A 46,281-nucleotide genomic window follows, 5' to 3' on the forward strand; every position below is an offset into this window, starting at 1 on the left:
CCAAGCTCAGCACTGAGGGCTCGCTCGATCAAAGCCTTCTTGAACGCCGCAGAGGCGTCCTCAATGGCTTCAGCGGTCATCGGTCCATCGGTGAATTGCTCGAGCAGCTCTTTCGGGATTTTCGGTAGTTCTCGCAACGCGGGTTTCTTTTTGGTTGGCATACATGCACCTCTTACTCATGTTATGCCCGAACACAAAATTTCTGACACCCCCAGCCAAACTGACAGCGCCGTCAGTTAGCAGTCACCCTCCTGACCAGCAAACAGGTTTATAAAGGAAACTACCTTACCCTCCTACCGACCACCCAGCCCCGGCGCCCCACTCGCATGCGAATCCAGCAAAAACCCGCCCTGCTCGTCGCCCTCCTGATCCTCCTGGCAGCGCTGGGCCTGTGGTACGCCACCAAACCGGAAAAAACCAAACTCGCCACCCCCACCGCCATCCCCGTACGCATCGTCAGCGTCACCGAAAAGGACGTGCCGCGTTTCGTCAGCGGCATCGGCTCGGTCCTGTCCCTGCACAGCGTCGTGGTCCGCCCGCAAATCGACGGCATCCTCACCAGAATCATGGTCAAGGAAGGCCAATTGGTGAAGAAAGGCGACCTGCTGGCCACCATCGACGACCGCTCGATCCGCGCCAACCTCGACCAGGCCCGGGCACAACTCGGTGAAAGCCAGGCACAACTGCAAGTCGCACTGGTCAACCTCCAGCGCTACAAACTGCTGAGCGTCGACGACGGTGTTTCCAAGCAGACCTACGACCAGCAACAAGCCCTGGTCAACCAGCTCAAAGCCACCGCCCAAGGCAATCAGGCTTCAATCGATGCCGCTCAGGTGCAGTTGTCCTACACACAGATTCGCTCCCCGGTCACCGGTCGCGTCGGCATTCGCACCGTGGATGAAGGCAACTTCCTACGCATGACCGACACCCTGGGCCTGTTCACGGTGACCCAGATCGACCCGATCGCCGTGGAATTCTCCCTGCCGCAGCAAATGCTGCCGACTCTGCAAAGCCTGATCAGCGACCCGCAGCGCGCCCGGGTCAAGGCCTACATCGGGGCCGACACCGATGGCGAAACCGGCAACCTGTTGGGCGAAGGTCATATGACCCTGATCGACAACCAGATCAACGCCAACACCGGCACCATCCGCGCCAAGGCTGAATTCGACAACGCCGGGCAGAAACTCTGGCCGGGCCTGCTGGTGACGGTAAAAATTCAGACAGCACTGGATAAAGATGCGCTGGTCGTACCGCCCAACGTCGTACAGCGTGGCCTCGATCAACATTTCGTTTACCGCCTCAAGGGCGACAAAGTCGAAACCGTCGCGGTGCAAATGGTCTATCAGGACAGCGGCCTGAACATCATCAAAGGCGTGCAGGCCGGCGATCAACTGGTCAGCGATGGCCAGTCGCGTCTCAAACCCGGCTCGGTGGTTCAAGTGCTGACCGATCCGCCGCAGGTGGTGCAATCGGAGCCGACGCCATGAAAGGTCATGGCTCGATTTCCGCGTGGTGCATCGATCACCCCGTCGCGACTATCCTGCTGACCTTTGCGTTGGTGCTGCTGGGCGCGATTGCCTTCCCGCGCCTGCCCATCGCACCGCTGCCGGAAGCGGAATTCCCGACCATCCAGGTGGCGGCGCAACTGCCCGGCGCCAGCCCGGAAACCATGGCGTCGTCGGTGGCCACGCCCCTGGAAGTGCAATTCAGTGCCATCCCCGGTGTGACGCAGATGACGTCGAGCAGCGCGCTCGGCTCGACCATCCTGACCCTGCAATTCACCCTCGAGAAAAGCATCGACACCGCCGCCCAGGAAGTTCAGGCGGCGATCAACACCGCTTCCGGCAAGTTGCCCAAGGACATGCCGAACCTGCCGACCTGGCGCAAGGTCAACCCGGCCGACAGCCCGGTGCTGATCCTATCCGTCAACTCGTCGCTGATGCCCGGCCCGGAACTCAGCGACCTGACGGAAACGTTGCTGTCCCGTCAGCTCAGCCAGGTCGACGGTGTAGGACAGGTGTCGATTACCGGTCAGCAACGTCCGGCAATTCGCGTTCAGGTGTCCGCCGACAAACTCGCTGCCATCGGCCTGACTCTCGCGGACATTCGCCTGGCGATCCAGCAGACCAGCCTCAACCTGGCCAAAGGTGCGCTGTACGGCGAGTCGAGCATTTCAACGCTTTCGACCAATGATCAACTGTTCCACCCTGACGAATACAGCCAGTTGATCGTTTCCTACAAGGACGGCGCCCCGGTTCACCTCAAGGATGTCGCCAAAGTCGTCAACGGCTCGGAAGATGCCTACGTGCAGGCGTGGGCGGGTTCGCAACCGGGCGTCAACCTGGTGATCTTTCGCCAGCCGGGCGCCAACATCGTCGAGACCGTGGATCGCATCCAGGCTGCGCTGCCGGCGCTGCAAGCGATGTTGCCGGCCTCGGTGCAGGTCAAGGTGTTGATCGACCGGACCCAAACCATCCGCGCCTCGCTGCATGAGGTGGAAATCACTTTGCTGATCGCTGTGATGCTGGTGGTGGCGGTGATGGCGTTGTTCCTGCGCCAACTGTCGGCCACGCTGATTGTGTCGGCGGTGCTCGGTGTGTCGTTGATCGCCAGTTTTGCGCTGATGTATGTGATGGGCTTCAGCCTGAACAACCTGACGCTGGTGGCGATCGTGGTGGCCGTGGGGTTTGTGGTCGACGATGCGATCGTGGTGGTGGAAAACATCCACCGCCATCTCGAAGCCGGCGACGACATGCGCGAGGCGGCGATCAAGGGCGCCGGTGAAATCGGCTTCACCGTGGTGTCGATCAGCTTCTCGCTGGTGGCGGCGTTCATTCCGCTGCTGTTCATGGGCGGCGTGGTCGGTCGGTTGTTCAAGGAGTTCGCCCTGACCGCCACCTCGACCATCCTGATTTCGGTGGTGGTGTCCCTGACGTTGGCGCCGACCCTGGCCGCGTTGTTCATGCGTGCGCCGGTGCATCACGCCCACGACAAACCGGGCTTCGGCGATCGCCTGTTGGCGTGGTACGAAAAAGGCCTGCACCGTGCACTCGCTCACCAGAAATTCATGATCGGTGTGTTTGGTCTCTCGTTGGGCCTGGCAGTTGCCGGTTACATCTTCATCCCTAAAGGCTTCTTTCCGATCCAGGACACCGGTTTCGTCCTTGGCACCACCGAAGCTGCCGCCGACATCTCCTACGGCGACATGGTGAAAAAACACTTGGCGATGGCAGAAATCGTCGCCGCCGATCCAGCTGTGCAGTCCTTTTCCCACTCGGTCGGCGTCTCGGGCAGCAACCAGACCATCGCCAATGGCCGCTTCTGGATTGCCCTGAAAAAACGTGGCGACCGTGATGTCTCGGCCAGCGAATTCATCGACCGGATTCGCCCGCAACTGATGAAAGTCCCGGGCATTGTGCTGTATCTGCGTGCCGGTCAGGACATCAACCTCAGCTCCGGCCCGAGCCGTGCCCAATACCAGTACGTGATCAAGAGCAACGACGGCGCGACACTCAGCACCTGGACCCAGCGCCTGACGGAAAAACTGCGCGGCAACCCGGCATTCCGCGACATTTCCAACGACCTGCAACTGGGCGGCAGCATCACCCACATCAGCATCGACCGCAGCGCCGCTGCCCGTTTCGGCCTGACCGCCAGCGATGTCGACGAAGCGCTGTATGACGCGTTCGGTCAGCGGCAGATCAACGAGTTCCAGACACAGGTCAACCAGTACAACGTGATTCTTGAGCTGGACACCAAACAGCGCGGCAAGGCCGAAAGCCTCAACTATTTCTACCTGCGCTCGCCCCTGAGCGGAGAAATGGTGCCGCTGTCGGCCCTGGCCAAGTTCGATGCTCCGACCATCGGCCCGTTGTCCATCGCCCACGACGGCATGTTCCCGGCCGCCAACCTGTCGTTCAATCTGGCGCCCGGCGTGGCGTTGGGTGATGCGGTGATCATGCTCAACCAGGCCAAGGCCGACATCGGCATGCCGGCGGCGATCAGCGGCAATTTCCAGGGCGCGGCCCAGGCGTTCCAGAGTTCGCTGGCCAGTCAGCCGTGGCTGATCCTGGCGGCGCTGGTGGCGGTGTACATCATTCTGGGCGTGCTCTATGAGAGCTTCGTGCATCCGCTGACGATCATTTCGACCTTGCCCTCGGCAGGCCTGGGCGCGGTGATCATGCTGTGGATTTGCGGCCAGGACTTTTCGATCATGGCCCTGATCGGGCTGGTGCTGCTGATCGGTATCGTCAAGAAGAACGGCATCCTGATGATCGACTTCGCCCTCGAAGCGCAGCGCAACGGCGGCTTGTCGCCGGAAGAGGCGATCTTCAAGGCCTGTATTACTCGCTTCCGGCCGATCATCATGACCACCCTCGCCGCACTCCTCGGCGCACTGCCATTGATGCTCGGTTACGGCACTGGCGCCGAGTTGCGCCAACCGCTGGGGATCGCGGTGGTCGGCGGCTTGCTGGTAAGCCAGGCCCTGACGTTGTTCACCACGCCGGTCATCTACTTGTGGCTTGAGCGGCTATTTCATCGACCTAAACCAACGCCGGTTGCGGCGCTGGCGACCACAGACTGAGGCGGGTCATGCGCGTTCTGATTATCGAAGACGAAGAAAAAACCGCGGACTATCTGCACCGCGGCCTGACGGAACAGGGTTACACCGTAGACCTGGCCCGCGACGGGGTCGAAGGCCTGCACCTGGCGCTGGAAAGCGACTACGCGGTGATCGTCCTCGACGTGATGCTGCCGGGCCTCGACGGCTTCGGCGTACTGCGTGCCCTGCGTGCGCGCAAGCAAACCCCGGTGATCATGCTCACCGCCCGCGAGCGCGTCGAAGACCGCATCAAAGGCCTGCGCGATGGTGCCGATGATTACCTCGGCAAACCGTTTTCCTTCCTTGAACTGGTGGCGCGTCTGCAAGCGCTGACCCGCCGCAGCGGCGGCCATGAACCGGTGCAAGTGAGCATCGCCGACCTGTGGATAGATTTGATCAGCCGCAAGGCCACCCGCGCCGGCACCCGCCTGGACCTGACCGCCAAGGAGTTTTCGCTGCTCAGCGTGCTGGCCCGTCGGCAAGGGGAAATTCTCTCGAAAACCGCCATCGCCGAAATGGTCTGGGACATCAATTTCGACAGCGACGCCAACGTCGTCGAAGTCGCGATCAAACGCCTGCGGGCCAAACTCGACGGGCCGTTCGAAGAGAAACTGCTGCACACCATTCGCGGCATGGGTTATGTGCTGGAGAGCCGTGGTGTCCAGTAACAGCATTGCGCTGCGCCTGAGCGGGATGTTTACGCTGGTGGCGCTTTTGGTCTTTCTGTTGATTGGTTGGGCGCTGTACCAAGAGGTCGATAAAGGCCTGGGTTTGCTGCCCGAAGCTGAGCTGGATGCGCGCTACAGCGTGCTTGAATCCACCGTCGGCCGTTACGGCACGCCCGAGCATTGGGTGAAGATCAACAACAAACTCAAGCTGCTGGGTGAAGAAGACAAGCGCATCAGTTTCTGGATCACCAGCGGCGATCCGCACTATGAATATGGCAACCCTACACCGTCGATCCGCACCTTCGCCGAGGGACCGCTGGGCATGCGCGACCTGCAGTTGCCAGACCAGCCCTACCCGATGAAAGTGCTGGTCAGCGAGTTTCCGGCCAAGGATCATCGCCCGCCGCTGCGTTTCATGATCGGCATCGACACCGAGACGTTTTTCCACACGCAACACCAGTTGCTGATTGCCCTGATCAGCCTGGCGATCATTGGCGTGCTGATGGCCTCGGCGCTGGGTTACTGGGTGGCGCGAATCGGGCTCCAGCCGTTGATCAAACTGTCCCAGGAAGCCCAACGCCTGGCACCGCCCTTGCGCTCGGGGCGCTTGCGGCTGTCGCCGTTGCCGCCGGAACTCGATCAGTTCGTCAAGTCATTCAACTCGACGCTGGAACGGGTCGAACAGGCCTACTCGCGCCTCGAGTCCTTCAATGCCGACGTGGCCCATGAGCTGCGCTCACCGCTGACCAACCTGATTGGCCAGACCCAGGTCGCGCTGACCCGCGGCCGCTCCGCCGAGCACTATTTCGAAGTGCTGCAATCGAACCTCGAAGAACTGGAACGACTGCGTTCAATCATCAACGACATGCTGTTCCTGGCCAGCGCCGATCAGGGCAGCAAGGCGACCAAACTGACCTCTACATCGCTGGCCGATGAAGTGGCGACGACCTTGGAATACCTGGACTTCATCCTTGAAGATGCCCAGGTTCAAGTCGAGGTCAGTGGCGATGCGCACGTGCAGATCGAGATCGCTCACCTGCGTCGGGCGCTGATCAATCTGCTGAACAACGCTGTGCAACACACCGCGCCCGGGCAAGTGATTCAAGTGCGGATCGAGGTGGGTGAGCATCAAGTCAGCATCGGCGTGGCCAACCCCGGATCGCCGATTGACCGTGAACATCTACCGCGCCTGTTCGAACGCTTCTACCGGGTCGATGCGTCGCGCAGCAACAGCGGCCACAACCATGGGTTGGGACTGGCCATCGTCAAGGCGATTGCGCTGATGCATGGCGGCGATGTGTTTGTGCGCAGCGACCAGGGCATGAATACCTTCGGCATTCACCTGCCTGTCTGAGCGATCTTTGCTTCTGCTGTAACAGTCCTTTCATGAATCCGCTCTTTTTCAAAACCTCCGACCTCCTTATCTTTGCCCGCACCAAACAGCACTTGCCAAGCAAGAAGGTTTTAACGATGTCCAACCGTATGGGTATTGCCAGCGCTTTTGTTTTGTCTTCTTTGTTCCTGTCGCCATTGGCCTTCGCGGAGGAGTCGCAGACGTTCGTCACGCAAAACGCCACGCGCGCCGCCGCCTTCGAGGCACAGCAAATCGAGATGACAGCCAAAACCCCTGAGGCCACCCAGGCAGCACAAGCGTTGCGCATTCAAACCCAGCAAACCGAAAAAGACAGCTGATTGCGCGCATCGCTCCCGTTTCCCTCGACACTTTCCATCGGCTCTTCCCTTTGAAAAGTTGTCTTCAAGCCGCTGCTGTCAGCGGCTTTTTTTATGCTGGCTTCACCGTTTCATTGCGTGGGCTGTAACGATGATCACTCACGCCCTTTGCAATGGATCAACCCTCCTGGCACCGAGGCCGAATCATTCAGTTATTACGCTAATGGAACTACGCTTACACAGTCCCTCCAACAGATACCCGCCCTATGACCGCAAACCGCCTCCCGCATGTTTCAGGCAATACCGGTCGACCGGAGATCATGGTGATCCTCGGCAGCTCCCTGACGGTTATCGCAATCCTGTGCATTGTCACGTTCCTGCTGATTCGCGAACACACCAACGCCCAGCAGGCTGCTACCCGCAGCGCCACGACCATTGCGCAACTGATCGACGCCGATGTGCTGCGCACGGTGGAGCTTTACGATCTGATACTGCAAGGACTGATCGCGGCCGCGCAACGGGACGATCTGAAACAGGTGTCTGCGCAGATTCGCCATCTGGTGCTGTTCGACCGCTCCACCACCGCGCGTTACAAAGGCGACATCCTGTTGCTGGACAAGCATGGCGAGGTATTGGCCGACTCGTCGTTGATCGAGCCCAAACCGGCCAATTTCGCCGATCGCGACTATTTCCTCGCCCATGCCTTCAACCACGACACCGGCATGTTCATCAGCCGACCGTTCAAACCCCGCTGCGAATGTGAAGAAAAAGATGAATGGCGCATTAGTTTCAGCCGACGCATTGCCTCGCCCACGGGTGAGTTTCTGGGTGTTGCGGTGGCCTCGATGCGCATGAGCTATTTCGATCAACTCTTCAACAGTCTGGACATCGGTACCGGCAGTGCACTGGCCATCATCAATGACGATGGCATTCTCCTGGCGCAGAAGCCTTATCTGAAAGAAAACTTGATCGGCAAGAGTTTCGCCAGCAACCCCAATGTCGTCAGGATATTGCAAGCGCGCAATGGCAACTTCAACAGCGTGTCTAGCGTCGATTTCCAACGGCGCCTGTACACCTTTTCCCGGGTCGGTAATCTGCCGTTGACCGTCATCGTCGCACTGTCCCTCGATGAAGTATTCGCCACCTGGAAGCGCACGGCATGGGTGATCAGCGGCGCAACCGGTGTCCTGTGCATTGGCCTCTTGTGGCTGACCTGGTTGCTTTGCCGCGAACTGCGTTTGCGGCACCAGGCCGAGCAGGATCTGGCGCAATTGGCCGCCACCGATGCCCTGACCGGCGTTGCCAACCGTCGAACCCTCGATCATGCGCTGAGCCATGAATGGTTTCGTGCACAACGTTCCGGCAAGCCCTTGTCGTTGCTGATGATCGATGCCGATCACTTCAAGGCTTTCAATGATCAGCATGGCCATCAGGCAGGCGACGAAGCCCTGCGGGCGTTGGCCGATGTTATCCGCACCCATGTCCATCGCCCCACGGACCTGGTGGCCCGCTACGGTGGCGAGGAGTTTTCGGTGATCCTGGCTGAAACCGACAGTGAAGGTGCACGGCAGATCGCCGAGCAGATCCGGGAAGCGGTCCAGAACATGCCAGTGGCAGGCGCCCCTCAATCACCAATGACGGTCAGCATCGGTATCGCCACCTGCACATCGGCCAGCGAGATCAGCCTGGAGCAGTTGCTGTTCAGCGCGGACAAGGCGCTGTATCAGGCCAAGGAAGGCGGGCGGAATCGGGTGGTGTGCGCCAGCTGAAAAGATCGCTGGATCTTCTGATTCATGCAGACATAAAAAAAGGCCACCCGAAGGTAGCCCTTAAAAAACTAGAGAGGTTTTTTACTTACACGGCCGCAACAGGGCGCATGTAAGAAATTGGTGCGGTGCTGGCGTCTTCGAACGTCACGACTTCCCAGGCATCTGTCTGCTCAATCAATTTGCGCAGCAGCTGGTTGTTCAGTGCGTGGCCGGACTTGAAGCCCTTGAACTCACCAATCAGGCTATTGCCCAGCAGGTAGAGGTCACCAATTGCGTCGAGGATCTTGTGCTTCACGAATTCGTCTTCATAGCGAAGGCCGTCTTCGTTCAGTACGCCATCAGCGTCAACCACAATTGCGTTCTCAACACTGCCGCCGAGTGCGAGGTTGTGCTTGCGCAGGTACTCGATGTCACTCATGAAACCAAAGGTACGGGCGCGGCTGACTTCTTTAACGAACGAAGTGCTGGAAAAATCCACGCTTGCACTTTGGGTGCGGTCACGGAAAACCGGGTGATCGAAGTCGATCTCGAAGCTCACCTTGAAACCTTCGAAAGGGACGAAAGTGGCGCGCTTGTCGCCATCTTCCACTGTCACTTCACGCAGGATGCGGATGAATTTCTTGGCGGCGTCCTGTTCTTCCAGGCCTGCCGACTGAATCAGAAATACGAAGGGTCCAGCGCTGCCATCCATGATCGGAACTTCGGACGCGGAGAGCTCGACGTAGGCGTTATCGATGCCCAGGCCAGCCATGGCCGAGAGCAAGTGCTCCACCGTGTCCACTTTTACGTCACCGTTGACCAGCGTCGTCGACATGGTTGTCTCGCCGACATTGGCCGCACGCGCCGGGATCTCGACCACTGGATCGAGGTCGTTACGGCGAAAGACGATGCCGGTGTCGATCGGCGCAGGCTTGAGGGTCAGGTATACCTTCTCCCCGGAGTGCAGACCTACACCTGTGGCACGGATAATATTTTTCAGTGTGCGTTGTTTAATCATGGCTTGGGCCGCTTCAGCGCAAATTGCGAACTGGTATCAACAAAGGCTGGCGATGATAGCAGACCATGCCTTTGCTGAACACCAATCACCTTCATAGCCCTGATACATTTCATCAATCGGCCTGACGACGCAGGAATGCCGGGATGTCCAGGTAATCCAGATCATCTTGTGGATTCATCTTCGCGGCAGTCGCAGCACCGGCCTGAGCCTGGTTGCGCATGACGGTCGGACGGTCCAGGTCACGGTAATTCACCGCTGGAGCTTCCTGACGAACAGGGGCCTGTTGTTGTGGCTGTGGAGCCATCGAAGTGTGAACGGTATTGTCGATGACCTTCACAGGCTTCTCGATTTTAGCGCCAAGACCGGTGGCAACGACAGTCACGTGCAGCTCGTCGCGCATGTCCGGATCGATAACGGTACCGACCTTGACCATCGCGTGCTCGGATGCGAACGCCTCGATGATGCTACCCACGTCGGAGTACTCACCCAGGGACAGGTCAGGACCGGCGGTGATGTTCACCAGGATGCCGCGAGCGCCTTGCAGGTTCACGTCTTCGAGCAACGGGTTGCGAATGGCCGCTTCGGTGGCTTCGCGTGCACGGTTCGGACCGCTGGCGCAGCCAGTGCCCATCATCGCCATGCCCATTTCGCTCATCACGGTACGAACGTCGGCAAAGTCGACGTTGATCATACCCGGACGCTTGATGATGTCGGAGATACCGCGAACGGCACCGGCCAGTACATCGTCCGCCTTGGCGAAAGCCGACAGCAGGCTGGCGTCCTTACCGAGGATGGTCAGCAGCTTCTCGTTGGGAATGGTGATCAACGAGTCGACGCTTTCAGACAGCAGACGGATACCTTCGTCGGCCAGCTGCATACGCTTGCGGCCTTCGAACGGGAACGGACGGGTCACGACCGCAACGGTGAGGATCCCCATTTCCTTGGCCACTTCGGCAATGATCGGCGCAGCACCGGTACCGGTACCTCCGCCCATGCCCGTGGTGATGAACACCATGTTGGTGCCCTGCAGGACTTCGGCAATGCGCTCACGGTCTTCGAGAGCGGCCTGACGACCTACTTCAGGGTTGGCACCGGCACCCAGACCTTTGGTCACGCCGGTACCCAGTTGCAGGATGGTCCGCGCGCTGATGCTTTTCAGCGCCTGGGCATCAGTGTTGGCGCAGATGAATTCGACGCCTTCAATGTTGCTCTTGACCATATGGTTGACAGCGTTGCCGCCGCCACCGCCGACACCGATAACTTTGATTACCGGGCTTGCGGGGATGTTGTCTACGAGTTCGAACATTTTCCCTCTCCTTTCATTTCTCTAGTTTTTTCGCCTACTGCGTGCTTCGGTATTACGGTGTTGCGGTAAAGCTTTAAAAATTGCCCTGGACCCACTTCTTCAGGCGGTCCAGCAGCGGCGCCTGTGGGTCTTCGTTGCTGTAGCTGTCGCGGCTGCCGATGCCCGAGAACGAAATGCCGTCGGACTGTTTCTGCAGGCCGTACATCAACAGGCCAACGCCTGTGGAGTAAATCGGGTTGCGGACCACGTCATCCAGGCCCTTGACGCCATGAGGCACGCCCAGGCGCACCGGCATGTGGAAGATTTCCTCGGCCAGTTCAGTGGCGCCTTCCATCTTCGCGGTACCGCCGGTCAGCACGATGCCGGCCGGAATCAGGTCTTCGTAGCCGCTGCGACGCAGCTCGGCCTGGATCAGGGTGAACAGTTCGTCGTAACGCGGCTCAACCACTTCGGCCAGGGCCTGGCGGGACAGTTCGCGCGGAGGACGGTCGCCAACGCTTGGCACCTTGATGGTTTCACCGGCACCGGCCAGTTTGGCCAGGGCGCAGGCATAGCGAATCTTGATTTCTTCGGCGTACTGGGTCGGAGTGCGCAACGCCATGGCGATGTCGTTGGTCACCTGATCGCCCGCAATCGGGATCACGGCGGTGTGACGGATCGCACCTTCGGTGAAGATCGCGATGTCGGTGGTGCCGCCACCGATGTCCACCAGGCACACGCCCAGCTCTTTCTCGTCGTCGGTCAGTACCGAGTACGCCGAAGCGAGTTGCTCAAGAATGATGTCGTCAATTTCCAGACCGCAGCGACGCACACATTTTTCAATGTTTTGCGCAGCGTTGACGGCGCAGGTGACCACGTGAACCTTGGCTTCCAGACGCACGCCGGACATGCCCAGTGGCTCACGAACGCCTTCCTGGTTATCGATCACGTAATCCTGTGGCAGGGTGTGCAGCACACGCTGGTCAGCCGGGATCGCCACGGCCTGGGCGGCGTCGAGTACGCGCTCAAGGTCGGCGGAGCTGACTTCGCGATCACGAATCGCCACGATGCCGTGGGAGTTCAGGCTGCGGATGTGATTGCCGGCCACGCCGACGAATGCCGAGTGAATGCGGCAACCCGCCATCAGCTGTGCTTCTTCGATCGCGCGCTGGATCGATTGCACAGTGGACTCGATGTTCACTACCACGCCTTTTTTCAGGCCGCGGGACGGATGGGTGCCGATCCCGACGATTTCCAGCGTGCCGTCGTCCGCGACCTCGCCTACCAGCGCCACCACCTTGGAGGTGCCGATATCGAGACCGACGATCATTTTGCCGCTTTGCACGTTTGCCATGGGTCCTGCCTCTTCTTAATTCTTCGCGACAGCGGGTTGGGCTGCCGTGGGCGCTACCGGTTCCCGCCAGCCAACAGCAAGGCCGTTGGCGTAGCGCAGATCGATGCGCGCAATGTTCGTAATCTGTTCTTTAAGCGTCTTGTCATAGATGGCAATGAAGCGGCGCATCTTTTCCACCAGCTTGCCGCGCCCCAGCAGCAGTTCGATTCCAGGGCCCGCGCTGCCAGGGCCGGTGGTCAGGAACCAGCTGCCGCGTTCGCGCAGCTCCAGGCGTGCAATCGAGAAACCCATGGGTCTGAGCATCTGGCTCAGCACTTGGTATTGCTGCATCACTTGCTGCTGAGCCCGCTGTGGGCCGAACAGCTGTGGCAGGTGTTCATAGTTCGCCAGCTCGCGCGGGGTGAAGGCCTGGCCCTGGTTGTTCAACAGCGACTCATCGCCCCAACGGGCCACCGGCAGTTGTTCTTCCAGGCGGATCACCACTTGATCCGGCCACACCCGACGCACTTCGGCGTGGGCAATCCACGGCATCGTTTCCAGCTCGGTGCGCATGCTCGCCAGGTCAATGGTGAAGAAGCTCGACGCCACGAATGGCGCGATCCGCTGCTGCACCGCTTGCTGGCTGATGTAACTCAAGTCGCCCTGCACGTTGATCCTGGTGATCGGCCGGTCGGCGTAAGGCAGCAATCGCTGCGCGCCTTCGTAGGTGCCATACCCCAGCGCGACCAACAGCACTGGCCAGAACAACGCTTTGAGAAAACCAAAGTTGGCTTTCGGCAGGCGCGCAGACATCGGCTCTTTGGCCACCATACGGCTGGCACCCCGCGGCACCGGCTTGCGGCCGGTCGGTGCGGTAGGCTGATGTCTGAGCTGAGCGCCTTGCATGGTCTTAACCTCTTACCTCAACACTGGCTGCCAGAATGGCCAGAACCAATTGCTGAAAATCCAGACCGGCAGCACGGGCCGCCATCGGCACCAGGCTGTGATCGGTCATGCCCGGTGCGGTGTTGACTTCCAGGAACCAGAACTGCCCGTCGGCGTCCTGCATCACGTCTGCCCTGCCCCAACCGGCGATACCCAGCGCCTCGCAGGCTTTCGCCGTGAGGTCCATGAGTTCCTTTTCCTTGGCGCTGTCCAGCCCGCACGGAATGCGGTACTGGGTATCGTTGGCGATGTACTTGGCGTCGTAGTCGTAGAAACTGTGCGTCGTGCCCAGGGCAATTGGAGGCAACACCTGGTCACGCAGGGTGGCGATGGTGAACTCCGGACCTTGAATCCATTGCTCGACCAACACTTGCGAATCGTAGGTACTGGCCGCTTTCCATGCGTCGATCAACTCGGACGCGGAACTCACTTTGGCCATCCCGATACTTGAACCTTCATGGGCCGGTTTGACGATCAAAGGGAAGCCCAGTTCCGTCGCCGCCGAAATACAATCGGCTTCGCTGGTCAGTACCGCGTGACGTGGCGTCGGAATGCCCAGGCTGTGCCAGACCTGCTTGGTGCGCAGCTTGTCCATGGCCAGTGCCGAAGCGAGGATGCCGCTGCCGGTGTACGGAATGCCCAGGCATTCGAGCAGGCCCTGCATGCTGCCGTCTTCACCGCCACGACCGTGGAGGATGATGAAAGCACGGTCGATTTTTTCGCTCAGCAGACGCTGCAGCAGGTCATCGCCCACGTCGAGGCCGAACGCGTCCACACCGGCGCTTTGCAGCGCGTCGAGCACAGCGTTGCCGGACTTCAGGGACACTTCGCGCTCGGCACTCTTGCCACCGAACAGCACGGCGACACGGCCGAAGTCTTTCGGCGCAACGGTGGAGACGAGATTGGCGTAGGCAACAGTCATTTCAACTTCCCCTCAACCGGTGCGGCAACGGCACCGGCAAACAGCTCACTTTTCAACAATTTCGGTGCAAGACCGCCGATATCACCGGCGCCCTGGCACAGCAGGATGTCACCGGCACGCAGCAACGGCTTGACCACAGGCGCGAGGTCGACACCGCGTTCGATGTAGATCGGGTCGAGCTGGCCGCGCTGGCGGATGCTGTTGCACAGCTTGCGGCTGTCGGCACCCGGAATCGGTTCTTCACCCGCCGGGTAGACTTCCATCAACAGCAGCACGTTGGCATCGGCCAGCACATTGACGAAATCGTCGTACAGGTCGCGGGTGCGGCTGTAGCGGTGCGGCTGGTAAATCATCACCAGGCGGCGCTCCGGCCAGCCACCGCGCACGGCCTTGATCACGGCGGCGACCTCGGTCGGGTGGTGACCGTAGTCGTCGACCAGCATCACGCTACCGCCATCCACCGGCAGTTCGCCGTAGACCTGGAAGCGTCGGCCGACGCCCTGGAACCCGGACAGGCCCTGGACAATGGCTTCATCGCTGACACCCTCATCCGTGGCGATGCAGATGGTTGCCAGTGCATTGAGCACGTTGTGGTTGCCCGGCATGTTCACCGAAACATCCAGCGGTTCGCGGTCCGGACGCAGCACGGTGAAAAAGGTTTGCATGCCTTGCTGGCGCACATTGATCGCACGCACGTCGCAGTCGTCGCCGAAGCCATAGGTCACGGTCGGACGCTTGACCTGCGGCAGGATTTCACGCACCACCGGATCGTCCAGGCACATCACGGCCAGACCGTAGAACGGCAGGTTGTGGAGGAACTCGACGAAGGTTTTCTTCAGTTTGTTGAAGTCGCCGCCGTAGGTCGCCATGTGATCGGCGTCGATGTTGGTGACCACAGCCACCAGCGGCTGCAAGTGCAGGAAGCTGGCATCGCTTTCGTCGGCTTCGGCGATCAGGTAGCGGCTGGTGCCAAGCTGGGCATTGGTGCCCGCGGCATTCAGACGGCCACCGATGACGAACGTCGGGTCCAGACCACCGGCAGCGAACACCGAAGCGATCAGGCTGGTGGTGGTGGTTTTGCCATGGGTACCGGCGACGGCGATGCCGTGGCGATAGCGCATCAGCTCAGCCAGCATTTCTGCACGCGGCACCACCGGAATACGGCGCTCCAGCGCGGTGGCGACTTCCGGGTTGGACGTGTTCACGGCGCTCGACACCACTAGCACATCGGCGGAGGCAGCGTTCTCGGCACGGTGGCCGATGAAGATTTGTGCGCCGAACGATTCCAGACGCTCGGTCACCGGCGAAGCCTTCAAGTCGGAACCGGACACTTCATAGCCCAGGTTCAACAACACTTCAGCAATCCCGCACATGCCCACACCGCCGATACCGACGAAGTGGATGCGACGGATGCGGCGCATTTCCGGTTGCGGCATGGCTTTCTGATTCTCAACCATGGGCCACCTCCAGGCAGGTATCGACCACGTTGCGCGTGGCATCGGGTTTGGCCAGGCGGCGGGCCGCGGTCGCCATATCGTTGAGTCGTTGTGGTTGCATCAAGACCTCTGTCAGGCGAGCGGCAAGATCCGCTGCGCCAGTCGTTCTTTGCGGCATCAGGAAGGCTGCGCCTTCACGGGCCAAATAATCGGCGTTGCGGGTCTGGTGATCGTCGATCGCATGGGGCAAAGGCACCAGCATCGAGGGCAGACCGGCAGCAGCCAGTTCACTGATGGTCAGCGCGCCTGCGCGACAGACCACCAGGTCGGCCCAGCCATAGGCGTGGGCCATGTCTTTGATGAAGGGCTGCACCTGCGCCTCGACGCCAGCCGCGCGATAGCGCTCTGCGGTCACTTCATCGTGGTTTTTGCCGGCCTGATGGAACACGTCCGGGCGCAAGTCGACGGCGACTTGCGACAGGGCTTCAGGCAGCAACTTGTTCAACGGCTCTGCGCCAAGGCTTCCGCCCAGGATCAGCAAACGCGCCTTGCGACCGGCCAGGGCAGGTCGCGGTGTTTCGAGGAACAGCTCGGTGCGCACCGGGTTACCGGTGGTTCGACGGCTGTTCGACAGGGTAAAGGTGTCGGGGAACGCTTCACAGACTCGAGCGGCCAACGGCACCAGCAACCGATTGGCGGTACCGGCCACGGCGTTCTGCTCGTGAACGATCACCGGTACGCCGGTCAATTTGGCCGCAACGCCTCCAGGTCCGGTCACATAACCGCCAAAACCCACCACGCAGGCCGGCTTCAGCTGGCGAATGATCGCCCGCGCCTGCCAGACCGACTTCAGCAACATGAACGGTGCCTTGAGCAGGGACAACTTGCCCTTGCCACGCAAGCCACTGGCGTTGATCCGATGCAGCTCGATACCGGCCGCCGGGACCAGGTCGTTTTCAATGCCGCGCGGTGTGCCCAGCCAATGCACGGTGTAACCGCGCGCCTGGAACTCGCGGGCACAGGCCAGCGCCGGGAACACGTGGCCACCGGTGCCGCCCGCCATGATCAAGACGTTAGCGCCCATGGTTCGGCTCCTCGGCGAAGTCGCTCTCATGGAACTCCATCTCTTCACTGCCCAGGTGGGTTCGACTCTCCCACTCAATGCGCAGCAACAAGCCGAGACAGGCACAGCAGATCACCAACGAACTACCGCCATAACTGAGGAACGGCAGCGTCAGGCCTTTAGTCGGAAGCAGGCCGACGTTCACACCGATGTTGATCAGGAACTGACCAATCCACAGGAACGACAAACCGTAGGCCACATAGGCCGCGAAGAACTGTTTGGCCTTCTCGGCCCACAAGCCGATGTACATGCCACGAATACAGACAAACACGAACAACGCGACAGTGCACAGCGAACCTACGGCGCCCAGCTCTTCGGCCAGGACCGAGAACACGAAGTCGGTGTGGGCTTCCGGCAAGTAGAACTGTTTCTGCACGCTGTTACCCAGGCCCACGCCCAGCCACTCACCGCGACCAAACGCGATCAGTGCTTGTGACAACTGATAGCCCGCGCCGAACTGGTCAGCCCACGGGTCGGCAAAGTTGGTCAGACGCGCCATTCGATACGGCTGCATTTGAATCAACGCCACCACCGCGCCGACGGCCAGCACCACCATCAGGGAGAAACGGAACAGCCCGACGCCGCCAAGGAACAGCATCGCCGCCGCCGCCCCCATCATCACGACGGTGGCACCAAAGTCCGGTTCCATCAGCAGCAGACCTGCCATCGGCAGCAGTACGATGAACGGCTTGAAGAAGCCCATCCAGCTTTCACGCACCTCTTTCTGGCGACGCACCAGATAGCCCGCGAGGTAGATCACCACAAACACCTTGGCGATCTCGGATGGCTGAACGTTGAAGAAGCTGAAACCGATCCAGCGCATCGAACCGTTCACTTCACGGCCGATCCCCGGAATGATCACCATCACCAGCAGACCGAACGCGCCCAGCAGCATCAGCCAACCCAGGCGTTGCCAGGTGGCGAGCGGAATCATCATGGTGACAATGCAGGCACCCAGGCCCAGCACCACATAAATAAGGTGACGCATCATGTAATACAGGGCACTGCCTGATTGCACCGCGCCCACTTCGGTGGAGGCCGAAGCGATCATGATCAGACCCAGGCCGAGTAACGTCAGGCAACCGGCCAGCATCGGAAAATCGAGGTCGATGCCACGTCCGGTGATGAGCGGCGATGGATACGGCTTGATGATGTTTTTCAGGCTCATGCCAGATCCTCCACTGCACGGACGAACTGGTGACCACGGTCTTCGTAATTTTTGAACATGTCAAAACTGGCGCAGGCCGGCGACAGCAGCACGGCATCGCCCGGCAGGGCAACGGCGCGGCATTGCTCGACAGCTTCCGCCAGCGAACCGACACGGATCAGCGGTACGCCATCGCCAATGGCCTCGCCGATCTTGTCAGAGTCGCGGCCCATCAGGATTACGGCTCGGCAGTTGGCCGCCACCGGATCTCGCAGGTCCTTGAACTCGGCACCCTTGCCATCGCCACCGGCGATCAGCACGAGCTTGCCGTCGATGTCCGCGCCCAGGCCTTCGATGGCTGCCAGTGCGGCGCCAACGTTGGTGGCTTTGGAATCGTTGTAATAACTCACGCCATCGAGGTCACGGACCCACTGGCAGCGATGCTCAAGGCCGGCGAACGTGCGCAGGCTCGATAACATGGCATCGAACGGCAGGCCGACCGCATGACCCAGGGCCAGGGCTGCCAACGCATTGGACTGGTTATGGGCACCGCGAATCTTCAATTCGCGCACCGGCATCAGGTTCTGGAATTCGAAGGCCAGGTACTTCTCGCCATCTTCTTCGCGAATGCCGAAAGCCTTGAAGTCGGGTTTGCTCAAGCCGAAGGTCCAGCACGGCTGGCCCTCGCCCATCAGCGGACGGCTCAGCGCATCCTGACGGTTGACCACGAACTGTTTGGCGCCACGGAAGATCCGGTGCTTGGCCAGGTGATAGGCCGGCAGACCGCTGTAGCGGTCCATGTGGTCTTCGCTGACGTTGAGCACGGTCGCCACTTCGGCGTTGAGCTGATCGGTGGTTTCCAGTTGGAAACTCGACAGTTCCATCACGTACAACTCGATGTCGTCGCTGAGCAAGTCCAGCGCCGGCGTACCGAGGTTGCCACCCACGGCGACACGCTTGCCGGCCGCAGCCGCCATCTCGCCGACCAGGGTGGTCACGGTGCTTTTCGCATTGGAACCGCTGATGGCCACGATCGGCGCCTTCGCGTGACGCGCGAACAGCTCGATGTCACCGGACAATTTCACGCCACGGGCAGCGGCAGCCTGCAGGGCCGGGGTCGCCAGCGCCAGACCGGGGCTCACGTAGAGCTCGTCGGCACGGCACAGGAATTCGACGTCCAGCTCGCCACAACGCACTTCCACATGCGGGTAGTCACGCTTGAGCGTGGCCAGTTCCGGTGGATTTTCCCGCGTATCGGCCACGGCAAACGCCACGCCCCGGTTCGCCAGGAAGCGAACCAGGGACATGCCGCTCTTGCCGAGGCCGACAACGATGCGGAAGTGGTCAGAAGCGATCAGAGACACGAGTTTCTACCTCAGCTTCAGGGTGGCAAGGCCAACCAGCACGAGAATCACGGTGATGATCCAGAAACGGACGATCACACGCGGCTCAGGCCAGCCCTTGAGTTCAAAGTGGTGGTGAATCGGTGCCATGCGGAACACACGGCGACCGGTCAGCTTAAAGGAGGCAACCTGAATGACGACTGACAGGGTCTCCATCACGAACACGCCGCCCATGATGAACAGGACGATTTCCTGACGGACGATCACGGCGATGGTGCCCAGGGCCGCGCCCAGCGCCAGTGCGCCAACGTCACCCATGAAGACTTGCGCCGGGTAGGTGTTGAACCAGAGGAAACCCAGGCCCGCACCAATCAGTGCGCCGCAGAACACGATCAGCTCGCCCGCGCCCGGCACATAAGGAATCAACAGGTATTCGGCGAATTTCACGTTACCCGACAGGTAGCAGAAAATACCCAGGCCACCGCCGACCATCACGGTCGGCATGATCGCCAGACCGTCGAGGCCGTCGGTCAGGTTGACCGCGTTGCTCGAGCCGACAATCACGAAATAGGTCAGGACGATAAAACCGGCACCCAACGGAATGCTGTAGTCCTTGAGCATCGGCAGGATCAGGGTGGTTTCAACCGGCGTGGAGGCGGTCATATAAAGGAAGATCGCAGCGCCCAGGCCGAACACCGATTGCCAGAAATACTTCCAGCGGCTCGGAAGGCCGCGGGAATTCTTCTCGATCACCTTGCGATAGTCATCGACCCAGCCGATGGCGCCGAACAGCAAGGTCACCAGCAACACAACCCAGACGTAGCGGTTGCTCAGGTCTGCCCACAGCAGGGTGCTGACACCGATGGACGACAGGATCAGCGCGCCACCCATGGTCGGGGTGCCCGACTTCGACAGGTGCGATTGCGGGCCATCGTTACGAACGGACTGGCCGATCTGACGGTTCTGCAAAGTGCGGATCATCCACGGGCCATAGCACAGCGACAAAACCAGCGCGGTCAGTACACCGAGAATCCCGCGCAGGGTCAGGTACTGAAAGACCGCGAAGCCTTTGTAGAACTGTTGCAGATACTCCGCTAGCAGCAGCAGCATTAATGTTTCTCCAGGCTGGTCCCGCACAAAGCGGCAACGATGTTTTCCATCGCGGCGCTGCGCGAGCCCTTGATCAAAATGGTGGTGTTTGTATCTTGCTCGGCGCCCAGGGCCTTGATCAGTTCAGCCTGAGTGCTGAAGTGAAAAGCCTGTGGACCGAAAGCGTTGACGGCGTGAACCATCATTGGTCCGACCGCGTACAGCGCAGAAACCTTGCCACGGGCGTACTCGCCCACGTCGCGGTGCCCCTGCTCCGCCCAGTCGCCCAACTCGCCGATATCCCCGAGCACCAGAACGGTGCGGCCGGAAAAGCCGGCGAGTATATCAACGGCGGCGCACATCGAGGTGGGGTTCGCGTTGTAAGTGTCATCGATCACGCGCATGCCATTGGTGGCCAGTTGCGCGACGGTTCGCCCCTTGACCGGTTGCACCGCGCCAAGGCCGGTGGCGATGCCGAACAGCGATACACCCAACGCATGGGCAGCGGCGGCGGCGGCCATGGCGTTGGCGACGTTATGGGTGCCGAGCAGGTTCAGTTGAACACGCTCCACACCTTCTGGGCTGTGCAGGTTGAATGACGGGCAACCGCGAGCATCCGTGGCCAGATCACTGGCGTAGAAATCGGCGCTGACATTGCTCAACGCGAATGTCAGCACTTTGCGATCACCGGCGCGCGCCTTCCAGATACCAAACGCCTTGTCGTCGAGATTGAGAACGGCGACGCCATCGGCATCCAGCCCTTCAATAATCTCGCCCTTGGCTTCGACGATTTTTTCCGGACCGCCGAACTCGCCAACATGGGCAGTGCCGGCGTTGTTGAGAATGGCCACGTGCGGCTTGGTCATGCCGACGGTGTAGGCAATTTCGCCCAGGCGCGAAGCGCCCAGTTCGATCACGGCAGCGGTGTGCTCCGACGCCAGCTCGAGCAAGGTCAGCGGAACGCCGAGGTCGTTGTTCAGGTTGCCACGGGTCGCCAGTACCGCACCGCGCGTACGCAGGATGCTGGCCAGCATTTCCTTGACCGTGGTCTTGCCGCTGGAACCGGTCACGGCGGCGACGGGCTGGGTGAACGCGGCGCGGTTCAACGCACCGAGATGCCCCAAAGCCTCACGGGTGTCCCCGACCAGCAATTGTGGCAGCGTGCTGTCGGCGACTTCGCGCTCAACCAATGCCGCCACGGCGCCTTTGGCCGCGACATCATTCAGATAGTCATGACCGTCGAAGCGAGGGCCGGTCAGCGCGATGAACAGCTGACCCGGCTTGATCGCACGGCTGTCGATGCTGACGCCGTCGAAGCTGGCATCGCTACCGACCAGGCGAGCATTCAGTGCGCCGGTCAGTTCGCTCAATTTCAGGGCCTTAAGCATGGGCCACCTCCCACGCGGTCAGGGCATGATCGGCCTCGACCAGATCGGAGAAAGCGTGACGCTCGCCATTGATTTCCTGATAGTCCTCATGACCTTTGCCGGCCAGCACGATCACGTCATCCGCCGAAGCGCCAGCGATCAACTGCGCAATTGCCTGGCCACGACCAGCCACGAACGTCACCTTATCCACAGCGGTGAAACCGGCACGGATGTCGTCGAAAATCACTGCCGGGTCTTCAGTACGCGGATTGTCATCGGTGACGAGTACGCCATCGGCCAGACGCTCGACCACTTCGGCCATCAGCGGACGCTTGCCGCGATCGCGGTCGCCGCCACAGCCGAACAGGCACAGCAACCGGCCCTTGGCATGAGGGCGCAGTGCCAGCAACACCTTCTCCAGCGCATCCGGCGTGTGGGCGTAATCCACCACCACCAACGGCTGCGAACCGCCGCCCAGGCGCTGCATGCGCCCGGCCGGGCCTTCGAGTTTCGGCAACACCTTGAGAATTTCGTCCAGCGCGTAATCCAGGCCGAGTAACGCGCCCACCGCCGCGAGCACATTGCTCAGGTTGAAGCGACCCAGCAAGGCGCTGCGCAACAGATGCTCACCTTGAGGCGTGACCAGCGTGGCACGCACGCCTTCGTCGTCAAACTGCGCTGTCCGGCAATAGAGGTAGGCGCTGGAGTCTTCGAGGCTATAGGTGATCAACCGCGACTCACGCTTGTCAGCGGCGAGTTGCCGACCGAATTCGTCATCCAGGTTAACCACCCGGCATTTCAAATCGTTCCAGGTAAACAGCTTGGCCTTGGCTTCGCCGTAGGCCTGCATGGTGCCGTGGTAATCCAGGTGATCGCGAGACAGGTTAGTCATCACGGCCACGTCGAACGCCAGGGCAGTCACGCGCCCCTGGTCCAGACCATGGGAGGAGACTTCCATGGCGACGGCTTTGGCGCCGGCCTTTTTCAGGTCAGCCAGGGTCGCTTGCACGGCAATCGGATTCGGCGTGGTGTGCAGACCGCTTTCCAGGGCACCGTAAAAACCGGAGCCCAACGTGCCGACGAGGCCGCAGTGCTGGCCGAGCAGGTCCAGCGCCTGGGCGACCAAGTTAGTGACGCTGGTCTTGCCGTTGGTGCCGGTCACGCCAACCATGTTCAGGTGATGGCTTGGCTCACCATAGAATCGCCCGGCGATGTCCGACAGCTGAGCCGCCAGACCTTTGACCGGAATCAGCGGCACCTCAGTGATCGGCAGCACCGTGGCGCCTTCCACTTCATAAGCCACCGCAGCCGCACCGCGCGCAAGCGCATCGGCGATGTGTGCACGACCATCGAATTTGCCGCCCGGCACCGCGAGGAACAGGTCCCCTGCGCGTACGTTGCGGCTGTCCAGCGCCAATTCACGGATCAACAGATCGTGACCTGCGTGGGGGAAAATCTTGTTCAGACTTAAAGACATCAGCCGCGCCCTCCATTGGCTTTCGGTGGAACGACCGGCGTTGCGTTCGCTTGTTGAGTCGGTGGCAGGTTGTCCGGCGTGACGTTCATCAGGCGCAGGGTGCCGGACATCACACGGCTGAACACCGGCGCCGATACCAGGCCACCGTAGTAACCGGCCTTGGTCGGTTCATCGATCACCACCACGATGGCGTAACGCGGATCGCTCATCGGGCCGAAACCGGCGAACAGCGAGCGATAGGAATTTTCGGCGTAGCCTTTGGTGCCGACCGACGTTTTACGCGCCGTACCGGACTTGCCGCCCACGTGATAGGCCGGCACTTGCGCACGGAATACACCACGCGGTGCTTCGATCACTTGTTGCAGCATGGTCTGCATGGTTTTCGCGACGTGTTCCGGCAGTACCTGAGTGGTTTGCGGGGCTTTGTCGGTCTTGATCAGTGTCAGTGGTGCGAGACGGCCGTTGTTGGCCAAGGCCGAGAAGGCATGGACCAACTGGATCGCTGTCACGGAAATACCGTAGCCATAAGACAGCGTGGCGGTCTCGGCCTTGCGCCACTCACGGTAGTTCGGCAGGTTGCCGACGCGCTCACCCGGGAAGCCCAGGCCGGTGTCCTGGCCGAGGCCGACTTTCTGCGCCAGGCGGTAAATGGTTTCGCCGCCAATGTCGAAGGCGATCTTACTCATGCCGACGTTACTGGAGTTGATCAGAATGCCGGTCAGGTCGAGCACCGGACCTTCGGTCTTCGATACGTCGCGAATGGTGTATTTACCCAACTGCAAAGTGCCCGGATAAACTTCAACCGTATCGGTCGGCTTCCAGCGCCCGCTTTCGATCGCGGCGCTCATGGAGATCGCCTTCATGGTCGAACCCGGCTCGAACACGTCGATCATCGCGCGGTTGCGCATCATCGCCGGTTGCAGGTTGCGGCGGTTGTTGGGGTTGTAAGTCGGCTGGTTGACCATGGCGAGGATCTCGCCGGTCTTGACGTCCATGATCACCAGGCTGCCGGCCTTGGCACCGTTCTCGATGATCGCGTTGCGCAGTTCGCGGTTGGCCAGGTATTGCAGACGCAGGTCAATGGACAACGCCAAGGGCTTACCGGCCTTGGCGTTTTTGGTGACCTGGACATCCTTGATCAACCGGCCGCGCCGGTCCTTGATGACCTGACGTTTGCCGGGGACCCCGGCCAGCCATTCTTCATAGGCCAGTTCGACCCCTTCACGACCGTGATCGTCAATGTCGGTGAATCCGACCATATGGGCGGTGACTTCACCGGCCGGGTAGAAACGGCGGAACTCTTCGATGCCATAAACGCCCGGCACTTTCAGATCAAGCACAGCCTGACCCTGCTCAGGCGTCAGCCCGCGCACCAGATAAATGAATTCTTTGTTGGCCTGGGCTTCAAGACGTTCGGCCAGGGCTTTCGGGTCCTGCCCCAAGGCAGATGCCAGTGCCGGCCACTTCTCTTTGGCCGTCTGCATTTCCTTGGCATTGGCCCACAGGGTGGTGACCGGTGTACTCACGGCCAAAGGCTCGCCGTTACGGTCGGTGATCAGACCACGGTGAGCCGGAATGGGAATATGACGAACACTTCGCGCATCGCCCTGACCTTTAAGGAAGGCACGGTCGACCACTTGCAAATCGATAATGCGCCAAGCAATCGCCGCCACCATGACGCCGAGCAAGCCCAGTACCAGACGGAACCGCCACGGGAAGAGCGCGCCTTCGAGTTTCATCATGGCGCCACCATCTGCACTTCGGCGGCGCCAGGAATGCGCATTTTCAGTTGTTCGGTGGCCAGCACTTCGATACGACTGTGGGCCGTCCAGGTGCTCTGTTCAAGAATCAACCGGCCCCATTCGGCCTGCGCCTTGTCACGCACGCTCAACTCGCCGTACAGCGAGTTCAGCAACTGGCGATTCCAGTGAGCGCTGTAAGACACGCCGATGGCCGACACGAGCACGCCGATAAACAGCAGCAGCATGAAAAAGCTTCCGCCGGGCAGTGGCTTGGCGAAAAGCTTACTCACCGCAGCTTCTCCGCCACACGCATGACAGCGCTACGGGAACGTGGGTTGGCTTTGAGTTCGGCGTCGGAGGCCGTCTGCGCTTTGCCATGGACTTTGATTTTGGGTTCGAACGCTACGTGTCGAACCGGCAGGTTGCGCGGCAGGTTGTCGGCTTCGCCTTTCACCAGTTTGCGCATGAACAGTTTGACGATGCGGTCTTCCAGCGAGTGGAAGCTGATGACCACCAGGCGCCCGCCCACTTCCAGGCAATCCAGCGCGGCTTCGAGGCCGGTTTCCAGATCACCCAGTTCGTTGTTGACGTGAATACGCAAACCCTGGAAGGCGCGGGTGGCCGGATTCTTGCCTTTTTCCCATGCCGGGTTGGCGACTTTCAGGACTTCCGCCAGATCAGCGGTGCGCTCGAACGGTTTGATGTCGCGACGCTCGGCCACGGCTCGAGCCATGCGACCGGAGAAACGCTCTTCGCCGTACTCCTTGAACACCCGGGCAATTTCTTCCGCCGGTGCGGTGTTGACGAATTCGGCGGCGCTGATCCCGCGGGACGGGTCCATGCGCATGTCCAGCGGGCCGTCATTCAGGAAACTGAAGCCGCGTTCAGGATCGTCGAGTTGCGGGGAAGACACGCCGAGGTCGAGCAGAATACCGCTGACCTTGCCATGCAACCCACGCGCAGCGACTTCGGCACCGAGCTCGGCAAAACTGCGCTGTACAACGACAAAGCGGCCGTCTTCGGCCGCTAGCGTCTGCCCGGTGGCAATCGCTTGAGGATCTTTATCGAATCCGAGCAACCGACCCTCGGCGCCGAGCTGGCTGAGGATCAACCGACTGTGCCCGCCGCGCCCGAACGTGCCATCCAGATAGCAGCCATCAGGGCGTACGGCGAGAGCCTCGACGGCTTCGTCAAGCAGTACGGTGATGTGGTTAAAGCCGCTATCAATAGTCACAGGATCAAATCACGCAGTTCATCAGGCATAGCGCCCGGTTGTTGAATAGCAGCCAGGTCAGCAGCAGAAACCGCATTCCAGGCATCCTCGTCCCACAATTGGAACTTGTTCAGTTGGCCTACCAACATCGCGCGCTTATCCAACTTGGCATATTCACGAAGACGCGGCGGAACCAGAAAACGACCACTGCCATCGAGCTCGAGGTCGACGGCATTACCAATCAGTAAGCGTTGCAGGCGGCGGTTCTCTTCGCGAAGCGAAGGCAGTGCGCGCAGTTTGGTTTCAATAATTTCCCACTCGTCGAGTGGGTAAACACACAAACATGGATCAACGGCATCAATCGTGACAATCAACTGACCGGAACTACGCGAATCGAGCTCGTCACGGTACCGGCTCGGCATAGCGAGTCGGCCCTTTGCATCGAGACTGATAGCGTTGGCTCCACGAAACACGTCAGCGTTTCTCCAAATTCTAGCGTTTTGAGTTTAAAAAACCCACTTTATGCCACTTTCCGCCACTTGCGCACACTATAGGAATGCGCCCACCACACCGTCAAGGCGCGGATCAAAGGAAAAGCCTTACAGAACTGAGATTTAGGAGCATAAAAGGAGGGGTAACGAAAATCTGGCAGGTGAATCGGCCCAATAACTTGAATCAGCACAGAAGGCTGCGTTCGGAAGTTAAAGTAATTTATTAAGAGTAAGATTTTTTTGGTATTACGAATGAGGATCTGCGGACGATTGTGAAAGGAGGGGAATTGCCATCACCGACACTCTGCTCATTGATTTAAGCAGAGGGAGAAAAAAGGTGGAGAGTCGATCTGTAAGCCGGGTTCTGTCTTGAACAGTCATTCGTCTACGATGGCCATCACTGGACATCTTTAGCAACCTACCCGGTCCCAGCGCGGGCCACGCCTTGGGACCCTATTTGGTCTTGCTCCAAGTGGGGTTTACCTAGCCACGAACTGTTGCCAGTCGTGCGGTGCGCTCTTACCGCACCTTTTCACCCTTACCGGCGCCGAAGCGCTTAGGCGGTTATTTTCTGTGGCACTTTCCGTAGGCTCACGCCTCCCAGGCATTACCTGGCACTTCGCCCTATGGAGCCCGGACTTTCCTCCCCCCCCTAATTTTCATAGAGGGCAGCGACTGTCCGATCGACTCTCCGCCGCGAAGGTTAACGGCAGAGCGCCCGAAGAACAAGCGCTAAACACCTTTAACCACGCCTGTGCGTCGGGTTTTACTCACCCTTCTGCTTATCCAGCGCGACTTGATACAGAACATTCTTGCGCTCGCCGGTAATTTGCGCCGCCAAAGCCGCCGCGCGCTTGAGCGGCATTTCTTCGAGCAACAGATTGAGGATGCGCATCGCTTCACTGCTCACCGAGTCTTCCGACTCGGGCGCCGTCCAGCCCGCCACCAACACCACACATTCACCCCGCTGCTGATTGCTGTCCGACTCGACGAACTCACGCAACTCGCCCAACGGCAAGCCCTTGAGGGTTTCGAAGGTCTTGGTCAGTTCACGCCCCAGCAATGCCGGGCGCTCAGCACCGAATACCAGCTCCATGTCCTGCAAGCACTCGAGAATGCGATGTGGCGCTTCATAGAAGATCAGCGTGCGCGGCTCTTCCTTGACGAGCTCCAGTCGCGCCCGTCGACCCACCGCCTTGGCCGGCAGGAAACCCTCGAAGATGAAGCGATCGGATGGCAGCCCCGCCGCCGACAACGCGGCAATCAAGGCGCAGGCCCCCGGCACCGGCACTACATTGATGCCCGCCGCACGCGCCTGGCGTACCAAGTGGTAGCCGGGGTCGGAAATCAGCGGCGTCCCGGCATCGGAAATCAATGCCACATTATCGCCGGCGAGCAGACGGGTAATAAAGCGACTACCTTCTTCTCGTTCGTTATGCTCATGACAGGCCGCCAGCGGCGTCGAGATACCGAAATGTTGCATCAGGCGCTGAGAGTGACGGGTGTCTTCGGCGGCAATCAATGCCACCTCGCGCAGGATTTTCAGCGCCCGCGCACTGATGTCATCCAGGTTGCCGATGGGCGTCGCCACCACGTAAAGCGAGCCAGCAGCGGAATTCAAAGCACCTGGAGCAGTCAAAGCGCACACCTCATGATCGGTAAAAGTCGCCATTGTAGCGCGTAGCGACCATGGCTTTTGCGACCGTTTGTGCACTGCCGCTACATTTACAGCAGCTAAATTGATTGATTCACGCCAGTAACATCGCGCCCCGGCCAGTGCTTGGGTACAATTCCACGCTAATTTGATCGAGTATCAGGAACACTTACATGATCGCTTGCCTGCGGCTGTTATCTGCCCTCTGCCTCGCTGCCTTGCTGGCGGCTTGCGCCAGCTCGCCCTCCTCCAGCCTTGGCGAACTTCCACGGACCCCGGACGCCAGTATCGAGCAACTGCTTGAGAAGGCCGCCCAAAGTAAATCGCCTGAAGACGCTGCCCTGTTGCGGCTGAGCGCAGCGGACCTGGCTTATCGCCAGGGCAATGCCGGCCAGTCCGCGCAAATCCTGCAACAGGTTCCCGTCGAATCGCTCAAACCCGGCCCACAGGTTTTCGCCAACACACTGGCAGCCGAACTGGCCATGACCCGCAACCAGCCGAAAGCCGCGCTGACGGCCTTGAGCCATCCGAGCCTGCAACGCCTGGGCGAACTGCCGGAGGAGCAACAAGTGCGCACCGGCACCGTTCGTGCCCGCGCGCTTGAAGCCGATGGACAGACCCTCGCCGCCGCACGGGAACGCATTGCTATCGCTCCGATGCTGAGCGATGAAGCGGCCGCAAAAAACCATGAAGCCATCTGGACGTTGATCGCTTCGCTGCCAACCGACCAGTTGCAGCCCAACAGCACCGACGACCTCGGTGGCTGGATGGCCCTGGCCCTGGCCGTGAAAACCGCCGGCACTCTGGAACAACAGCAAGCCGCTATCGACAACTGGCGCGCCCAGAACCCGAAACACCCGGCCGCTGTTCAGTTGCCAGTCGCCCTGACCAAGCTCAAGGAACTGGCCAGCCAGCCTCTGAGCAAAATCGCCCTGTTGCTGCCACAGGACGGCCCGCTGGCTTCGGTCGGCAAGGCCTTGCGTGACGGCTTCATGGCCGCTCACTACCAGGCTCAACAGGCCGGACAGAAGCCGCCAGCCATCGAGTTTTATGACAGCTCGCACCTGACCTCCATGGACGAGCTCTACCGCAAGGCCCAGGCCGATGGCGTGCAACTGATCGTTGGCCCACTGGAGAAGCCGCTGGTCAAACAACTCAGCACCCGCCCGCAATTGCCGATCACTACCCTGGCGCTGAATTACAGCGAGGGCGATCAAGGTCCGGCGCAGTTGTTCCAGTTTGGTCTTGCCGCTGAAGATGAAGCCCGCGAAGTGTCGCGCCGCGCACGCGCCGACGGCCTGCATCGCGCCGCCATCATGGTGCCGAAAGGTGAGTGGGGCGATCGCGTATTGAAGGCATTCAGCCAGGACTGGCAAGCCAATGGCGGCAGCATCGTCGCCATCGAGCGCGTCGACCAGCCCGTGCAATTGGCCCAACAGATCGCCGACATGTTCCAGCTACGCCAGAGCGAAGGCCGCGCCAAGAGCCTGCAAAGTACCGTTGGATCGCAGGTTGCCGCCCAGCCGTCGCGCCGTCAGGACATCGAGTTCATCTTCCTGGCGGCCACGCCGCAACAGGCTCAACAGATCAAGCCGACCCTGAACTTCCAGTACGCAGGTGACGTTCCGGTTTACGCCACCTCCCACGTCTTCAGCGCCAGCGGCGATGTGAACCAGTACAACGACATGAACGGCATCCGCTTCTGCGAGACCCCATGGTTGCTCGATGCCAATGATCCACTGCGCCGCCAGGTCACGGCTCAATGGCCGCAAGCGGGTGGCAGCCTCGGCCGCCTCTACGCCATGGGCGTTGATGCCTATCGCCTGGCGCCACGCCTGGGTCAACTGAAGGCCCTGCCGGACAGCCGCATCGAAGGCCAGTCGGGTAGCCTGGGCATGACACAGAGCCAGCGTGTCGTACGCCAGCTGCCATGGGCCGAGTTCGTCAACGGTCAGGTTCAACGCCTGCCGGACACCCCTCGCTGATGCCCGACAGATCACGCCAGCAAAGCGGAAAAGATGCCGAGCGCCATGCGCTCGAGCATCTTCAACAACAAGGTCTGCGCCTGTTGGCGCAGAACTGGTTGTGTAAACGCGGCGAGCTTGATCTGGTCATGCTAGATGGCGATACAGTAGTATTCGTTGAGGTCCGCTACAGAAAAAACACTCAATGGGGTGGCGCGCTCGACAGTATCGATGGGCGCAAACAGCAGAAACTGATCTTCGCCGCACAGTATTTTCTTCAGCGCGAGTCGCGCTGGGCCAATTCCCCCTGCCGCTTTGACGTGGTTGCCATAGACAGCAACCTCGATCAGTTGAACTGGCTGCAGAACGCCTTCGATGGCTGATCGCATGCACTCCAGACCGGACACCTTCACCCGACACTTTTGCTCTTTGCTTTGCGGGCTGCACATTCACGTGCCGAACAGCCGCGCTAATTAAGGTCACACAGATGGACATGCAATCCCGAATTCGCCAGCTTTTCCAGGCCAGTATCGACACCAAGCAACAGGCGATGGACGTACTTGCACCGCACATCGAGCAAGCCAGCCAGGTCATGGTCAATGCCCTGCTCAACGAAGGCAAAATGCTTTCCTGCGGCAACGGCGGCTCTGCCGGCGATGCCCAGCATTTCTCGTCCGAGCTGCTCAATCGCTTTGAGCGTGAGCGCCCGAGCCTGCCAGCCATCGCCCTGACGACCGACAGCTCGACAATCACTTCGATCGCCAACGACTACAGCTACAACGAAATCTTCTCCAAGCAGATCCGCGCACTCGGCCAACCGGGTGACGTATTGCTGGCGATTTCCACCAGCGGCAACTCGGCAAACATAATTCAAGCGATCCAGGCCGCACATGATCGCGAAATGATTGTCGTAGCTTTGACGGGTCGTGACGGTGGCGGCATGGCGTCACTGCTGTTGCCCGAGGACGTAGAGATTCGCGTACCGGCCAACGTCACCGCTCGTATCCAGGAAGTCCACCTGCTGGCGATCCACTGCCTATGCGACTTGATCGACAGCCAATTGTTCGGGAGTGAAGAATGACCCCTAATCGCCTTGGCCTACTGGCCTTGACCCTGTGCCTCGGCATCAGCGGCTGCACCTCGGTGGTGACAGCCAGCCGTGAAGCGCCGATTGAAGATGACCGTGGCACTCGCACACTGGGCAGCAAGATCGACGATTCCCTGATCGACACCAAGGTCGGCGTAAACATTGCCAAGGTTGATCCAGCCCTGGATAAAGACTCGCACATCGTTGTCACCAGCTTTAACGGCGTCGTACTGCTCGCCGGGCAAACGCCGCGAGAAGACCTCAAGGCCAAGGCCGAACAGGCTGCAGCAGCGGTTCAGCGCGTAAAGAAGGTTCACAACGAACTACAAGTACTGGCGCCCTCTTCACTGCTGGCACGCCAGAATGACACCTGGCTGACCACCAAGATCAAAGCGCAGATGCTCACCGATCCGAACATCCCCGGATCACGCATCAAGGTCGTGACTGAAAACGGCATTGTCTACCTGCTGGGCCTGCTGACCAAACAGGAGGCCACACAGGCAACCAATCTGGTTCAAGGCGTTTCCGGCGTGCAGAAGATCGTGAAGCTGTTCGAATACATCGACTGACCCGCACGCTATATAGGAGCTGCCACAGGCTGCGATCTTTTGATCCTGAAAAAAATCGCAGCCTTCGGCAGCTCCTACAAGCAATAAAAAAGGCGATCCATTCGGATCGCCTTTTTTATTACTTCACCACCTTCAAACTAGGACGACCGCTGGGACGCGGCGGCTCGCTGTCAGGAGGTGGAATGTCGTCATCCGGCTCAATGTCGTCGTCCTCCCCCATAGGCGATTCCAGATCGAACACCATACCCTGGCCATTCTCCCGAGCATAAATGCCCAGGATCGAAGCTATAGGCACAAACAAGGTGTGCGGCACGCCACCGAAACGACCTTCGAAGCTCACGGCCTCGTTGTCCATATGCAAATGGCGCACAGCTTGTGGCGATACGTTCAGGACGATCTGCCCGTCACTGGCAAAACCCTGCGGCACCTGCACCGACGGGTACTCGGAATTGACCAGCATGTGCGGGGTGCAATCGTTATCCACAATCCACTCGTAGAGCGCACGGACCAGATAAGGTCGACTGGAGTTCATAGCGGCTCCTTAAGCCTTAGCGCATGTCGCGTTCGACACCAGACAGACTCGCCTGGAAAGCCTCACGCGCAAACTGGCGCTCCATGTAATCAAGCAGCGGCTTGGCCGGCCGCGGCAGTTCAATACCCAGAATCGGCAAACGCCAGAGTATGGGCAATAGGCAGCAATCCACCAGACTTTGTTCCTCACTGAGGAAAAACGGTTTGTCGGCGAACAACGGCGACACGCCCGTCAGGCTTTCGCGCAACTCTTTACGAGCCACGACACGGGCCGCTTCCTTGGTCCGCGAATCCAGAATCAGATCCACCAGACCACACCAGTCACGCTGAATGCGATGAATCAGCAGACGGCTATTGGCACGCGCCACAGGATAAACCGGCAGAAGCGGCGGGTGCGGGTAACGCTCATCCAGATATTCCATCACCACGGTCGATTCCCACAACGCCAGGTCACGATCGACCAGGGTGGGCAAGCTGCCGTAGGGGTTCACTTCGATCAGTTTAGGTGGTTGGCGGCCGGCCTCCACATAAATGATCTCTGCGCTGACACCCTTCTCTGCCAGTACGATGCGCACTCGGTGGGAATAGTGGTCGGCGGGGTCGGAGTAACAGGCCAACCGATTGGTCACGCCCATGGCGGTCCTCCTCGCTTGTAGAAATTATCGGAAGCGGAAAAACGAGCGCGCCCAGAGGGCGCCTCCCGTAACGTCTGGATCACCAGTTCGCTACTCGAAGGCGCCCTTGGGCGCGCGCGATTAACAGCAATTGCTTGAAACGTTATCAGTGCACGTCTTTCCAGTATTCGCGCTTGAGCAGATAAGCGAATACGAAGAAGAACGCCAGGTACAGCAATACATATGTACCAATGCGCTGATGCTGCAGCTTAACCGGGTTAGCCGAGTAAGCCAGGAAGGTTACCAGATTCTTGACCTTCTCATCGAACTGCTCTTCGGTCAAAGCACCGCTTTTCGGCACGATGGTCAGTTGATCGCACGCTTCATGAGTCAGCGGCGTACCCGTCAACGGATCATATTGCTTCTTGCCGTCTTCAACGATCTGAACCTGTTTGCAACCGACAACCTGACGACCTTGCAGGCCGACCAGGACGTTAGGCATGCCCACGTTCGGGAAGACCTTGTTGTTCACACCCCAAGGGCGCGACGGGTCTTCGTAGAACGACTTCAGGTAACCGTAGAGCCAGTCAGTGCCACGAACACGTGCGACCAGCGTCAAGTCCGGTGGAGCCGCGCCAAACCAGGCCTTGGCGTCCGCCGGCTGCATGCCGATGTTCATGTGATCGCCAATCTTGGCGCCGGTGAAGACCAGCTTCTCCAGCATCAATTCATGGGGAATGCCCAAGTCGTCGGCAACACGCTCGTAACGCTGGAATTTGGCGCTATGGCAGCCCATGCAGTAGTTGGCGAACGTACGCGCGCCATCTTGCATGGCCGCTTTATCGGAAACGTCGATGTCGACTTTTTCCAGCGCAGGGCCACCGTGTTCAGCAGCGAAAGCGAACACTGGCAGCGCAGCAAGCATCAATACAGCAAATAGCTTTTTCATCAGCCAGTCACCCTTTCCGGAACCGGTTTGGTCTTCTCAAGCCTGGTGTAGAACGGCATCAGAATGAAGTAGGCGAAGTACAGGAAAGTACATACCTGCGACAGCAACGTACGGCCCGGAGTTGGCGCCAGAACACCCAGCACACCCAGGATCACGAACGAGATGCAGAACACCCACAGCCAGATCTTGCTCATCCAGCCCTTGTAGCGCATCGACTTGACGGGGCTACGATCGAGCCACGGCAGGACGAACAGCACCGCGATGGCCGCGCCCATGGCGATAACACCCAGGAGCTTGTCCGGAACCGCCCGCAGAATCGCGTAGAACGGCGTGAAGTACCAGACCGGAGCAATGTGCTCTGGGGTCTTGAAGGCGTTCGCCACTTCAAAGTTCGGCTTCTCGAGGAAGTAGCCGCCCATCTCGGGGAAGAAGAACACGATCGAACAGAAGATGAACAGGAACACCACCACGCCGACGATATCTTTCACGGTGTAGTACGGATGGAAGGCGATGCCGTCCAGCGGGATACCGTTTTCGTCTTTGTGTTTCTTGATGTCCACGCCGTCGGGGTTGTTCGAACCGACTTCGTGCAGCGCCAGGATGTGCAATACCACCAGACCTAGAATCACGATCGGCAAGGCAACCACATGCAAGGCGAAGAAGCGGTTCAGGGTGATACCGGAAATCAGGTAGTCACCACGGATCCACTGGGTCAGGTCGTCGCCGATGACCGGGATCGCACCGAACAGCGAGATGATCACCTGGGCACCCCAGTAGGACATCTGACCCCACGGCAGCAGGTAGCCCATGAACGCTTCAGCCATCAGCGCCAGGTAGATCAGCATGCCGAAGACCCACACCAGCTCACGCGGCTTCTGGTACGAGCCGTAGAGCAAGCCACGGAACATGTGCAGATAAACCACGATGAAGAACGCCGAAGCGCCGGTGGAGTGCAGCAGACGCAGGATCGAGCCGTACTCGACGTCGCGCATGATGTATTCGACGGAAGCAAAGGCTTCTTCCGCCGACGGGGTGTAGCTCATGGTCAGCCAGACACCGGTAACGATCTGGTTGACCAGAACGAGCAGCGCCAGGGAGCCAAAGAAGTAGAAGAAGTTGAAGTTCTTCGGAGCGTAATACTTGCTGAGATGGTCTTCCCACATCTTGGTGGCGGGAAAGCGCGCATCAACCCAATCCATGAACTTGCTCATCACGCTTTCTCCGTATCGACGCCAACGACAATGATGTCATCGGTCTCATAGGAATGCGGGGGAACTGGCAGGTTCAAAGGCGCAGGTTGCGACTTGTAGACGCGGCCAGCCAGATCGTAATGGGAACCGTGGCAAGGACAGAAATAACCGCCCACCCAGTCTTTGCCCAGATCAGCAGGTGCCACTTCAGGACGGAATGTCGGCGAACAACCCAGGTGCGTGCAGATACCAATCAGCAGCAGAACCTCGGGCTTGATCGAACGTGTTTCCGGATCAACATAGGTAGGTTGTGTCGAGTTCTTGGAGGCCGGGTCAGACAACTGGCCCTCGATCTTTTTCAGATTCCCCAGGATTTCCTCAGTACGGCGGACGATGAACACCGGCTGACCGCGCCACTCAGCAATCATCTGCTGGCCTGGCTCGATTTTGCTGACATTCACTTTCACCGGTGCACCTGCGGCTTTCGCCTTGGCACTGGGAAACCATGACCCCACGAACGGGACCGCAGCCCCCACCGCTCCTGCAGCACCCACCACGGATGTGGCTGCTACCAAGAAGCGACGCCGGCCTGTATTCACGCCGTCATTGCTCATTCAGTCCTCTCCCATCAGCTTTGTGGCCTGTTAAATCAGGCATCTACTAAGTAAAACTATGTACTTATAAAAATTTTGCCGAATGGTAATGAAAAGCCCCAATTCTGACAAGGTAATTACCGGAGCCCATCACCCCCAAGCCTTGTAGTATAGGGCGTCTGCGGATGTGGCAAGTTGTCACAGCGCAATTCTTTGATAAATCGCACACATAAAAAAACGCCCAGCTCCGCGAGGAAACTGGGCGTTCTTTTTTGAACGTGAAAGCGAATTAACGCTTCGAGTACTGCGGACGCTTACGCGCTTTACGCAGACCGACTTTCTTACGTTCAACTTCACGAGCATCGCGGGTTACGAAGCCAGCTTTACGCAGAGCACCGCGCAGAGTCTCGTCGTAATCCATCAGAGCGCGAGTGATACCGTGGCGGATTGCGCCAGCTTGACCACTTACACCACCGCCGATCACGGTGACGTAGATGTCGAATTTCTCGACAGTCTCAGTCAATTCCAGCGGCTGACGAACTACCATGCGGGCAGTTTCACGGCCGAAGAAATTTTCCAGCGAACGGTTGTTGATGGAGATGTTACCAGTACCCGGACGCAGGAAAACGCGTGCGGTTGCGGTCTTGCGACGGCCAGTGCCGTAATTTTGAGTCGCCGACATAATGAACTATTCCGTTAAAACTTCAGTTCTTGGGGCTGCTGAGCAGTATGAGGGTGAGCAGCGCCCGCATAGACTTTCAGCTTACGATACATGTCGCGACCCAGTGGGTTTTTAGGCAGCATGCCTTTAACCGCGGTCTCGATCACGCGCTCAGGGGCTTTAGCGATCAGCTTTTCAAAGTTGATCGACTTGATGCCGCCCGGGAAACCGGAGTGGGAGTAGTACATTTTGTCAGTGGTTTTAGCACCGGTAACACGAATCTGCTCAGCATTGATAACGACGATGTAGTCGCCGGTGTCAACGTGAGGAGTGTACTCAGGCTTGTGCTTGCCACGCAGACGGCTCGCGATTTCGGTGGCCAGACGACCCAGGGTCTGACCAGCAGCGTCGACGACAAACCAGTCGCGCTTTACTGTTTCCGGTTTAGCAGTAAAAGTTTTCATTCTTTATAGCCTCAGGGGCCGCCCTGTAAATTAGACGGCGGATCTTACTGAATAGTGCGTACTTTGACAAGTCAAAGGCAGCCGGATACAGACGCTTTCGGGGGCTCGGGTCGGCGCGTCCGTTCAACGGCAAGATTCTTCGGCGGCGGCGCATCACTTCCACTGCAGAAAGAGGTGCGCAATTATGCAGATTGCGAAAAATAATTCAACCTGCTTTTATGATTGTTTTGCCCAAGGAGCACCCCGATGGAATATCGCCAGCTAGGCCGAACCAATCTGAACGTGAGTGCCCTCTGCCTCGGAACCATGACCTGGGGCGAGCAAAACAGCGAAGCAGACGCCTTCGCCCAGATTGAACGGGCCAAGAGCGCCGGGATCAACTTCATCGATACCGCCGAGATGTACCCGGTGCCGCCCAAGGCCGAAACCTACGCCAGCACCGAACGCTACATCGGCAATTACTTCAAAAGCCGCGGCGATCGTGCCGACTGGATCCTGGCCAGCAAGATCGCCGGCCCCGGCAACACCATCGACTACATTCGCGACAAGCATCTTCGACACAATCGACAGCACATCACGGAGGCCGTCGATGGCAGCCTCAAGCGCCTGCAAACCGATTACATCGACCTGTATCAACTGCACTGGCCAGAGCGCAGCACCAACTTCTTCGGCCAGCTGGGTTACAAACACGTCACCGAAGCGAACCTGACGCCACTGGAGGACACCCTCGAAGCGCTGGACGAGCAGGTCAAGGCCGGCAAGATTCGCCACATCGGCCTGTCCAACGAAACGCCATGGGGCACCATGCGCTTCCTCGCCCTGGCCGAAGCCCGTGGCTGGCCACGCGCCGTGTCGATCCAGAACCCGTACAACCTGCTCAATCGCAGCTTCGAAGTCGGCCTGGCGGAAATCGCCATCCGCGAACAGTGCGGCCTGCTGGCTTATTCGCCGTTGGCGTTTGGCTTTCTGTCGGGCAAGTACGAAGGTGGCGCGCGCCCGCCGAAGGGCCGCCTGAGCCTCTATAGCCGCTTCAGTCGCTACTTCAACCCGCAGTCGGAAGCAGCGTGCAGCCGCTATGTGGCATTGGCCCGCAAGCACGGCCTGGACCCAGCGCAAATGGCGTTGGCCTTCGTCACTCAGCAGCCGTTCGTGACCAGCAACATCATTGGCGCGACCACGCTTGAGCAACTGGACAGCAACATCGCCAGTTTTGACCTGAAGCTGTCGGAAGAGGTGCTGGAAGGGATCGAGGCGATCCACAAGGATCATCCGAACCCTGCTCCATAATCCCGCATTTGTAGGAGCTGGCTTGCCAGCGAGGGCGACTTGCCTGACGCATCGCGTCGCCAGGTTCGCCAGCAAGCCGGCTCCTACAGTCACCGGGCCATCAAAGCGACCGCGCAATAATCTCCTTCATGATTTCATTGGTCCCGGCATAAATCCGTTGCACCCGCGCATCCGCCCACGCCCGGGCAATCGGGTATTCCCACATGAAGCCGTAACCGCCATGCAGTTGCACGCACTCGTCGAGCACCTTGCATTGCAGATCGGTGCCCCAGTATTTGGCCATCGCCGCCGTTGGCACATCGAGTTTGCCTTGCAGATGCAGTTCAAGGCAGCGGTCGACGAAGACCCGGCCGATCTGGATTTCCGTCGCCATCTCAGCCAGCTTGAAACGGGTGTTCTGGAAGTCCGCGATCGACTTGCCGAACGCTTTGCGGTCGCGGGTGTAATCCAGCGTCCATTGCAAACCGGCCTCGGCTGACGCCAGCCCGCCGATGGCCACGGTCAACCGCTCCTGCGGCAACTCCTGCATCAGATAGGCAAAGCCCATTCCGGCCTGGCCGAGCAGGTTTTCCTTCGGCACCCGGACATCCTGAAAGAACAATTCCGAGGTGTCCTGGGCTTTCATGCCGACCTTTTCCAGGCGCTTGCCCTTTTCGAAGCCCGGCGTATTGGCCTCGACCAGAAACAGGCTGGTGCCTTTCGCGCCCGCCTTGGGATCGGTCTTGGCAACGACAATCACCAGATCCGCCAGATAACCGTTGGTGATAAAGGTCTTCGAGCCGTTGATGACATATTCATCGCCGTCGAGCACGGCGGTGGTTTTCACCCCTTGCAGGTCGGAGCCGGCACCCGGCTCGGTCATGGCAATCGCGGTGACCATCTCGCCAGATACCAGCTTCGGCAGGTATTTGTGTTTCAGCGCCTCGCTGCCGTAATGCAGGATGTAAGGAGCAACGATGTCCGAATGCAGCGAGAATCCGATGCCGGTCAAACCCAGTCGACCGACCTCTTCAATCACCACTGCGCTGTATAGAAAGTCCGCCCCCAGCCCGCCGTACTCTTCCGGCAAATGCGAGCACAACATCCCCGCCTCCCCTGCCTTGTTCCAGAGCTTACGGTCGATATAGCCCTGTTTTTCCCATTGCCCATGGAACGGCACCGCTTCTTTTTCGAGGAATGTGCGCACGCTGTCGCGAAAAAGTTCGTGCTCGGAACTGAACAGGGTTCTAGGGATCATGCGGCACCTTTCTTTATTTTTAGAAGAAACAGACCTCAGAGACTAAGCCCCGCTCTCGATACAGGACACTGGACACATCCGACAAAAAATAAGACGATCCAGCCGTCTGGTGACCACTTTCCCCTATAAGAATAAAGTTGAATTATGTCTAACCAAGCCTCCACGCCCCTGCGGCGCGTCAGCATCCTGGCAACCGACCGGGTTTTCGCTACCACCCTCATGCAAGCCAAAGATTTCTTCCATCTCGCCAGCCTGCGCTACGGCAAGCAGCTGGGTCATGGCCTGACTCCAGCGTTCGAAACCCGACTGGTCAGCCCCGACGGTAAACCGGTGAACAGCTTCAGCGATGTGATGATGCCGGTGGACGGCGCGCTGGAAAACGCCGATATCATCGTCCTCCCCGCGTTCTGGGACGACTTCGATTCGCTGTGCAAACGTTATCCACAGGTCCTGCCCTGGTTGCGTCAGCAGCATGCGCGCGGTGCGGTGCTGTGTGGCGAAGCCACCGGTGTGTTCTGGCTCGCCGAGGCCGGCCTGCTCAATGGCAAGGAAGCGACCACCTATTGGCGCTTCTTCGATGCCTTCGCCGAACGGTTCCCCAAGGTTCAACTCAATCAGGACAAGCACCTGACCGACGCCGACAATCTTTATTGCGCGGGCGGCACCACCTCGGCATGCGACCTGTACATTTATCTGATCGAGCGTTTCTGCGGCGCCAACGTGTCCCAGGCCGTGGCGCGCGACATTCTCTATGAAGTCCAGCGCAGCTATTCGCCGGGACGCATCGGGTTCGGTGGGCAGAAGCTGCATCAGGACGTGATTATCCTGCAGATCCAGCACTGGCTCGAAGAACACTTCGCCGACAAATTCCGCTTCGAAGACGTCGCCCGCGAACATGGCATGAGCATCCGCAACTTCATGCGCCGCTTCCAGACCGCCACCGGCGACAAGCCGCTGCATTACCTGCAACGCCTGCGCATCGAAACCGCCAAGGGCTTGCTGTCCGCCAGCCGCAAAAGCATCAAGACCATCAGCTACGAAGTCGGCTACGACGATGCGAGCTTCTTTGCGCGCCTGTTCCGCCAGCACACGGAGCTGTCACCAAACCAGTATCGGCAACAGTTTCAGCAAGCGGCCTAAAAGATCGCAGCCTACGGCAGCGCCTGCAGAATGGTGTGTACCCGCAGGCGCTGACGAAGCCTGTGATCTTTTGTTCTTCGGCGCACAAAAAGACCTGCAATCGCAGGTCTTTTCATGATTTTTTCCTACGCAAAAAGCTGAAAACGGAATGCAGTCGTACACGCTTCGACTCATAGATGTAGAACCGACAACAGTACAACCTTCTTCCTTGCAATCACCCTCAGCGCTGACAAGGAAGGTCAACAGTGACTATCGGTTCAAGCTACAACTACCCCTCATCGATTTCCAAGGAAGTCACTCGAACCAAGCGCTCAACCAAAGGTAAATGGGCAGCACGTTTTCCCAACCCGCCAGACTTATGCTTCGATTATCGGCAACTGGTTGAACAAGAGAACGGCATCGCCAGGGCAACCGATACGCAACACAGAATTTGCATTATTGGCGCAGGCGTCACCGGGCTGACGGCTGCCCGGGAGCTGTACCGTTGCGGCTTCACCAACATTACGCTCATCGAACAATCCAGACGCATTGGCGGCAGACACCTGACCGTCGCCGGCAGCCCTAGCTCCTCCCAGAGCCATACCCCCTTTGAAATGGGAGCCATGCGCATGCCCTTTTTCAACCGGGAGGGCGAAGCGCCTACAGAGGGCAGATCGCTGATGGCCTACTACGCCAAGGCGTTTGACCTGGCGCTTTCAGACTTTCCCAACCCCGGGAGCCAATGGGTCAGTTCTACCGGGATCTATCTCCGAGAGGGCCGCGTGGGTGACGGTCCAACTCCGCAAATGTTGATCTGGAAAAACACCGATGGCCTGACTCCTCCTCCCGGGGAGGCGCTACAAAAGGTCTATGCCAAGTGGAGAGCATTTGCCGATCGCATGACTCGACACATCGCAGAGGTGTACGCCAGCGAGAAGTGGGAAGCCATGTGGGCTGCCATTGTTGAGAAATACCAAGGGGTTTCATTTCGCGATCTGGTCAGCATGCCGACTCTGCATGCCTGGAGTGAACGTTCGCCCGGGGACTTTGGTGGAATGGGGATGTCCGCCGAGGAGTCGGCCATTTTCTACGCGATCGGCATCGGTGACGGCAGTTGGGGCGCCTTCTACGATGTTTGCGCCCTTTATCCCTTGCGTACTGCCATTTTCGGATTCAGCAGCCAGCTGCAATTGATCCATGGTCGGGTGGATGCCAATGGCGAGCCGCTGGCATCACCCTATCTGCACAGTGAAGTCGTTTTCGACTCGACCGGACTGGGTTTCGACAGACCAAGGTACATCGGACTCGCAGCGCTGGATGAATGCCTTTTATTCATGAAAACCGAGGAAACCGGAAAATCCGTCTACGGACATAGCCTGGAACGAAGCAATGGACTGCTGACCGACGCCTCTGTCACCAAACTCAAAAAGCTCACCAACCAGCAACTACGCGTTTACTACAACTGGAAGCACAGCCAACCCGAGCAAGCCCAGGAACACTTCGACGACTTTGATTCGGTCATTGTTACCCTTCCGTCCTGGGTGATCGAGACACGAATCAAACTCGAAAACTTCAAGCAAGAGATGCTGCCCTTCGAGACGATTAATGCCTGGAAAACCGCCCACTGGGAAACCAGCTGCAAGGTCTATGCTCCGCTGAAAAAATCATTCCTCTCGAACAACAAAAAAATCCCGCAAGTGCTCGTCACGGATAGCTTTGTCCATGATGTCTACACCTATCGCTACAACGAAAACTATACCTATGACTGCATCCTCCTGAGTTACACATGGGAGGATGACGCCACCAAACTGGCCTCCTTCACGGATAAAGAACTGGTGAACAAATGCGCCAAAGAGCTGGACCGCATCCTGATGAACTCCGCCAACATCCAGGAAAAAATCTCGCCCTATATCGGCCTTGATCAAGCGGTGGTTCAACGCTGGATAACCGATAAAAACGCAATGGGTTGCGCAAAGCTTTATCGGCCCGGCACCTACTACGATGCCGTCAGCCTGATGAAGTACAACAGGGACTTCGCGCACATTTCGGGCCTGTATTTATCCGGAGAATCATTCTCGGTCGATGCAGGCTGGACGGAGCCTTGCTTTCGAGGTGCCATCGATGCGGTCATTCATATCTGCAACAAAACGAGTGCCGCGTTCAATGGCGGCTTCTCGATGAGTGATTATCCGCACTACAAACTCAAACCCTGACCAAATACCCGCTCCAGAGCCATGCACGCGATGTGATGGCTCGCCCTCCCCGCTTCACCATCAAACCAAATCAAGCCCTCGCTCACCCATCTTGGGATAAGGACTACAGCCTTACCGGAAGCGGCTGACTTACGCCCACTCGCCGATTCAACTCTTATAAACACGCAATTAAACAGCGTGAATAACAATAAAAAGAGGTTATCGGAAATGAATCAGCCAGCAAGCCCTGTTCGTGTCGCAGTCGTGCAATTTGACCCGCAAGTGGGCACAGAGAATTGTGAAGACAATCGGTGTAACAGCCTGACGTTGGCGCTCGAGGCGGTAAACGGTGGGGCGAATCTCATTGTGCTGCCCGAGCTTGCCAACACCGGATATTTCTTCAGTGGACGGCAGGATGCCTTCAACCATGCGGAGCGGGTACCTGACGGTCCAAGCGTACAGAACTGGATGAGTTTTGCCCGTGAGCACAAGGTTTACCTCGTAGCCGGCCTGGCTGAACGCGAGGGTATGCGACTCTTCAACACAGCTGTGCTGGTGGGACCTGAGGGGTTTATCGGCAAGTACCGAAAAGCCCATTTGTGGAACCTGGAGAAACTCTGGTTTACCCCCGGAGATCTGGGTTTTCCGGTGTTTGAGACGCCCATCGGCCGTATTGGTTTGTTGATCTGTTGGGACATCTGGTTTCCGGAAGTACCTCGAATCCTCAGCCAACAAGGTGCGGACATCATTTGCAGCTTGAACAACTGGGTGTGGACGCCACCTCCGCTGTTCGATGATGCCGGCAAGTGCATGGCGTCATACCTGACGATGACGGCAGCACACGTAAACAATGTGTTTATTGCGGCGGCAAGCCGTATCGGCGAGGAGCGAGGTGCTCGCTATCTGGGCTGCTCGTTGATCGCAGGCACCAATGGCTGGCCGATTGGCTCCGTGGCGTCAGCTGACGCGCAAGAAATCCTGTTTGCCGACGTTGACCTGACCTCATCGCGCAGCGCACCGATCTGGAACAACTTGAACGATCTACATCGTGATCGTCGAGCTGATCTTTATGATCAGATGCTCGGTTACACCCAACACTCTTGCCTGCCGCGCTGACTGGGGGTGTTGCCGATGGAAACCTCAAACAACAAACAACGACTGACCGGATCACCGTTCGACAAGCCGATCCTCGTATTGATGCTTGGCACAACGTTGCTGATTATCTGGCTGTCGTTCACGTTTAGAACGGCGTGGGCGGCTCATTGGCCGAGCTACAACGACATGGTGTCAGCGCTTCCCGACCCTGGCGCCTGGCTACGCTGGATACTGGGTGATATCAGCGAAGTGGCCTTCTACAAACATGAGTTCGCTTCAATCGGGTTATTGGCCGGTGCCTACCTGGCTTATTGGGCCAATCGAACCGGTAAGCGTTGGCAAGGCTTTGCCATCTCTTACGGCAGCGGATTATGGCCATGGCTGGTGACCAGTTCATTGCTGGGCTTGCTGTTGAGTAACCTGTTGTGGGGCTGGACGGTCACCGCCAGCAGTTGGCAACCCACCTTTGCTGCTTTTGTCTCACTGCCTGCAGCAATGGTGCTTATGTTCGGAGGTGGCTGGAAGGTCACGATCAACGGCGCGATCATGGGCGCATTACTGGTTACGCCGATGTGCCTGCTAATCGTTAACTACGTGTGCAACCCGTTGGAGCTACCGGCAGTAATCGGCAATGTGCTGGGTATGGCAATCGCCAGCGTCGCGGCTTTTCTGCTCTGTCGCTGCTGTCCGAGGCTGGTGAAATCCGCAACCCCACTGACCACAGCGTCTACCCCGGAGCCGGCCATCACCAAAGCACCCGATTATGGACTGGTGTGGAGTTTGCGCCGAGTCCTGGCTGACTTTTCAGAAGCCCCGTTCTTTGGCAATGAACTGGCCAGCCTCGGCTTGCTCCTTGGCGCGTTGCTGGCGTATGCCCTGAACGCACTGAGTCCGGCCTACGGTTCCGGCTTATTGCTCCATCTGATGGGTGCACAAGCTTTAACGTCAGCCATCGGGGTATTGATCTGGCGTCGGCAATGGCGGTTGCTCGGCTGGTATCCGACGTACGTCCCGATGGTTTCCGTGGTGCCAGCAGCGATTTTGGCTTATGGCGGCAGCTGGCAAGTCATCGCTTCCAGTGCACTGCTGGGGGCGATCATTGCTCCCCCTCTGGCGTGCGCCATCGCTAAACGATTGCCAGCCGATTTCCACGGTTACATCGGCAATGTTCTCTCCATGGCCATCAGTACACTGCTGATCGTCCCGTTGATCGGCACACTGATCGCAGACTGAGCACTTTGCGGCCTGGCTGTATTACGGCTCAAAACCGGGTACAGCCATTTCTAAACCCATGTAAGCGAGGTATGAGATGAACTTGCCCAAGCTGGCCATCGCGGCACTCGGCGGGACGGTGAGCATGCAGCCCAGGAGTGCCGGTGAAGGGGTGATTCCAACGGTCAGCGGAGAAACCCTGCTGGCCTCGGTTCCCGAACTGAAATCACTGGCTCAGGTGACGGTGGAAACCCTTTGTCTGTTGCCCAGCGCATCATTGGATTTCGAGTGTTTGCTGAGCGTCCTTTCATGGGCGAAATATCAAGTGGCGCAAGGTGCCGAGGGTGTTGTCATCACTCAGGGCACTGACACACTCGAAGAGACAGCTTCGTTTTTCGACTACCTGTGGGACCACGATGTCCCCCTGATTCTGACCGGCGCCATGCGTTCAGCCCAACAGGCTGGCGCTGACGGACCGGCCAATTTGCTGGACGCTTGTCGAGTCGCGCTGAACCCAAATAGCCGGCAGCGAGGCGTCCAGGTCGTGATGAACGGACAGGTGCATCACGCAAGCAGCGTGCGAAAAACCGATTCGCTGGCGGTACACGCTTTCTCCTCCCCGATCTTTGGACCTGCAGCCCTGCTGGTGGAGGGTCACGTTCACTATCTGCGCTCACCGGTTCTGCGTAATGTCTTGCCTTTGCCGCAACAGACCCTGCACAAGGTGGCCATGCTTGAAGCGTCACTGTCCGCTGACACGCTGATTGTGGAAAACATCCTTAAGCTCGGTTATGACGGCTTGGTAATCGCCGGGTTTGGCGCCGGTCATGTTTCCGAGAAGTGGACGACGGTGATCGAGACCATCGCCGGAAAAATCCCCGTGATCATTGCGACTCGCACCGGCTCCGGTTCCACCGCGCAAGCATCCTATGGGTTTGTTGGCAGCGAGATGGACTTGATCCGCAAGGGGGCGCATATGGCCGGCTTTCTGTGTCCGCGCAAAGCCAGGATCCTGCTCTGGCTGCTCATCGGTTGTCAGCGGCAGGATGAGGTGACCAGTTATCTCGAATGACCACACAGGGAACTTGATCGCACAAAAAAGGCCTGCATATGCATAATGCTGTTCACTTAAGCATTTGAGCTCGCGCAGGGCTTCCTAGAAAATCCGATGCCAGACCTCTGGCATCGGATTTTTTATGTCTGTTCAACAAGACCTGCTCGACCTCGGCGACCTTTTCAACT

41 protein-coding genes, 1 other RNA gene and 1 pseudogene are annotated in these 46,281 nt (G+C 59.0%); 16 read left to right on the forward strand and 27 right to left on the reverse strand.

From position 1 onward, the window contains the following. Positions 1–161, reverse strand: a pseudogene (locus CKW15_RS25095) (IS256 family transposase); the annotation flags it as partial. A gap of 165 nt (positions 162–326) precedes the next feature. Here CKW15_RS25095 and CKW15_RS25100 point away from each other — a divergent pair. The 6 genes from CKW15_RS25100 to CKW15_RS25125 all read left to right on the forward strand — a co-directional run bounded on the left by CKW15_RS25100 (position 327) and on the right by CKW15_RS25125 (position 8,711). Next, a complete protein-coding gene (locus CKW15_RS25100) occupies positions 327–1,487 on the forward strand; it encodes an efflux RND transporter periplasmic adaptor subunit (RefSeq protein WP_095152877.1) in 1,161 nt (386 codons plus the stop codon). After that, positions 1,484–4,585, forward strand: coding sequence for a multidrug efflux RND transporter permease subunit (locus CKW15_RS25105; RefSeq protein ID WP_095056977.1), 3,102 nt, complete (start codon positions 1,484–1,486; stop codon positions 4,583–4,585). Before CKW15_RS25100 ends, CKW15_RS25105 begins: the two co-directional genes overlap by 4 nt. A gap of 8 nt (positions 4,586–4,593) precedes the next feature. Then, the gene (locus CKW15_RS25110) at positions 4,594–5,271 is read left to right on the forward strand and encodes a heavy metal response regulator transcription factor (protein WP_033056445.1); all 678 of its coding nucleotides are present in this window, start codon (positions 4,594–4,596) and stop codon (positions 5,269–5,271) included. Beyond that, complete coding sequence (locus tag CKW15_RS25115) at positions 5,261–6,625, forward strand: heavy metal sensor histidine kinase (RefSeq protein ID WP_095056976.1); 1,365 nt, start codon at positions 5,261–5,263, stop codon at positions 6,623–6,625. Before CKW15_RS25110 ends, CKW15_RS25115 begins: the two co-directional genes overlap by 11 nt. A gap of 116 nt (positions 6,626–6,741) precedes the next feature. Continuing rightward, positions 6,742–6,963: a hypothetical protein gene (locus CKW15_RS25120; RefSeq protein ID WP_095057131.1), complete on the forward strand. Its 222-nt coding sequence runs from the start codon at positions 6,742–6,744 to the stop codon at positions 6,961–6,963. Between the two features lie 245 nt (positions 6,964–7,208). Beyond that, complete coding sequence (locus CKW15_RS25125; RefSeq protein WP_095056975.1) at positions 7,209–8,711, forward strand: sensor domain-containing diguanylate cyclase; 1,503 nt, start codon at positions 7,209–7,211, stop codon at positions 8,709–8,711. An 85-nt stretch (positions 8,712–8,796) separates the two neighbouring features. Here CKW15_RS25125 and lpxC read toward each other — a convergent pair whose 3' ends face one another. The 18 genes from lpxC to rsmI all read right to left on the reverse strand — a co-directional run bounded on the left by lpxC (position 8,797) and on the right by rsmI (position 28,293). Continuing rightward, positions 8,797–9,708: a UDP-3-O-acyl-N-acetylglucosamine deacetylase gene (gene lpxC, locus CKW15_RS25130; protein WP_053154975.1), complete on the reverse strand. Its 912-nt coding sequence runs from the start codon at positions 9,706–9,708 to the stop codon at positions 8,797–8,799. 112 nt (positions 9,709–9,820) lie between these two features. Further along, on the reverse strand, positions 9,821–11,014 hold the full coding sequence (gene ftsZ / locus CKW15_RS25135) for a cell division protein FtsZ (protein ID WP_095056974.1): 1,194 nt from the start codon (positions 11,012–11,014) through the stop codon (positions 9,821–9,823). Positions 11,015–11,087: 73 nt separating this feature from the next. Continuing rightward, positions 11,088–12,347, reverse strand: coding sequence for a cell division protein FtsA (gene ftsA / locus CKW15_RS25140; protein ID WP_095056973.1), 1,260 nt, complete (start codon positions 12,345–12,347; stop codon positions 11,088–11,090). A 15-nt stretch (positions 12,348–12,362) separates the two neighbouring features. Beyond that, entirely contained in the window at positions 12,363–13,232 is an 870-nt protein-coding gene (locus CKW15_RS25145; RefSeq protein ID WP_095056972.1) for a cell division protein FtsQ/DivIB, read from the reverse strand. Positions 13,233–13,236: 4 nt separating this feature from the next. Continuing rightward, positions 13,237–14,193: a D-alanine--D-alanine ligase gene (locus CKW15_RS25150; protein WP_095056971.1), complete on the reverse strand. Its 957-nt coding sequence runs from the start codon at positions 14,191–14,193 to the stop codon at positions 13,237–13,239. Continuing rightward, on the reverse strand, positions 14,190–15,650 hold the full coding sequence (gene murC / locus CKW15_RS25155) for a UDP-N-acetylmuramate--L-alanine ligase (RefSeq protein ID WP_095056970.1): 1,461 nt from the start codon (positions 15,648–15,650) through the stop codon (positions 14,190–14,192). Before murC ends, CKW15_RS25150 begins: the two co-directional genes overlap by 4 nt. Continuing rightward, positions 15,643–16,713, reverse strand: a complete 1,071-nt coding sequence (gene murG, locus CKW15_RS25160) for an undecaprenyldiphospho-muramoylpentapeptide beta-N-acetylglucosaminyltransferase (RefSeq protein WP_095152878.1) — start codon at positions 16,711–16,713, stop codon at positions 15,643–15,645. Before murG ends, murC begins: the two co-directional genes overlap by 8 nt. Then, positions 16,703–17,920: a putative lipid II flippase FtsW gene (ftsW, locus tag CKW15_RS25165; RefSeq protein ID WP_095056968.1), complete on the reverse strand. Its 1,218-nt coding sequence runs from the start codon at positions 17,918–17,920 to the stop codon at positions 16,703–16,705. Before ftsW ends, murG begins: the two co-directional genes overlap by 11 nt. Continuing rightward, positions 17,917–19,263, reverse strand: a complete 1,347-nt coding sequence (murD, locus tag CKW15_RS25170; protein ID WP_095056967.1) for a UDP-N-acetylmuramoyl-L-alanine--D-glutamate ligase — start codon at positions 19,261–19,263, stop codon at positions 17,917–17,919. Before murD ends, ftsW begins: the two co-directional genes overlap by 4 nt. 6 nt (positions 19,264–19,269) lie before the next feature. Further along, complete coding sequence (mraY, locus tag CKW15_RS25175; protein WP_090286123.1) at positions 19,270–20,352, reverse strand: phospho-N-acetylmuramoyl-pentapeptide-transferase; 1,083 nt, start codon at positions 20,350–20,352, stop codon at positions 19,270–19,272. Continuing rightward, positions 20,352–21,719: a UDP-N-acetylmuramoyl-tripeptide--D-alanyl-D-alanine ligase gene (gene murF / locus CKW15_RS25180; protein WP_095056966.1), complete on the reverse strand. Its 1,368-nt coding sequence runs from the start codon at positions 21,717–21,719 to the stop codon at positions 20,352–20,354. The genes mraY and murF overlap by 1 nt, the downstream gene beginning before the upstream one ends. Further along, complete coding sequence (locus CKW15_RS25185) at positions 21,712–23,175, reverse strand: UDP-N-acetylmuramoyl-L-alanyl-D-glutamate--2,6-diaminopimelate ligase (protein ID WP_095056965.1); 1,464 nt, start codon at positions 23,173–23,175, stop codon at positions 21,712–21,714. The genes murF and CKW15_RS25185 overlap by 8 nt, the downstream gene beginning before the upstream one ends. After that, entirely contained in the window at positions 23,175–24,914 is a 1,740-nt protein-coding gene (locus tag CKW15_RS25190) for a penicillin-binding protein 2 (RefSeq protein WP_177408779.1), read from the reverse strand. The genes CKW15_RS25185 and CKW15_RS25190 overlap by 1 nt, the downstream gene beginning before the upstream one ends. Beyond that, positions 24,914–25,207 carry a cell division protein FtsL gene (gene ftsL / locus CKW15_RS25195; protein ID WP_095056963.1) on the reverse strand — a complete coding sequence of 98 codons (294 nt, stop codon included), beginning with the start codon at positions 25,205–25,207 and terminating at the stop codon, positions 24,914–24,916. The genes CKW15_RS25190 and ftsL overlap by 1 nt, the downstream gene beginning before the upstream one ends. After that, positions 25,204–26,151 carry a 16S rRNA (cytosine(1402)-N(4))-methyltransferase RsmH gene (gene rsmH, locus CKW15_RS25200; RefSeq protein ID WP_371856322.1) on the reverse strand — a complete coding sequence of 316 codons (948 nt, stop codon included), beginning with the start codon at positions 26,149–26,151 and terminating at the stop codon, positions 25,204–25,206. Before rsmH ends, ftsL begins: the two co-directional genes overlap by 4 nt. Next, positions 26,148–26,603, reverse strand: coding sequence for a division/cell wall cluster transcriptional repressor MraZ (gene mraZ / locus CKW15_RS25205; RefSeq protein ID WP_007917012.1), 456 nt, complete (start codon positions 26,601–26,603; stop codon positions 26,148–26,150). Before mraZ ends, rsmH begins: the two co-directional genes overlap by 4 nt. Before the next feature lie 355 nt (positions 26,604–26,958). Then, positions 26,959–27,312: RNase P RNA component class A (gene rnpB, locus CKW15_RS25210), an RNA gene on the reverse strand. 75 nt (positions 27,313–27,387) lie between these two features. After that, positions 27,388–28,293 (reverse strand): 16S rRNA (cytidine(1402)-2'-O)-methyltransferase, encoded by a 906-nt coding sequence (gene rsmI, locus CKW15_RS25215; protein WP_177408775.1) that lies wholly within the window; start codon positions 28,291–28,293, stop codon positions 27,388–27,390. Between the two features lie 155 nt (positions 28,294–28,448). On the opposite strand from rsmI, the gene CKW15_RS25220 reads away from it, so the two are divergent. From CKW15_RS25220 to CKW15_RS25235, 4 genes are all read left to right on the forward strand, one after another. Then, a complete protein-coding gene (locus tag CKW15_RS25220) occupies positions 28,449–30,260 on the forward strand; it encodes a penicillin-binding protein activator (protein WP_095056961.1) in 1,812 nt (603 codons plus the stop codon). Further along, on the forward strand, positions 30,260–30,622 hold the full coding sequence (locus CKW15_RS25225; RefSeq protein ID WP_095056960.1) for a YraN family protein: 363 nt from the start codon (positions 30,260–30,262) through the stop codon (positions 30,620–30,622). The genes CKW15_RS25220 and CKW15_RS25225 overlap by 1 nt, the downstream gene beginning before the upstream one ends. A 104-nt stretch (positions 30,623–30,726) precedes the next feature. Beyond that, positions 30,727–31,320 carry a phosphoheptose isomerase gene (locus tag CKW15_RS25230; RefSeq protein WP_007904374.1) on the forward strand — a complete coding sequence of 198 codons (594 nt, stop codon included), beginning with the start codon at positions 30,727–30,729 and terminating at the stop codon, positions 31,318–31,320. After that, a complete protein-coding gene (locus CKW15_RS25235) occupies positions 31,317–31,895 on the forward strand; it encodes a BON domain-containing protein (protein WP_095056959.1) in 579 nt (192 codons plus the stop codon). Before CKW15_RS25230 ends, CKW15_RS25235 begins: the two co-directional genes overlap by 4 nt. Positions 31,896–32,013: 118 nt before the next feature. On the opposite strand, the gene CKW15_RS25240 is transcribed toward CKW15_RS25235, so the two are convergent. The 7 genes from CKW15_RS25240 to rplM all read right to left on the reverse strand — a co-directional run bounded on the left by CKW15_RS25240 (position 32,014) and on the right by rplM (position 36,897). Then, on the reverse strand, positions 32,014–32,427 hold the full coding sequence (locus CKW15_RS25240) for a ClpXP protease specificity-enhancing factor (RefSeq protein ID WP_095056958.1): 414 nt from the start codon (positions 32,425–32,427) through the stop codon (positions 32,014–32,016). A gap of 16 nt (positions 32,428–32,443) precedes the next feature. After that, positions 32,444–33,061, reverse strand: a complete 618-nt coding sequence (locus tag CKW15_RS25245; protein ID WP_007939828.1) for a glutathione S-transferase N-terminal domain-containing protein — start codon at positions 33,059–33,061, stop codon at positions 32,444–32,446. Between the two features lie 145 nt (positions 33,062–33,206). Continuing rightward, positions 33,207–33,989 (reverse strand): cytochrome c1, encoded by a 783-nt coding sequence (locus CKW15_RS25250; RefSeq protein ID WP_095056957.1) that lies wholly within the window; start codon positions 33,987–33,989, stop codon positions 33,207–33,209. After that, positions 33,989–35,200 (reverse strand): cytochrome bc complex cytochrome b subunit, encoded by a 1,212-nt coding sequence (locus CKW15_RS25255; RefSeq protein WP_095056956.1) that lies wholly within the window; start codon positions 35,198–35,200, stop codon positions 33,989–33,991. Before CKW15_RS25255 ends, CKW15_RS25250 begins: the two co-directional genes overlap by 1 nt. Further along, entirely contained in the window at positions 35,200–35,793 is a 594-nt protein-coding gene (petA, locus tag CKW15_RS25260) for a ubiquinol-cytochrome c reductase iron-sulfur subunit (RefSeq protein WP_095152879.1), read from the reverse strand. Before petA ends, CKW15_RS25255 begins: the two co-directional genes overlap by 1 nt. Positions 35,794–36,061: 268 nt before the next feature. Continuing rightward, positions 36,062–36,454 (reverse strand): 30S ribosomal protein S9, encoded by a 393-nt coding sequence (gene rpsI, locus CKW15_RS25265; protein ID WP_008080273.1) that lies wholly within the window; start codon positions 36,452–36,454, stop codon positions 36,062–36,064. A 14-nt stretch (positions 36,455–36,468) separates the two neighbouring features. Beyond that, entirely contained in the window at positions 36,469–36,897 is a 429-nt protein-coding gene (gene rplM / locus CKW15_RS25270; protein WP_007917032.1) for a 50S ribosomal protein L13, read from the reverse strand. A 246-nt stretch (positions 36,898–37,143) separates the two neighbouring features. On the opposite strand from rplM, the gene CKW15_RS25275 reads away from it, so the two are divergent. After that, complete coding sequence (locus CKW15_RS25275; RefSeq protein ID WP_095056954.1) at positions 37,144–38,184, forward strand: NADP(H)-dependent aldo-keto reductase; 1,041 nt, start codon at positions 37,144–37,146, stop codon at positions 38,182–38,184. Between the two features lie 100 nt (positions 38,185–38,284). On the opposite strand, the gene CKW15_RS25280 is transcribed toward CKW15_RS25275, so the two are convergent. Then, the gene (locus tag CKW15_RS25280; protein ID WP_095056953.1) at positions 38,285–39,421 is read right to left on the reverse strand and encodes an acyl-CoA dehydrogenase family protein; all 1,137 of its coding nucleotides are present in this window, start codon (positions 39,419–39,421) and stop codon (positions 38,285–38,287) included. Between the two features lie 219 nt (positions 39,422–39,640). Here CKW15_RS25280 and CKW15_RS25285 point away from each other — a divergent pair, with 219 nt between their 5' ends. The 5 genes from CKW15_RS25285 to CKW15_RS25305 all read left to right on the forward strand — a co-directional run bounded on the left by CKW15_RS25285 (position 39,641) and on the right by CKW15_RS25305 (position 46,111). Further along, positions 39,641–40,561 (forward strand): GlxA family transcriptional regulator, encoded by a 921-nt coding sequence (locus tag CKW15_RS25285; RefSeq protein ID WP_177408778.1) that lies wholly within the window; start codon positions 39,641–39,643, stop codon positions 40,559–40,561. Between the two features lie 245 nt (positions 40,562–40,806). Then, on the forward strand, positions 40,807–42,753 hold the full coding sequence (locus CKW15_RS25290) for an FAD-dependent oxidoreductase (protein ID WP_095056951.1): 1,947 nt from the start codon (positions 40,807–40,809) through the stop codon (positions 42,751–42,753). 207 nt (positions 42,754–42,960) lie between these two features. Then, a complete protein-coding gene (locus tag CKW15_RS25295; protein WP_095056950.1) occupies positions 42,961–43,848 on the forward strand; it encodes a nitrilase family protein in 888 nt (295 codons plus the stop codon). 15 nt (positions 43,849–43,863) lie between these two features. Beyond that, positions 43,864–45,060: a hypothetical protein gene (locus tag CKW15_RS25300; RefSeq protein WP_095056949.1), complete on the forward strand. Its 1,197-nt coding sequence runs from the start codon at positions 43,864–43,866 to the stop codon at positions 45,058–45,060. Between the two features lie 76 nt (positions 45,061–45,136). Continuing rightward, positions 45,137–46,111, forward strand: a complete 975-nt coding sequence (locus tag CKW15_RS25305; RefSeq protein ID WP_095056948.1) for an asparaginase — start codon at positions 45,137–45,139, stop codon at positions 46,109–46,111. The last annotated feature ends 170 nt before the right edge of the window (positions 46,112–46,281 follow it).

This window comes from Pseudomonas sp. Irchel s3b5 (genome assembly GCF_900187435.1).
GTDB lineage: Bacteria > Pseudomonadota > Gammaproteobacteria > Pseudomonadales > Pseudomonadaceae > Aquipseudomonas.

Excerpts from the sequence above, each read along its gene's own strand:
- CKW15_RS25225 (WP_095056960.1), top strand. The coding sequence starts at position 30,260 with ATGCCCGACAGATCACGCCAGCAAAGCGGAAAAGATGCCGAGCGCCAT.
- ftsA (WP_095056973.1), bottom strand. The coding sequence starts at position 12,347 with ATGGCAAACGTGCAAAGCGGCAAAATGATCGTCGGTCTCGATATCGGC.
- CKW15_RS25120 (WP_095057131.1), top strand. The coding sequence starts at position 6,742 with ATGTCCAACCGTATGGGTATTGCCAGCGCTTTTGTTTTGTCTTCTTTG.
- rpsI (WP_008080273.1), bottom strand. The coding sequence starts at position 36,454 with ATGTCGGCGACTCAAAATTACGGCACTGGCCGTCGCAAGACCGCAACC.
- CKW15_RS25100 (WP_095152877.1), top strand. The coding sequence starts at position 327 with ATGCGAATCCAGCAAAAACCCGCCCTGCTCGTCGCCCTCCTGATCCTC.
- murG (WP_095152878.1), bottom strand. The coding sequence starts at position 16,713 with ATGGGCGCTAACGTCTTGATCATGGCGGGCGGCACCGGTGGCCACGTG.
- CKW15_RS25235 (WP_095056959.1), top strand. The coding sequence starts at position 31,317 with ATGACCCCTAATCGCCTTGGCCTACTGGCCTTGACCCTGTGCCTCGGC.
- rplM (WP_007917032.1), bottom strand. The coding sequence starts at position 36,897 with ATGAAAACTTTTACTGCTAAACCGGAAACAGTAAAGCGCGACTGGTTT.
- CKW15_RS25300 (WP_095056949.1), top strand. The coding sequence starts at position 43,864 with ATGGAAACCTCAAACAACAAACAACGACTGACCGGATCACCGTTCGAC.
- rsmI (WP_177408775.1), bottom strand. The coding sequence starts at position 28,293 with ATGGCGACTTTTACCGATCATGAGGTGTGCGCTTTGACTGCTCCAGGT.
- CKW15_RS25240 (WP_095056958.1), bottom strand. The coding sequence starts at position 32,427 with ATGAACTCCAGTCGACCTTATCTGGTCCGTGCGCTCTACGAGTGGATT.
- CKW15_RS25190 (WP_177408779.1), bottom strand. The coding sequence starts at position 24,914 with ATGAAACTCGAAGGCGCGCTCTTCCCGTGGCGGTTCCGTCTGGTACTG.
- CKW15_RS25185 (WP_095056965.1), bottom strand. The coding sequence starts at position 23,175 with ATGTCTTTAAGTCTGAACAAGATTTTCCCCCACGCAGGTCACGATCTG.
- CKW15_RS25220 (WP_095056961.1), top strand. The coding sequence starts at position 28,449 with ATGATCGCTTGCCTGCGGCTGTTATCTGCCCTCTGCCTCGCTGCCTTG.
- CKW15_RS25275 (WP_095056954.1), top strand. The coding sequence starts at position 37,144 with ATGGAATATCGCCAGCTAGGCCGAACCAATCTGAACGTGAGTGCCCTC.
- ftsZ (WP_095056974.1), bottom strand. The coding sequence starts at position 11,014 with ATGTTCGAACTCGTAGACAACATCCCCGCAAGCCCGGTAATCAAAGTT.
- CKW15_RS25305 (WP_095056948.1), top strand. The coding sequence starts at position 45,137 with ATGAACTTGCCCAAGCTGGCCATCGCGGCACTCGGCGGGACGGTGAGC.
- ftsW (WP_095056968.1), bottom strand. The coding sequence starts at position 17,920 with ATGAGCCTGAAAAACATCATCAAGCCGTATCCATCGCCGCTCATCACC.
- murF (WP_095056966.1), bottom strand. The coding sequence starts at position 21,719 with ATGCTTAAGGCCCTGAAATTGAGCGAACTGACCGGCGCACTGAATGCT.
- CKW15_RS25285 (WP_177408778.1), top strand. The coding sequence starts at position 39,641 with ATGCAAGCCAAAGATTTCTTCCATCTCGCCAGCCTGCGCTACGGCAAG.
- CKW15_RS25295 (WP_095056950.1), top strand. The coding sequence starts at position 42,961 with ATGAATCAGCCAGCAAGCCCTGTTCGTGTCGCAGTCGTGCAATTTGAC.
- CKW15_RS25150 (WP_095056971.1), bottom strand. The coding sequence starts at position 14,193 with ATGACTGTTGCCTACGCCAATCTCGTCTCCACCGTTGCGCCGAAAGAC.
- CKW15_RS25145 (WP_095056972.1), bottom strand. The coding sequence starts at position 13,232 with ATGCAAGGCGCTCAGCTCAGACATCAGCCTACCGCACCGACCGGCCGC.
- CKW15_RS25110 (WP_033056445.1), top strand. The coding sequence starts at position 4,594 with ATGCGCGTTCTGATTATCGAAGACGAAGAAAAAACCGCGGACTATCTG.
- petA (WP_095152879.1), bottom strand. The coding sequence starts at position 35,793 with ATGAGCAATGACGGCGTGAATACAGGCCGGCGTCGCTTCTTGGTAGCA.
- mraY (WP_090286123.1), bottom strand. The coding sequence starts at position 20,352 with ATGCTGCTGCTGCTAGCGGAGTATCTGCAACAGTTCTACAAAGGCTTC.
- CKW15_RS25245 (WP_007939828.1), bottom strand. The coding sequence starts at position 33,061 with ATGGGCGTGACCAATCGGTTGGCCTGTTACTCCGACCCCGCCGACCAC.
- CKW15_RS25255 (WP_095056956.1), bottom strand. The coding sequence starts at position 35,200 with ATGAGCAAGTTCATGGATTGGGTTGATGCGCGCTTTCCCGCCACCAAG.
- murC (WP_095056970.1), bottom strand. The coding sequence starts at position 15,650 with ATGGTTGAGAATCAGAAAGCCATGCCGCAACCGGAAATGCGCCGCATC.
- CKW15_RS25105 (WP_095056977.1), top strand. The coding sequence starts at position 1,484 with ATGAAAGGTCATGGCTCGATTTCCGCGTGGTGCATCGATCACCCCGTC.
- CKW15_RS25280 (WP_095056953.1), bottom strand. The coding sequence starts at position 39,421 with ATGATCCCTAGAACCCTGTTCAGTTCCGAGCACGAACTTTTTCGCGAC.
- CKW15_RS25230 (WP_007904374.1), top strand. The coding sequence starts at position 30,727 with ATGGACATGCAATCCCGAATTCGCCAGCTTTTCCAGGCCAGTATCGAC.
- lpxC (WP_053154975.1), bottom strand. The coding sequence starts at position 9,708 with ATGATTAAACAACGCACACTGAAAAATATTATCCGTGCCACAGGTGTA.
- CKW15_RS25125 (WP_095056975.1), top strand. The coding sequence starts at position 7,209 with ATGACCGCAAACCGCCTCCCGCATGTTTCAGGCAATACCGGTCGACCG.
- CKW15_RS25250 (WP_095056957.1), bottom strand. The coding sequence starts at position 33,989 with ATGAAAAAGCTATTTGCTGTATTGATGCTTGCTGCGCTGCCAGTGTTC.